The 57,671-nt window shown below is 33.8% G+C and carries 60 protein-coding genes, 6 tRNA genes and 1 riboswitch (1 of these 67 running past the window's edge); of the genes, 8 read left to right on the top strand and 58 right to left on the bottom strand.

The features are described from left to right. From tenA to JVV30_RS09555, 3 genes are all read right to left on the bottom strand, one after another. Positions 1 to 212, bottom strand: partial view of a thiaminase II gene (tenA, locus tag JVV30_RS09565; protein WP_070854359.1) — the start only. It extends 478 nt beyond the left edge of the window; only the first 212 of its 690 coding nucleotides appear in the window; it begins with the start codon at positions 210 to 212; its stop codon lies off the left edge, out of view. Positions 213 to 289: 77 nt separating this feature from the next. Next, positions 290 to 393: riboswitch (TPP riboswitch) on the bottom strand. A gap of 344 nt (positions 394 to 737) precedes the next feature. Next, positions 738 to 1,445: a transglycosylase family protein gene (locus JVV30_RS09560; protein ID WP_070854361.1), complete on the bottom strand. Its 708-nt coding sequence runs from the start codon at positions 1,443 to 1,445 to the stop codon at positions 738 to 740. A 344-nt stretch (positions 1,446 to 1,789) separates the two neighbouring features. Next, positions 1,790 to 2,188: a single-stranded DNA-binding protein gene (locus JVV30_RS09555; protein WP_204194055.1), complete on the bottom strand. Its 399-nt coding sequence runs from the start codon at positions 2,186 to 2,188 to the stop codon at positions 1,790 to 1,792. A 187-nt stretch (positions 2,189 to 2,375) separates the two neighbouring features. Here JVV30_RS09555 and JVV30_RS09550 point away from each other — a divergent pair, with 187 nt between their 5' ends. Next, positions 2,376 to 2,819: a YwpF-like family protein gene (locus JVV30_RS09550; RefSeq protein ID WP_053031178.1), complete on the top strand. Its 444-nt coding sequence runs from the start codon at positions 2,376 to 2,378 to the stop codon at positions 2,817 to 2,819. Between the two features lie 66 nt (positions 2,820 to 2,885). Here the strand turns inward: JVV30_RS09550 and fabZ are convergent, their stop codons facing one another. From fabZ to fdaB, 27 genes are all read right to left on the bottom strand, one after another. Further along, entirely contained in the window at positions 2,886 to 3,323 is a 438-nt protein-coding gene (gene fabZ / locus JVV30_RS09545) for a 3-hydroxyacyl-ACP dehydratase FabZ (RefSeq protein WP_016931213.1), read from the bottom strand. A 40-nt stretch (positions 3,324 to 3,363) separates the two neighbouring features. Further along, entirely contained in the window at positions 3,364 to 4,629 is a 1,266-nt protein-coding gene (murA, locus tag JVV30_RS09540) for a UDP-N-acetylglucosamine 1-carboxyvinyltransferase (RefSeq protein ID WP_070854362.1), read from the bottom strand. Between the two features lie 104 nt (positions 4,630 to 4,733). Continuing rightward, positions 4,734 to 4,967: a DUF1146 family protein gene (locus JVV30_RS09535; protein WP_070854364.1), complete on the bottom strand. Its 234-nt coding sequence runs from the start codon at positions 4,965 to 4,967 to the stop codon at positions 4,734 to 4,736. Between the two features lie 128 nt (positions 4,968 to 5,095). Continuing rightward, a complete protein-coding gene (locus JVV30_RS09530) occupies positions 5,096 to 5,497 on the bottom strand; it encodes a F0F1 ATP synthase subunit epsilon (protein WP_053031172.1) in 402 nt (133 codons plus the stop codon). Between the two features lie 20 nt (positions 5,498 to 5,517). Then, positions 5,518 to 6,930, bottom strand: a complete 1,413-nt coding sequence (atpD, locus tag JVV30_RS09525; protein ID WP_053031170.1) for a F0F1 ATP synthase subunit beta — start codon at positions 6,928 to 6,930, stop codon at positions 5,518 to 5,520. A 21-nt stretch (positions 6,931 to 6,951) separates the two neighbouring features. Beyond that, positions 6,952 to 7,818 carry an ATP synthase F1 subunit gamma gene (gene atpG / locus JVV30_RS09520; RefSeq protein ID WP_070855627.1) on the bottom strand — a complete coding sequence of 289 codons (867 nt, stop codon included), beginning with the start codon at positions 7,816 to 7,818 and terminating at the stop codon, positions 6,952 to 6,954. A 31-nt stretch (positions 7,819 to 7,849) separates the two neighbouring features. Next, positions 7,850 to 9,358, bottom strand: coding sequence for a F0F1 ATP synthase subunit alpha (gene atpA, locus JVV30_RS09515; protein WP_053031165.1), 1,509 nt, complete (start codon positions 9,356 to 9,358; stop codon positions 7,850 to 7,852). Between the two features lie 20 nt (positions 9,359 to 9,378). Then, positions 9,379 to 9,918 carry a F0F1 ATP synthase subunit delta gene (locus JVV30_RS09510; RefSeq protein ID WP_204194052.1) on the bottom strand — a complete coding sequence of 180 codons (540 nt, stop codon included), beginning with the start codon at positions 9,916 to 9,918 and terminating at the stop codon, positions 9,379 to 9,381. Continuing rightward, positions 9,918 to 10,448: a F0F1 ATP synthase subunit B gene (locus JVV30_RS09505; RefSeq protein ID WP_016931216.1), complete on the bottom strand. Its 531-nt coding sequence runs from the start codon at positions 10,446 to 10,448 to the stop codon at positions 9,918 to 9,920. The genes JVV30_RS09510 and JVV30_RS09505 overlap by 1 nt, the downstream gene beginning before the upstream one ends. Before the next feature lie 85 nt (positions 10,449 to 10,533). Further along, positions 10,534 to 10,746, bottom strand: coding sequence for a F0F1 ATP synthase subunit C (gene atpE, locus JVV30_RS09500; RefSeq protein WP_011275238.1), 213 nt, complete (start codon positions 10,744 to 10,746; stop codon positions 10,534 to 10,536). A 32-nt stretch (positions 10,747 to 10,778) separates the two neighbouring features. Then, a complete protein-coding gene (gene atpB, locus JVV30_RS09495) occupies positions 10,779 to 11,504 on the bottom strand; it encodes a F0F1 ATP synthase subunit A (protein ID WP_011275237.1) in 726 nt (241 codons plus the stop codon). Positions 11,505 to 11,531: 27 nt separating this feature from the next. Then, entirely contained in the window at positions 11,532 to 11,882 is a 351-nt protein-coding gene (locus JVV30_RS09490) for an ATP synthase subunit I (protein ID WP_053031161.1), read from the bottom strand. Between the two features lie 155 nt (positions 11,883 to 12,037). After that, positions 12,038 to 13,171: a non-hydrolyzing UDP-N-acetylglucosamine 2-epimerase gene (gene wecB, locus JVV30_RS09485; RefSeq protein WP_070855629.1), complete on the bottom strand. Its 1,134-nt coding sequence runs from the start codon at positions 13,169 to 13,171 to the stop codon at positions 12,038 to 12,040. Between the two features lie 16 nt (positions 13,172 to 13,187). Then, entirely contained in the window at positions 13,188 to 13,817 is a 630-nt protein-coding gene (gene upp / locus JVV30_RS09480; protein ID WP_053031159.1) for a uracil phosphoribosyltransferase, read from the bottom strand. Positions 13,818 to 13,843: 26 nt separating this feature from the next. Then, entirely contained in the window at positions 13,844 to 15,082 is a 1,239-nt protein-coding gene (gene glyA / locus JVV30_RS09475) for a serine hydroxymethyltransferase (protein WP_070855630.1), read from the bottom strand. Between the two features lie 27 nt (positions 15,083 to 15,109). Further along, positions 15,110 to 15,634, bottom strand: a complete 525-nt coding sequence (locus JVV30_RS09470) for a TIGR01440 family protein (protein ID WP_070855631.1) — start codon at positions 15,632 to 15,634, stop codon at positions 15,110 to 15,112. A gap of 111 nt (positions 15,635 to 15,745) precedes the next feature. Next, complete coding sequence (locus tag JVV30_RS09465) at positions 15,746 to 16,162, bottom strand: low molecular weight protein arginine phosphatase (protein WP_070855632.1); 417 nt, start codon at positions 16,160 to 16,162, stop codon at positions 15,746 to 15,748. Beyond that, the gene (locus JVV30_RS09460; RefSeq protein WP_204194050.1) at positions 16,159 to 17,202 is read right to left on the bottom strand and encodes an L-threonylcarbamoyladenylate synthase; all 1,044 of its coding nucleotides are present in this window, start codon (positions 17,200 to 17,202) and stop codon (positions 16,159 to 16,161) included. The genes JVV30_RS09465 and JVV30_RS09460 overlap by 4 nt, the downstream gene beginning before the upstream one ends. 263 nt (positions 17,203 to 17,465) lie before the next feature. After that, the gene (gene prmC, locus JVV30_RS09455; RefSeq protein WP_204194048.1) at positions 17,466 to 18,302 is read right to left on the bottom strand and encodes a peptide chain release factor N(5)-glutamine methyltransferase; all 837 of its coding nucleotides are present in this window, start codon (positions 18,300 to 18,302) and stop codon (positions 17,466 to 17,468) included. After that, positions 18,289 to 19,365: a peptide chain release factor 1 gene (gene prfA, locus JVV30_RS09450; RefSeq protein ID WP_053031148.1), complete on the bottom strand. Its 1,077-nt coding sequence runs from the start codon at positions 19,363 to 19,365 to the stop codon at positions 18,289 to 18,291. The genes prmC and prfA overlap by 14 nt, the downstream gene beginning before the upstream one ends. Beyond that, positions 19,365 to 19,964: a thymidine kinase gene (locus JVV30_RS09445; RefSeq protein WP_053031146.1), complete on the bottom strand. Its 600-nt coding sequence runs from the start codon at positions 19,962 to 19,964 to the stop codon at positions 19,365 to 19,367. Before JVV30_RS09445 ends, prfA begins: the two co-directional genes overlap by 1 nt. A 150-nt stretch (positions 19,965 to 20,114) precedes the next feature. Then, a complete protein-coding gene (locus JVV30_RS09440; protein ID WP_011275226.1) occupies positions 20,115 to 20,372 on the bottom strand; it encodes a type B 50S ribosomal protein L31 in 258 nt (85 codons plus the stop codon). Positions 20,373 to 20,490: 118 nt separating this feature from the next. Further along, positions 20,491 to 21,807 carry a transcription termination factor Rho gene (gene rho, locus JVV30_RS09435; RefSeq protein ID WP_053031144.1) on the bottom strand — a complete coding sequence of 439 codons (1,317 nt, stop codon included), beginning with the start codon at positions 21,805 to 21,807 and terminating at the stop codon, positions 20,491 to 20,493. A gap of 267 nt (positions 21,808 to 22,074) precedes the next feature. Continuing rightward, complete coding sequence (locus JVV30_RS09430) at positions 22,075 to 23,502, bottom strand: aldehyde dehydrogenase family protein (RefSeq protein WP_070855636.1); 1,428 nt, start codon at positions 23,500 to 23,502, stop codon at positions 22,075 to 22,077. 169 nt (positions 23,503 to 23,671) lie between these two features. Continuing rightward, positions 23,672 to 24,007 (bottom strand): winged helix-turn-helix transcriptional regulator, encoded by a 336-nt coding sequence (locus tag JVV30_RS09425; RefSeq protein WP_053031140.1) that lies wholly within the window; start codon positions 24,005 to 24,007, stop codon positions 23,672 to 23,674. Positions 24,008 to 24,287: 280 nt separating this feature from the next. Next, positions 24,288 to 25,559, bottom strand: coding sequence for a UDP-N-acetylglucosamine 1-carboxyvinyltransferase (locus JVV30_RS09420; RefSeq protein ID WP_053031138.1), 1,272 nt, complete (start codon positions 25,557 to 25,559; stop codon positions 24,288 to 24,290). A 285-nt stretch (positions 25,560 to 25,844) separates the two neighbouring features. Beyond that, positions 25,845 to 26,702, bottom strand: a complete 858-nt coding sequence (gene fdaB / locus JVV30_RS09415) for a class IIb fructose-bisphosphate aldolase FdaB (protein WP_011275221.1) — start codon at positions 26,700 to 26,702, stop codon at positions 25,845 to 25,847. Positions 26,703 to 26,902: 200 nt separating this feature from the next. On the opposite strand from fdaB, the gene JVV30_RS09410 reads away from it, so the two are divergent. Further along, a complete protein-coding gene (locus tag JVV30_RS09410; protein WP_053031136.1) occupies positions 26,903 to 27,424 on the top strand; it encodes a DUF2529 family protein in 522 nt (173 codons plus the stop codon). Positions 27,425 to 27,498: 74 nt separating this feature from the next. Here the strand turns inward: JVV30_RS09410 and JVV30_RS09405 are convergent, their stop codons facing one another. The 3 genes from JVV30_RS09405 to JVV30_RS09395 all read right to left on the bottom strand — a co-directional run bounded on the left by JVV30_RS09405 (position 27,499) and on the right by JVV30_RS09395 (position 30,815). Further along, complete coding sequence (locus JVV30_RS09405) at positions 27,499 to 29,106, bottom strand: CTP synthase (RefSeq protein ID WP_053031134.1); 1,608 nt, start codon at positions 29,104 to 29,106, stop codon at positions 27,499 to 27,501. A gap of 216 nt (positions 29,107 to 29,322) precedes the next feature. Then, the gene (rpoE, locus tag JVV30_RS09400) at positions 29,323 to 29,841 is read right to left on the bottom strand and encodes a DNA-directed RNA polymerase subunit delta (RefSeq protein WP_204194045.1); all 519 of its coding nucleotides are present in this window, start codon (positions 29,839 to 29,841) and stop codon (positions 29,323 to 29,325) included. Between the two features lie 113 nt (positions 29,842 to 29,954). Continuing rightward, positions 29,955 to 30,815, bottom strand: a complete 861-nt coding sequence (locus JVV30_RS09395; RefSeq protein WP_053031130.1) for a GNAT family N-acetyltransferase — start codon at positions 30,813 to 30,815, stop codon at positions 29,955 to 29,957. Between the two features lie 192 nt (positions 30,816 to 31,007). Between JVV30_RS09395 and coaW the strand changes: the two genes are divergently transcribed. Continuing rightward, a complete protein-coding gene (gene coaW / locus JVV30_RS09390) occupies positions 31,008 to 31,808 on the top strand; it encodes a type II pantothenate kinase (RefSeq protein ID WP_053031128.1) in 801 nt (266 codons plus the stop codon). Between the two features lie 143 nt (positions 31,809 to 31,951). Here coaW and JVV30_RS09385 read toward each other — a convergent pair whose 3' ends face one another. From JVV30_RS09385 to JVV30_RS09375, 3 genes are all read right to left on the bottom strand, one after another. After that, complete coding sequence (locus tag JVV30_RS09385) at positions 31,952 to 32,617, bottom strand: DUF2750 domain-containing protein (RefSeq protein ID WP_053031126.1); 666 nt, start codon at positions 32,615 to 32,617, stop codon at positions 31,952 to 31,954. A gap of 248 nt (positions 32,618 to 32,865) precedes the next feature. Next, positions 32,866 to 34,056, bottom strand: coding sequence for an L-aspartate--L-methionine ligase LdmS (gene ldmS, locus JVV30_RS09380; protein WP_070855638.1), 1,191 nt, complete (start codon positions 34,054 to 34,056; stop codon positions 32,866 to 32,868). After that, a complete protein-coding gene (locus JVV30_RS09375; protein ID WP_053031122.1) occupies positions 34,053 to 35,237 on the bottom strand; it encodes a M20 family metallopeptidase in 1,185 nt (394 codons plus the stop codon). The genes ldmS and JVV30_RS09375 overlap by 4 nt, the downstream gene beginning before the upstream one ends. A 272-nt stretch (positions 35,238 to 35,509) precedes the next feature. On the opposite strand from JVV30_RS09375, the gene JVV30_RS09370 reads away from it, so the two are divergent. Next, a complete protein-coding gene (locus tag JVV30_RS09370) occupies positions 35,510 to 35,980 on the top strand; it encodes an S-ribosylhomocysteine lyase (protein WP_053031120.1) in 471 nt (156 codons plus the stop codon). 251 nt (positions 35,981 to 36,231) lie between these two features. Here JVV30_RS09370 and JVV30_RS09365 read toward each other — a convergent pair whose 3' ends face one another. The 4 genes from JVV30_RS09365 to deoC form a co-directional block, all read right to left on the bottom strand. Then, complete coding sequence (locus tag JVV30_RS09365) at positions 36,232 to 36,582, bottom strand: DoxX family protein (RefSeq protein ID WP_107630311.1); 351 nt, start codon at positions 36,580 to 36,582, stop codon at positions 36,232 to 36,234. Next, the gene (gene deoB, locus JVV30_RS09360; protein ID WP_053031116.1) at positions 36,582 to 37,769 is read right to left on the bottom strand and encodes a phosphopentomutase; all 1,188 of its coding nucleotides are present in this window, start codon (positions 37,767 to 37,769) and stop codon (positions 36,582 to 36,584) included. Before deoB ends, JVV30_RS09365 begins: the two co-directional genes overlap by 1 nt. 11 nt (positions 37,770 to 37,780) lie before the next feature. Continuing rightward, on the bottom strand, positions 37,781 to 39,082 hold the full coding sequence (locus JVV30_RS09355) for a pyrimidine-nucleoside phosphorylase (protein WP_204194043.1): 1,302 nt from the start codon (positions 39,080 to 39,082) through the stop codon (positions 37,781 to 37,783). Between the two features lie 61 nt (positions 39,083 to 39,143). Next, positions 39,144 to 39,806 (bottom strand): deoxyribose-phosphate aldolase, encoded by a 663-nt coding sequence (gene deoC / locus JVV30_RS09350; protein WP_070855642.1) that lies wholly within the window; start codon positions 39,804 to 39,806, stop codon positions 39,144 to 39,146. Positions 39,807 to 39,972: 166 nt separating this feature from the next. Between deoC and deoD the strand changes: the two genes are divergently transcribed. Then, entirely contained in the window at positions 39,973 to 40,683 is a 711-nt protein-coding gene (gene deoD / locus JVV30_RS09345) for a purine-nucleoside phosphorylase (RefSeq protein ID WP_070855643.1), read from the top strand. Between the two features lie 734 nt (positions 40,684 to 41,417). On the opposite strand, the gene JVV30_RS09340 is transcribed toward deoD, so the two are convergent. The 6 genes from JVV30_RS09340 to JVV30_RS09315 all read right to left on the bottom strand — a co-directional run bounded on the left by JVV30_RS09340 (position 41,418) and on the right by JVV30_RS09315 (position 46,671). Next, positions 41,418 to 41,861 carry a Dps family protein gene (locus JVV30_RS09340; protein ID WP_141763610.1) on the bottom strand — a complete coding sequence of 148 codons (444 nt, stop codon included), beginning with the start codon at positions 41,859 to 41,861 and terminating at the stop codon, positions 41,418 to 41,420. Between the two features lie 243 nt (positions 41,862 to 42,104). Beyond that, entirely contained in the window at positions 42,105 to 42,500 is a 396-nt protein-coding gene (locus tag JVV30_RS09335) for a thiol-disulfide oxidoreductase DCC family protein (RefSeq protein WP_070855645.1), read from the bottom strand. Positions 42,501 to 42,798: 298 nt separating this feature from the next. Continuing rightward, the gene (locus JVV30_RS09330; RefSeq protein WP_053031506.1) at positions 42,799 to 44,172 is read right to left on the bottom strand and encodes an EVE domain-containing protein; all 1,374 of its coding nucleotides are present in this window, start codon (positions 44,170 to 44,172) and stop codon (positions 42,799 to 42,801) included. Between the two features lie 225 nt (positions 44,173 to 44,397). Beyond that, positions 44,398 to 44,628: a hypothetical protein gene (locus tag JVV30_RS09325; protein ID WP_053031508.1), complete on the bottom strand. Its 231-nt coding sequence runs from the start codon at positions 44,626 to 44,628 to the stop codon at positions 44,398 to 44,400. A gap of 48 nt (positions 44,629 to 44,676) precedes the next feature. Then, entirely contained in the window at positions 44,677 to 45,609 is a 933-nt protein-coding gene (locus tag JVV30_RS09320; RefSeq protein ID WP_053031510.1) for a type I phosphomannose isomerase catalytic subunit, read from the bottom strand. 405 nt (positions 45,610 to 46,014) lie between these two features. Beyond that, positions 46,015 to 46,671, bottom strand: a complete 657-nt coding sequence (locus JVV30_RS09315; RefSeq protein ID WP_070855646.1) for an SDR family oxidoreductase — start codon at positions 46,669 to 46,671, stop codon at positions 46,015 to 46,017. Between the two features lie 147 nt (positions 46,672 to 46,818). Between JVV30_RS09315 and JVV30_RS09310 the strand changes: the two genes are divergently transcribed. Both JVV30_RS09310 and czrB read left to right on the top strand, forming a co-directional pair. Beyond that, on the top strand, positions 46,819 to 47,148 hold the full coding sequence (locus JVV30_RS09310; RefSeq protein WP_070855647.1) for an ArsR/SmtB family transcription factor: 330 nt from the start codon (positions 46,819 to 46,821) through the stop codon (positions 47,146 to 47,148). Next, positions 47,141 to 48,079 carry a CDF family zinc efflux transporter CzrB gene (gene czrB / locus JVV30_RS09305; protein ID WP_204194040.1) on the top strand — a complete coding sequence of 313 codons (939 nt, stop codon included), beginning with the start codon at positions 47,141 to 47,143 and terminating at the stop codon, positions 48,077 to 48,079. Before JVV30_RS09310 ends, czrB begins: the two co-directional genes overlap by 8 nt. A 76-nt stretch (positions 48,080 to 48,155) precedes the next feature. Here czrB and JVV30_RS09300 read toward each other — a convergent pair whose 3' ends face one another. Continuing rightward, positions 48,156 to 48,887, bottom strand: coding sequence for a metallophosphoesterase family protein (locus tag JVV30_RS09300; RefSeq protein ID WP_070855649.1), 732 nt, complete (start codon positions 48,885 to 48,887; stop codon positions 48,156 to 48,158). Between the two features lie 131 nt (positions 48,888 to 49,018). Here JVV30_RS09300 and JVV30_RS09295 point away from each other — a divergent pair, with 131 nt between their 5' ends. Further along, the gene (locus JVV30_RS09295) at positions 49,019 to 50,125 is read left to right on the top strand and encodes a lytic transglycosylase (protein WP_070855650.1); all 1,107 of its coding nucleotides are present in this window, start codon (positions 49,019 to 49,021) and stop codon (positions 50,123 to 50,125) included. 56 nt (positions 50,126 to 50,181) lie between these two features. Here JVV30_RS09295 and JVV30_RS09290 read toward each other — a convergent pair whose 3' ends face one another. From JVV30_RS09290 to JVV30_RS09240, 11 genes are all read right to left on the bottom strand, one after another. Then, complete coding sequence (locus JVV30_RS09290) at positions 50,182 to 51,036, bottom strand: HAD family hydrolase (RefSeq protein WP_239469356.1); 855 nt, start codon at positions 51,034 to 51,036, stop codon at positions 50,182 to 50,184. A 331-nt stretch (positions 51,037 to 51,367) separates the two neighbouring features. Then, positions 51,368 to 53,173, bottom strand: coding sequence for a glutamine--fructose-6-phosphate transaminase (isomerizing) (gene glmS / locus JVV30_RS09285; RefSeq protein ID WP_053031525.1), 1,806 nt, complete (start codon positions 53,171 to 53,173; stop codon positions 51,368 to 51,370). A gap of 659 nt (positions 53,174 to 53,832) precedes the next feature. After that, complete coding sequence (gene glmM / locus JVV30_RS09280) at positions 53,833 to 55,185, bottom strand: phosphoglucosamine mutase (protein ID WP_070855652.1); 1,353 nt, start codon at positions 55,183 to 55,185, stop codon at positions 53,833 to 53,835. Positions 55,186 to 55,210: 25 nt separating this feature from the next. Further along, entirely contained in the window at positions 55,211 to 56,143 is a 933-nt protein-coding gene (locus JVV30_RS09275) for a CdaR family protein (protein WP_053031529.1), read from the bottom strand. Between the two features lies 1 nt (position 56,144). Continuing rightward, a complete protein-coding gene (gene cdaA, locus JVV30_RS09270) occupies positions 56,145 to 56,951 on the bottom strand; it encodes a diadenylate cyclase CdaA (RefSeq protein WP_053031531.1) in 807 nt (268 codons plus the stop codon). A gap of 233 nt (positions 56,952 to 57,184) precedes the next feature. Beyond that, positions 57,185 to 57,257: transfer RNA gene (locus JVV30_RS09265), tRNA-Lys, on the bottom strand. A 3-nt stretch (positions 57,258 to 57,260) separates the two neighbouring features. Further along, positions 57,261 to 57,335 (bottom strand) — tRNA-Gln (locus JVV30_RS09260). Between the two features lie 6 nt (positions 57,336 to 57,341). Beyond that, positions 57,342 to 57,425 (bottom strand) — tRNA-Tyr (locus JVV30_RS09255). 10 nt (positions 57,426 to 57,435) lie between these two features. Further along, positions 57,436 to 57,511 (bottom strand) — tRNA-Val (locus JVV30_RS09250). A 4-nt stretch (positions 57,512 to 57,515) separates the two neighbouring features. Further along, a tRNA-Glu gene (locus JVV30_RS09245) sits at positions 57,516 to 57,590 on the bottom strand. A 1-nt stretch (position 57,591) separates the two neighbouring features. Next, positions 57,592 to 57,666, bottom strand: a tRNA-Asn gene (locus JVV30_RS09240). Positions 57,667 to 57,671 lie beyond the last annotated feature (5 nt).

Genomic DNA, 57,671 nt, shown 5'->3' with positions numbered 1-57,671 from the left:
AAAAATTTAACATCTTTCATTGTTGGTGCTTTTGGGATAAGAAGTGCATACAAATTTGTAAATTCTTTTAAATATGATGCATCCGCTCTTAAATATTGACGTACTGCTTGAGCGTCTAACTTCCCTTTTAAAAGGTCTTGAATAAACCCATCATTATAGATATCTTCAATAATAGGTTGTGAAGCCTCTTTAATCTCAGTTGAAAATGTCATATTATTATCCTCCTTAAAATTAAAAAATGCTACATTTCAACGTAGAAATGTAGCTATCATTCAATAAAGAGAACATAACATATACATTACTACTTTCCTACGTTGGCATTAACCAAATCAGGTTATAAGGGTCTGAATTTATTCATCTCAGCCATTAGCAATGGCTCCCCTAGTAGCATTATCTTATTAATTCAACGATATCAAATTGATTAGGATTTATCAAATAAAACAGATAGGGAGAGGACAGAAATAATATAAACTCATTTTTCTCCCTAGCTTACTTTGCTTGTAGCAATTAATAGTGAAAGTCTCTTTGCTGGGGTCCCGACTCCCAACTTACTTTGCTTGTAGAATTTCTTAGTGAAATTCTCTTTGTTGGGGCCCCGCCCGCAAGGATGACTAGAACTGAAAAAAGCTTGATTTAAGCGCATTTTCAAATCGGTCATCTACTATCAAAACAATAAAATAGGCTGAGACACTTTATTATGTCTCAGCCTACTCATTTAATATTATTATATTGCTAACTTAAGCAGTTACCCATTGTGATGGACCTGCAGTGTTATATAATTTAACAGCAGCTGCATCTTGAACATGTTCTGGTGCTTGTGCTGGTGATACACCTTTATATTGAGCAGGTGCTACTGAATCCCAAGTTGATTGTAAGAATTGATATTTACCTGCTGCACCTGAACTTGGATTAATAGCAGTAATGTCGCCACCTGATTCACGTTGTGCAATTTGTTGTAAATGACTGTTTACATTTACAGAAGAACCACTTGAAGCAGTGTTACTTGAAGCACTTGAGTTAGAAGTTGTAGCTTCAGTTTGTGGTTGTTGTGTTTGTTCAGTTTGTGGTGCTTGTTGTACTTGTGTTGGTTGAGCTTGACTAGATTGTTGTGAAGAAGCTACTTGTTCAGCTGAAGTTTGGTTAGTAGCAGCTGATGCTTGTTCACTAACATCTTGTTGTGGTGAAACTAAGCCTGTTTGTGCATAGTTCCAACTCCAGTTAGTGCCATCTGATTCGAAATGATAAGTGAAACCTTCATAATCAAATGTTACGTTATATGCACCTTCTTGGATAGGGCTATTATTTAATGATTGATCATTTGATTGTGCTAATTGTGCTAATTCAGCTTTATTTACTTGAGCTTCGCTAGCATCTGCGTGTCCAGCGTTGCCAGCAACTACTCCTAAACCTACTGCTAATGATGAAGCAATAATTGTCTTTTTCATAATTATATATATCCTCCTAGATTTGTTTGTGTCTTAATAATAAATTTTACAAGTAACACTTTAACATCCATAAAACCATAGTAGGTTACAGTGAAATAAAAAAAGCCAGTACTTTTTTACATCCAAATTACAAACGTACTGTAACTCTATTTTTTAGTTATGGACTTTCATGACGGTTTTGAGTAGCGATATGTATACGTATCTCTTGTAATACTAATGAAATCTTTCAGATAATTACACTAAAAAATTTAAGAACCTCTCTTATAAAATTGATAATATAAGAGAGGCCATGAGTATAATTAAAGAAGTTATTTATAGTAAATAGGGATGGAGTTAATAGAACATTAGTTTATATCAATCACTTCTAGGTGATCGTATGAATAAGTGTCTTCATTGAATGAGGTGTCAGGGAGAATATCATTATTTTTGGATTTGGGGGACATAAATTTAATTGTTTCAACATATAATTCAGTCACAAAGTGCGTTTGGCCCTCTTTATCGTATTTACGTGATCTCATTTGACCAGTAATACCTACTAAAGCGCCTTGATCAGTATACAATTCAATATTGGTAGCTGTTTTACCAAAAGCTTTACAAAATATATAATCACAAGCTATTTCATTGTTGTCATCTTTATAATTACGTTCTGTTGCAACACAGAACGTGGCTATCTTCACCTTCTCTTTCTCAAATATTTGTGCCTTTTTGGTCAACCGACCTACTATCACAATCTTGTTTAGCATGTGTCACCTCCTTCTACAACTATAGTATTCATTTATAACTATGGCGTCAAAATTCTATTTTTAAGATTTTTATTCCTATTAATACTCAAAGTTTGATATATTTAAAGAAAATAATTGTAAAACTCATATTAGATTATTGATAATTTCATTTTTTGCATAATTTTAATTTTTTTGGGGATGTGATGAAGTGAAGACATTTAAAGCTGTACGTTTTCAAATTGTTAATGAAAATGGAGGTATAACTGAGTTTGAGCTAGAAGATGGTGTAATCATCAATAAAGAAAATAGTGGTACTGGTTGGCTTCTAGAAGTTGTCATTTCAAATGCACACTATGAAACGATGAAAAAATATTATGATGATCAAACACTACTAGATATTAGAGTCGTGATAACACGCCCTTCGAATGATCCTGCACTTTTTGATGCTACAATCAGAAGTATTTCTGAATTTGAAACAACAATGTCAATTGTATTAGATTGTCATATTTACACCTTACGACAAGTTTATGCAGAGAGTTTATTAGAACAATTAGTTGATGAAGGACTGTCAGGTGAAGAATTAAAAGTAACATTTAATCGTATGATGCAATCTAAACCTAAACTAAAAGAAGAAAAATTTGAAAGAGAATAAAACAGGAGTGGAACACATTTCAATGTTCCACTCCTATTTATATTGATTATAAAAGGATGTTTTGGTTTAAGCATCTTGGATAGCGAAAGTTAATTCACAACTACAAGCGAGTTGGCCATCTACCGTAGCCTTTGCTGTACCTTTTCCGATTGGACCTTTGATTTTAGTAATTTCTACCTCTAACATTAGCGTATCACCAGGCGTTACTTGTTTTTTAAATCTACATTTATCAATTCCAGCGAACAATGCAATTTTTCCTTTATTCTCTTCGCTGTTAAGCATAGCAACAGCACCTGTTTGTGCTAATGCTTCAGTAATTAATACACCAGGCATAACAGCATAATCTGGGAAGTGCCCTTGGAAAAATGGTTCATTACCAGATACTTGTTTTAGTCCAACACATCTCTTACCCTCTTCATATTCAACTACACGATCAATAAGTAAAAATGGTTGTCTATGTGGGATAATTTGCTTAATTTGATTATAATCGAAAATTGTTTCCATAATGTATGTCCTCCAGAAGTATTATAAAGTGAGTATACGATTAATCATTTACTCGTTCAATATTAGCACCTAATGACTTTAATTTCTCATGGAAATTAACATAACCGCGGTCTAAATGTTTTAATTCTGTAACCTGAGTTGTACCATCAGCTACTAAGCCAGCTAAAATTAATGCTGCCGCTGCTCTTAAATCTGTTGCTTTAACTTGAGCACCTTGCAATTGACTCTTACCTTGAATTTTAGCACTTCTACCTTCTACAGTAATATTTGCATTCATACGCTTAAATTCTGCAACATGCATGAATCTATTTTCAAAGACAGTTTCCGTAATGACTTTATGTCCTTCAGCAGTTAATAATAACGCCATCATTTGTGATTGCATATCTGTTGGGAACCCAGGGTGTGGAAGTGTTTTGACATCAACTGGTTTAAGATCACCCTCTGCCGTAACACGAACGCCATCTTCTTGGAAATCTAAATTAACGCCCATTTCTTCAAGTTTATAAATTAGACTCGACATATGTTCTTTTACTGCGTCTCTAACAAATACATCACCACGCGTAATAGCAGCTGCTATGATTAAAGTACCAGCTTCAATTCTGTCAGGAATGATTGAATGTTCTACACCTTTCAACTTATCAACACCATGAATCGTAATGGTATCAGTACCTGCTCCGGTTACTTTACCACCCATTTCATTAATATAATTTGCTAAATCAACAATTTCAGGCTCTTTGGCAACATTTTCAATCACTGTTTTACCTTTAGCAAGTGACGCTGCCATAATGATGTTTTGTGTTGCACCGACACTTGGGAAATCTAAATGAATGTCTGTACCTTTCAAGCCGTCTTTTGTGCTAGCGTAAATATTCCCATTCTCTAGATGTATTTCTGCACCTAATGCCTCAAACCCTTTAATATGTTGCTCTATTGGACGAGCACCGATTGCACAGCCACCTGGTAATGCAACGATAGCATGACCTAAACGTGCTAACAAAGGACCCATAACTAAGATGCTTGCTCGCATTTTACTAACATACTCATAAGGGGCTTCTTCTTTTAAAGTTGTTGATGCATCTACTGTAACTGCACCTTCTTCTTTATTATATTCAACTTTCGCATTTAAAGTTGATAATACATTGTTTATCGTTACTACATCGCTTAAATCTGGTACATTAACAAGTTTACTTTTTCCTTCTGAAGCTAATAGTGACGCAGTTAATACTGGTAATACTGCATTCTTAGCTCCTTCAACTTTAACTTCTCCAGTTAGGCGATTGCCACCTTCAATTACTATTTTATCCATATTAATCCTCCACTTTAAACTCCTATTACTATCTTCATTTCCCGATTTTCAATCAATTATTTATTTATTATATCTATTTTTAAAAAGAATTTACAATAATCTCATTATTGAAATAAAAATTTCACTTGAGTTGAAAATTGTAATAAATCAATTAAAAAATTGCTTACGGCTGTACCCAATAAGATGGCTAAAAACATTAGACATACTTGTACTTGAGTAGCGTAACCTTTTTTAAAAATTTGATCTAATTTGAGAGAGTTTAAGGCCCAATAAGCTATACATATACACAAAACATGTAAAACCAAGTGTATGATCGCAAACTGTCCAATATAATCCATGACTTTCTCTCCTTTTAGATTTCTGTACTATATTGTACATTAAAAATGCACAGAATGATACTAAACTTGACTATCATAGAACACAAAAAAAGGTTTGAAAACTAAATTTAGTTTTCAAACCTTTTTAATTATTTTAATTCTGCTACGCGTAAGCGGTTTTCAGCTCTAGCCAACGCTCGTTTAGCTCTGTTTATATCACTGTTATCCTGATCGTCCAAATGAGATTGTGCTCTTTGACGTGCTAATTTAGCTCGTTCAACATCTATCTCACTGGCAGTTTCAGCTGTTTGAACAATGACAGATACTTTATGTTGTCTAATTTCAACAAAGCCACCACTAACAGCTATATATTCAGTACCATTTCTAAAGTTCACTTTAACATGGCCTGTTTTTAATGCGGCAACTGTCGGAATATGCCCACTCATGACACCCATTTCACCAGCTGTTGTTTGAAAAACAACTAGTTCAACGTCATCTTTTTCGTAGACTGAACCATTAGGAGTGACAATATCAAGATTAACTGTACTCATTATCTATACCTCCTAATTGTTTAGACTTCAACACCCATATCTTTTGCTTTGGCAATTACATCTTCCATACTACCAACTAAACGGAAAGCATCTTCAGGAATATGGTCGTATTTACCATCTAAAATCGCTTTGAAATCAGCTACTGTCGTTTTAACAGGTACATATGAACCTTTTTGACCAGTAAATTGTTCTGCAACGTGGAAGTTTTGTGATAAGAAGAATTGAATTCTACGTGCACGTTCTACTGTAAGTTTATCTTCTTCTGATAACTCATCCATACCTAAAATTGCGATAATATCTTGCAATTCTCTATATTTTTGAAGTGTTGATTGAACATCACGTGCCACTTCATAATGCTCTTGACCAACAATTGCTGGTTCTAACGCTCTTGATGTAGACGCTAATGGATCCACGGCTGGATAGATACCCATTTCTGTTAATTTACGTTCAAGGTTAGTTGTCGCATCTAAGTGAGCGAATGCAGTTGCTGGCGCTGGGTCAGTATAGTCATCGGCTGGTACGAATACGGCTTGGATTGATGTTACAGAACCTTTATTCGTTGATGTAATACGTTCTTGTAATTGACCCATTTCTGTAGCTAATGTAGGTTGATAACCTACGGCAGAAGGCATGCGTCCTAATAAAGCTGATACTTCAGAACCTGCTTGAGTAAATCTGAAAATGTTATCGATGAATAAAAGTACGTCTTGTCCTTGTTCATCACGGAAATACTCAGCCATTGTTAATGCAGATAAAGCTACACGCATACGCGCACCGGGTGGCTCGTTCATTTGACCAAATACCATCGCTGTTTTCTTGATAACACCACTATCTCTCATTTCATAGTAAAGGTCATTACCTTCACGTGTACGTTCACCTACACCAGCGAATACAGAGATACCACCGTGTTCTTGTGCGATGTTATTAATTAATTCTTGAATTAATACGGTTTTACCAACTCCGGCACCACCGAATAGTCCGATTTTACCACCTTTAATATAAGGTGCTAGTAAGTCTACAACTTTAATTCCAGTTTCAAGAATTTCCACTTCAGTAGATAATTCATCAAAATTAGGTGATTGTCTATGAATTGGATCACGTCTCACTGAACTATCTAATTTATCTTCTAAATCAATTGTATCACCTAAGACGTTAAATACACGACCTAGCGTTACTTCACCAACTGGCACTGAAATATCTTGTCCAGTGTTTTGAACTTCCATGCCTCGTTGAACACCATCTGTTGAATCCATAGCGATTGTACGAACAACGTCATCACCTAGTTGTAATGCAACTTCAAGTGTTAATTCAAAAGTACCATCTTCTTTAGGAACTTCAATGATTAAGGCGTTATTAATTTCAGGTACTTCATTATGTTCAAAACGAACGTCAATAACAGGACCCATAACCTGAGTTACACGGCCATTACCCATGTTGTTTCCTCCTTTAAAATATTATTCAAGTGCTGCGGAACCACCAACAATTTCAGTAATTTGTTGTGTGATTTCAGCTTGTCTCGCTCTATTATATTGTAATGATAAGTCATCAATAAGTTCAGTCGCATTATCAGAAGCATTTTTCATTGCAGTCATTCTCGCTGCATGTTCACTAGCCTTAGCATCTAAAATCGTTCCATAAATTAAACTTTCAACATATTGAGGAAGAATAACACTTAGGATAGATTCTTTATCCGGTTCAAATTCATAAGAAGACATTTGACCTTGACCTTGGCTAGAATCTTCTCGAGATAATGGTAAAACTTGTTTAGTCGTTGGTTTATTTTCAAGAACACTAACATAATGACTATAATAAATTTTTAATTCATCAATATGTTCTTCACTAAATAAGTCAATCGCATGTTTCGCAATTGCTTGTATTGATTTGAATGAAGGTTGATCGGGAACATCAACAAGTGAATTCTCAATTTCATAACCTCTATTTTTAAGGAAATCAACACCAGATTGACCTAATACAATAATGCTATATTCATCACTATTAGAATGTTTTTCACTAATATCATTAATCAGTCGTTTTAAGACATTTGAACTGTATGCACCTGCTAAGCCTTTGTCACTAGTAATTACTAAGTAACCACTACGTTGAACTTGTCTAGGTCTTAACATAGGATGACTAGAGTGTTTACTCGCTCCTGCAATTGCAGTAATCGCATCCTGCATTTTTTCCATATAGGGTTCAAATTGCTTTGTGTTTTTTTCAGCTCGACGTAATTTTGAACTTGATACCATGTTCATTGCTTTGGTAATTTGTTTCATTTTTTTCGTCGATTTGATACGACCATCTATCTCTTTTAATGAAGCCATTATCTCACCACCCTTTCAATTTAAAGTTTAATTATTCAGATTTGCTAAAGCTTTTCTTGAATTCATTAATTGTAGCTTCAAATTTATCGTCAGATGGTAAGGCACCAGTTTCTCTAATTTCATTTAATAAGTCAGAACCATTTGATTTCGCCCAACTATTTAATTCGTCTTCGAAACGTGTAATATCCTCAACAGGAATATCATCTAAATAACCTTTTGTTAAGGCATATATAATTAAAACTTGGTTTTCAACAGGTAATGGTTTGTTTTGGTCTTGTTTCAACACTTCAACCGTACGTTTACCTCTTTCAAGTTTTCTGGCTGTGAATTCATCTAAATCAGAACCGAATTGCGCAAATGATTCTAACTCTCTATAAGAAGCTAAGTCTAAACGTAGCGTTCCTGCTACCTTCTTCATTGCTTTGATTTGAGCAGATCCACCTACACGTGAAACTGATTGTCCCGCATTAATCGCAGGTCTTACACCTGAGAAGAATAAGTCAGATTGTAAGAAGATTTGTCCATCTGTAATTGAAATTACGTTAGTTGGTACATATGCAGAAATATCCCCTGCTTGTGTTTCGATAATTGGTAACGCCGTAATTGAGCCGCCACCTAAATCATCATTTAATTTGGCTGCTCTTTCTAATAATCTACTATGTAGATAGAAAACATCACCAGGGTAAGCTTCACGACCTGGAGGTCTACGTAAAAGTAATGATAACTCACGGTATGCTGCCGCTTGTTTTGTAAGATCATCATAAACGATTAATACATGCTTACCATTAAACATGAATTCCTCACCCATAGTTACACCAGAATAAGGTGCAATATAAAGTAATGGTGAAGGTTCAGATGCTGAAGCTGAAACAACAATAGTGTAATCTAATGCGCCAGCTTGACGTAATTTTTCTACATTTGCACGTACAGTTGAATCTTTTTGACCAATTGCTACGTAAATACAAATTGTATCTAAACCTTTTTGGTTTAAGATTGTATCAATACCGATTGTTGTTTTACCTGTTTGTCTATCTCCGATAATTAACTCACGTTGACCACGTCCGATTGGAACTAATGCGTCAATCGCTTTAATACCAGTTTGAAGTGGTTCGTCAACAGATTTACGAGCCATTACACCTGTTGCTTTTTGTTCAACAGGGCGTGTTTTTGTTGTATTGATAGGACCTTGTCCATCAATAGGTTGACCTAATGGGTTAACAACGCGACCAATAAGTTCTTCCCCTACTGGAACTTCCATAATACGTCCAGTACGTCTAACTTCGTCGCCTTCAGTAATTTCAGTATATGGTCCTAAAATAACTACACCCACATTTGATTCTTCAAGGTTTTGAGCTAAACCAAGAACACCATTTGAGAACTCTACTAGCTCACCAGCCATACAGTCATTTAATCCGTGAATTAATGCGATACCGTCACCAATTTGGAGTACCGTACCTACATCAGTTACAGACATTTCAGACTCATAATTTTCAATTTGTGAGCGAAGTAATGCACTGATTTCTTCAGCTTTTATGGCCATCTATGTCACTCCTCTTTATTTTAGTTTACTCTTCTAAATTTGCGTTCGATTTGTTCTAAATCTTTTTTAACACTGCCATCTAGCACAGTAGTACCAACTTTAACTCTAAATCCTCCAATTAATTCAGGATTTATTTTCGTAGTAATATGTACTTGTGATAAATTCGTTTGTTTTAAAATTAAGTCTTTAATGCGACTAAGTTCATCGTCACTTAATTGATAAACTGATTCAACAATGGCTGAATCTTCATTATGATACTCATTGTATAAACTTTTAAATTCTTTAAAAATTGAATTAATCAGTACTAAATGACGATTATTAGCTAATATCATTAGCATATTTTTTAAGTAATAGTTAGCATCTCCAAAAACGATACCAACAAATTTGCGTCTTTCAGAAGCCGGTTGGTTAGGATTTGAGTCAATTGCTCTTAAATCTTCATCATAGTTTTTTGTGGCTTCACTAACTATACTAAGTTCTTCGTACATTAAGTCTAATCTTTCTTTATCGATAGCGACGTCAAATAATGCTTTAGCGTATTTACTTGCTACATTTGCCATTATTTATCGCCTGCCTCTTTTAAATACTTATCAACAAGTTCTTTTTGATCTTGTTCTGAAATTTCTTTTTGAAGTACTTTAGATGCAATCAATACTGATAACTCAGACACTTGATTGTTAATATCTGCTAATGCACGTTCTTTCTCGCTATTGATTTCACTTTGAGCAGTTTCAATCATACCGTTTGCACGAATATTTGCTTCATGAATGATTTCTTCATGTTGTTTACGTGCTTGAACTCTAGCATCTTCTAAAATACGTTGAACTTCATCTTGAGTTTGTTTTAGTGTCTTTTTATTTTCTTCTTCAAGTTTTTGTGCATTTAATTTTGCTTCTTCAGCTTCATCAATGTCTCTATTGATGTCACGTTCACGTTTGTCCATTACTTCTTTTAATGGACCCCAAGCAAATTTCTTAAGTAGTGCTAATAAAATAGCAAATGTGATTACTGTAACAATGACAGTACCCCATTCAACACCACCACCTGCTGCACCTAAAACGAATGAATTAGTTAATGCATTCACTGGCATTTGACACTCCTTTCATAATTAATCACCACTTGCCATTAAATAAAACGAACGGCGAAGATCCAAGTGACTTCGCCATGAAATTTTCTTATTGGAAAAGAGTCATGAATGCGATTACAACACCGATGATAGGTAATGCCTCAACTAAACCAATACCGATGAACATGATACTCATTAATTGTCCACGTGCTTCTGGTTGACGAGCTACACCTTCTACTGTTCTTGAAACGATAAGACCGTTACCGATACCTGCGCCTAGTGCTGATAAACCAATTGCAATTGCTGCTGCGATTAAACCCATATTAATAATTCCTCCTAAAATGTTTGTTTAAGTTAATGTGTGTCCGCTACTTTGTGGGACATGTAAACCATTGAAAGCATGATAAATATATATGCTTGGATTGAGCCGACAAAGATAGAGAATCCTTGCCATACGATTAAACCTGGAATACCTATAATCCAACCCCAAGCACTGCTTACAACTAAGCCGGCTAATAAAGAAAGTAATAATTCACCGGCAAATATATTACCGTATAAACGTAGACCAAGTGTTAATGTTGAAGAGAATTCTTCAAAAACATTGATAATTGCTAATGGCCAGAATGGTTTAAAGTAATTACCTATGTAAGCTTTAGTTCCACGCATTTTCACACCATAATAGTGTGTAAGTAATATCATCATAGTTGATAATGTCAATGTGACAGTTGCGTCAGCTGTTGGAGATTTCCACCATAGATAATGATCTTTAGTCACTATAGCAAATGGTAGTCCTAACATGTTTGCAACAAAGATAAATAAAATCAATGTTACTGCTAAGAAGTGAAACTGACCACCTTTTTTCCAAGCCATATTACTCTCTATGATGCTTCTTACAAAGTCAAAGATCCATTCGATAAAATTCTGTTTACCTGATGGTCTTTTCTTTAGATTACGCGTACAAATAATAGCTATTAGAAAAACAATGATTGCTGTAATAACTAACATCATGATGCTTGCTAAATTGAAAACGAGATCAAAACCAAATACATTCCAACTTACGAGCGGGTTTTTGTGATCCATGTACTCACCTCTTTCTTTATTAAAATTTTAATTCTTAAGCAGTAGAGGGCGTAAAATGATTAAAACATAAGAAAACATAAGACCAATCATTACCCCAATAATATTGACATTATCTTTAAATAAAAACCATATTACGCACGCAATGATAGCGACTAAGTACCTCCAAGTATTGCCCGTAGAAATATGTATGTTATCTGGTTGCTTTGCCCGAGATAAATATAATTCGAAAATATAGGTATTTATTAAAGATCCAAATGTTCCTATTATTAATCCTAGAATAAAAGGATTTGGAATAACGATATACAACACAGCCAATATAATTAAAAAATAAATATAATATTGAATGAATTGTTTAAATATGATGCTGAAACGCCTCATTTTTCTCCTCCAAATTAACTTATGACAACCATGTAAACCGTTCCACTCATACAAATTTAATAATAATATAGGGTAAATAGTGTGTCAATTCTATTCAAATTGTTGTAAAAATTAACTCTTTTATCGTCACAAAATGTTCACAATTTAAAATTTTTTTATGATTTGAAAGGCTCTGGTGAATTTGATGTCAAACCAAAATAATATTTTATACTCTCACAAATTCTTATAGATGCTTTACCATCACCATAAGGATTTTGAGTTTGTGACATTTGATTATAAATTATTTCGTTATCCAATAATTCTGCCGTTGTATTATGCACATTTTCAAAATCCGTTCCAATTATTTTCAAAGTGCCCGCTGCTACACCTTCTGGTCTCTCGGTTACATCTCTAAGCACCAAGACAGGTTTATTCAATGAAGGTGCCTCTTCTTGAATACCACCTGAATCCGTCAAGATTAAATAGGCGTTACTTACGAAGTTGTGGAAGTCTACAACGTCTAATGGTTCAATTAATTCAATACGCTCATGATCACCTAAATACTTATAAGCTAGTGACCTTACTTTAGGATTCAGATGTAGTGGTGATACAATGACCACATCTTCATATTCATCAACAATAGTGCGCATTGCTTTATAAATCTCAATCATTGGCTGTCCAATATTTTCTCTTCGGTGAACAGTTAATAGGATAATACGTTTATTTTGATGTTTTGTGATTATATCTGATGTATATTCCTTTTGGACCGTTAATTTAAGTGTATCAATAGCAGTATTTCCAGTAATAATTACTGTGTCTGGATTTTTCTGTTCTTGAAGCAAATTATTCGCTGCACCTTTAGTAGGCGCAAAATGCAGGTCGGCTAGATTACTTACCATTTGCCTATTCATCTCTTCTGGGAAAGGTGCATATTTACGTCGTGTTCTTAAACCAGCTTCTACGTGACCAACAGGTACCTGATTATAAAAAGCAGCTAGTGCACCTGAAAATGTAGTAGTGGTATCACCATGGACGAGCACCATATCCGGTTTTTCTTTTTTAATAATTTCTTCAAGTTGCGTCATTGCTCTTGATGTAATGTCTGATAGCGTTTGACCTTCCTTCATGATATTCAAATCATAATGTGGCTCGATGTTGAAAGTTTGTAAGACCGAATCTAACATTTCGCGATGCTGAGCAGTTACAACAATCATTGGTTCTAACTCAGCATCACACTCGAGTGCCTTCACTAAAGGTGCCATCTTAATTGCTTCTGGTCTAGTACCAAAGACTGTCATAATCTTTCTCATACATAAACTCCTATACCTATTTTGTACCGAACAATCTGTCCCCAGCATCACCTAAACCTGGTGTAATATATGCTTTATCATTTAATTTTTCGTCTAATGCTGCAATATAGATATCGACATCATCGTGCGCTTCTTGCATTTTTTCAACACCCTCTGGTGCAGCAATAAGGCACATGAATCTAATATTTTTAGCACCGCGTTTCTTCAACGAATTAATTGCTTCGATTGCTGATGCTCCAGTAGCTAACATTGGGTCTACCACAATGATTTGTCTCTCATCAATATCTTGTGGAAGTTTAGCAAAGTATTCTACTGCTTCCAATGTTTTAGGATCACGGTATAAACCAATGTGACCAACACGTGCCGCTGGGACTAAGCTTAATACACCATCTGTCATCCCTAAACCGGCTCTAAGAATTGGAACGATTGCTAATTTTTTACCAGCTAATCTTTTTGCAGTCATAGTTGTTACTGGCGTTTTAATTTCAACATCTTGAAGTTCTAAGTCTCTAGTAACCTCATACGCCATTAACATGCCGACTTCATCAACAAGTTCTCTAAATTCTTTAGTTCCCGTATTCATATCACGGATATAACTTAATTTGTGTTGAATTAGTGGGTGATCAAATACATGTACTTTACTCATTTATATTGCCTCCAAAATTTTATAAATTATTCATATAGCGGATATTTAGCTGTTAAACGACTTACCCTTTCTCTTGCTTCTTTCAATTTTGTATCATCATTAGGGTGTTTAAGTGCTAAGCTAATAATACGACCAACTTCTTTGAATGCTTCTTCATCAAAGCCTCTTGTTGTAGCAGCTGGTGTGCCTAAACGTATACCACTTGTTACAAAAGCTTTTTCTTGGTCAAATGGAATTGTATTTTTATTACATGTTATTCCAATTGAATCTAATGTCGCTTCCGCTTCTTTACCTGTAACATTAACTGAGTTTTTAACATCTACAGATACTAAATGGTTATCAGTGCCACCTGACACAATTCTAAAGCCCTCTTCTTTCAACGTTTCAGAAAGCACTTTAGCATTTTTGACGACTTGCTCTTGATACGTTTTAAAGTCTTGTTCAAGTGCTTCACCGAATGCGACTGCTTTAGCAGCAATGACATGTTCTAAAGGTCCACCTTGTATTCCAGGGAATATTGTTTTATCTATATCCTTCTTATACGCTTCTTTACAAAGAATTAATCCACCACGTGGGCCACGTAAAGTTTTATGCGTTGTTGTTGTTACAAAATCAGCATATTCTACAGGATTTGGATGTAAACCTGCTGCAACTAAACCAGCGATATGAGCCATATCAACCATTAATTTAGCGCCAACTTCATCAGCGATTTCTTTGAACTTTTTAAAATCAAGTTGTCTTGAATACGCTGAAGTTCCTGCAACGATTAATTTAGGCTTGTGTTCATGTGCTAATTGACGCACAACGTCATAGTCAATTTTTTCAGTTTCTTTATCTACACCATAATCTACAAAGTTGTAGAATTTACCACTGAAATTAACTGGTGAACCATGCGTTAAATGACCACCATGACTCAAATTCATACCTAAAACAGTATCACCCATCTCTAAAGCGACAAGATATACTGCCATATTGGCTTGAGACCCTGAGTGGGGTTGCACATTTACATGCTCCGCACCAAATAATGCTTTCGCTCTTTCAATTGCAATCGTTTCAGTTACGTCAACATAATCACAACCACCATAGTAACGACGACCTGGATAGCCTTCAGCATATTTGTTAGTCATCACAGAACCCTGGGCTTCCATCACCGCTTCAGATACAAAGTTTTCAGATGCGATTAATTCAATGTTGTTATTTTGCCTATTATATTCATTTTGAATTGCTTCATAGACAGCTTTATCTTGATTTTGGATATATGACATATAAAATCCCCCTTTACACTTTCTAGCTTATTCGTATTTAGCTCGTTCACCACCGATTTTCTTAGGTCTTGATGTAGCTATCGTAACAATAGCTTCACCAACTTGTTTGACACTTGTTCTAACCGGTACACAAACGTGTTTAATATGCATTCCAATTAATGTTTGACCAATATCAATACCCTTAGGGACTGAAATATGTTCAACTACGATTGGATCATTCATTTGCTTATAAGCATAAGTTGCAAGACTTCCACCTGCGTGAACATCAGGAACAACTGATACTTCTTCCATCGTTAGCGGATTGAAATCTTCACGTTCAATTGTAACTGCTCTGTTAATATGCTCACAGCCTTGAAATGCAAAAGAAACACCAGTCTCTTGTTTTACTTGTGCTAATGCACTAAAGATTTCCTCTGCAACTTCCATCGATCCTACAGAACCTATCTTTTGTCCTATAACTTCAGAAGTCGAACATCCTATCACGCAAAGTTCATCTTTCTTGAAAAAAGATTGCGCCTTAAGTTCATCAAGCAACGTTTTAAGTTCTTGCATTGAAATCTCCACCTCAATTACATAATTAAAAAGAAGCATAGCAAACTAGCTATACTTCTTTATTATAACTTATTTAACGCTTAACATATACTAATTGTATAATATTTCGCTTTATGAATCTGACTGTAATTTACTTATTAAGTGTTGAAGCTCTTTAAATGTTTGTCGGTATGTTTCAATACTACCGCCAAACGGATCGCCAATATCGCCTGATTCCCCAACATATTCACCAAGTTGATAAATGCGACCATTATCATCATAACTATAAATAAGTTGTTGTTTATGCATTTCAGTCATTGTTAATATTAAATCGCTTTCTAAATCCGCCTTACTAAATTGCTTGGCCCGCGTAGGTTCTGGCAATTCATGCTCAGCGATGACTTTAAGTGATTCAGGTGAAATAGATTGTCCATCTACTGCAAATAACCCTCTTGAATTAATAACGTCTTTTTCGAGTATTTTCTTTGCAATACTTTCTGCCATCGGACTACGACACGTATTTCCTGTACACACAAATGTTATTCTCATAATGTTTCACCTCTAACTAAGTGATTTCCTGTAGCTTTACGCATTCTGTTCATAATTGCCTCTGTTGCATCTGTTTTATCAAATGCATAAATATATGCCTCATGTATTTCTGAATTTTCATCGATATCATGGAGTATTTTAAACAAATTATGATTGGCTTGTTTCGTATCATGCTGATCTTTACAGAGCGAAATAAATATGGCATCACTAGGGACAAAGTGTTTTAAATTATCCGGTAAAATAAAAGCGGTATGCGTCCAATCTTTAACAGTTGTAATAGGTTTACTTAGATTTGTCAACATTGTTACAGGTGTTTCAGGAGCATAGTGCTTATATTTCATACCAGGTGCTATCGGTTTGCTTGTCGTATCATATTGATAATGTTCAACACTTCCAGGCAAGACTTCATTAATCATTGATTGTGTAATTGCTCCTGGTCTGGCTATTCTAAATGGGAACTGTGTGCAATCGAGTACAGTACTTTCTAGGCCTTCTTCACTTTGATCTCCATTAACGATTCCATCTATCTTCCCATTTAAATCGGTATAAACATGTTGAAACGTCGTAGGTGAAGGTCTACCACTGACATTAGCACTTGGCGCAGCAATTGGCATATCCGTATATTGGAGTATTGCACGGCCAATGGGATGACTTGGCATACGTACAGCGATGGATTGCAAACCACCTGTCACTTTGTTACAGAGATACCCAGGCTTTAAAGGTAAAATAAATGAAATCGGGCCTGGCCAAAATTCATCCATCAAGCATTTTGCCTCACTTGGTAAATGAGACACAAAATCATCAATTTGAGAGATGTCATGAATATGTACAATTAATGGATTGTCGGAAGGTCGACCCTTGGCTTGATATATATTTGAAACGGCTTGTTGGTTTCGGGCATCAGCACCCAACCCATATACTGTTTCTGTCGGAATTGCAATTAAACCACCATCTTGATATATCTGCTTTATTTTGTCTAATTCCGGATAATCTAATGGCGCATTTTGATATTGACGCATATCCCATAAATTCGTTTTCATCAAGGTCACTCCTCCATCATTTTTATTCATATATAGGAAAAGAAGAGTCGGGGACATAAATAATATAATAATGCTATTTAGCAAATTCGCAGTAGTTGACTGAACTGAGAAGGCCCTTAAATCAAGCTTTCCTCAGTTCTAGTCACCTTTGCAGGGGTGGGCGGGGCCCAGCAAAAAGAATTTCATCAAGAAATTCCATAATCAAACCAAGCTGGGGCGGGACTACGAAATCATTTTAATATCTATTCCGTTTCCTTTGAGTTTCACCATTTAAATGATACGATTCTATCATTTCCATTTATATCTTTGATAACTTTAACATCCAATTTAGGATATTTTTCTAAAATGATACTTCTTAATTTCTCACCTTGATTATAGCCAATTTCAAAGGTCACATAAGCATCATCATTGAGCACTTGAGGTAAGTCGTTAAGGATTGATTCATAAATAGCATAGCCCTTATTTTCTGCGAATAATGCTTTATGGGGCTCGTATTTTACAACTGTAGGTGCCATTGTATCCATCTCATCAACATCAATATATGGTGGATTGGAAATAATACCATCCAATTTAATATTATGTTGGATAAACGGTTTCAAGGCATTGCCTTTCAAGAAATGGATATCCACCTCATGATTGTGCGCATTATCAGTAGCGATATCTATGGTTTCTTGAACGATATCTGTTGCATAAACAGTAAAGTCATTATTTAGCTTTTTTAATGTAACAGCCAATACACCACTACCCGTTCCAACATCAGCAATTGTTGTGCTTGAGTTACAATGCTCAAGAAAATGCAACATTACTTCCTCGGTTTCAGGTCGTGGAATTAAACAATGTTCATTGACTTGAAATTGGTAGCCATAAAAAGATTGAAATCCAACAATATATTGGATTGGTTCTCCTAAAAGCATTCGTTCAGTCGCCAGCGAAAACTTAATTTCTTCTGCTTTTGACATATCATCATACATATGAATTAAATAATCCGTTCTTGACCACCCAAATAAATCAAGCATTAACCATTCCGCTCTTGATTGTTCGTACCCTTTTTCTACAGCTTGTTTGATAGCACTATCTAATTTTTCTTTAAAGTTCACCATTGTTAAGTTCTTTCAATTTCTCAGTTTGTTCAGATAAAGTTAAAGCATCAATAATTTCATCTAACTTACCTTCCATAATTTGGTCTAACTTTTGTAATGTTAAACCTATTCTATGGTCTGTCACACGACTTTGTGGATAGTTATATGTTCTAACACGTTCAGATCTATCACCAGTTCCTACTGCTGATTTACGTTGTGCCGCATATTTTTGTTGTTCTTCTTGTAATTTCATATCATATAGACGTGCTTTTAATACTTTCAGAGCTTTTTCACGGTTTTGAATTTGTGATTTTTCAGAAGATGTCGCAATCACACCCGTTGGTAAGTGTGTAATACGTACAGCTGAGTCAGTAGTATTGACGTGCTGACCACCTGCACCACTTGAACGATATGTGTCTATTTTCAAATCTTCATTGCGAATTTCAATTTCAACATCTTCTACTTCAGGCAGTACAGCAACTGTTGCTGTTGACGTATGAATTCGGCCACCTGATTCTGTTTCTGGTACACGTTGAACACGATGTGCACCATTTTCAAATTTTAATTTACTGTATGCACCGTTCCCAGAAACTGAGAAACTAATTTCTTTGTAACCACCATGGTCACTTTCAGCTGCTTCAACTATTTCCGTTTTAAAGTTTTGAGATTCTGCATATTTACTATACATTCTTAGTAAATCTCCCGCAAAGATGGCTGCTTCATCTCCACCTGCAGCTGCTCTAATTTCAACGATAACGTCTTTTTCATCGTTAGGGTCTTTTGGTATTAGTAAGAATTTAAGCTGTTCTTCTAATTCAGGAATCACACTTTTCAAGCTAGCGCTTTCCTCTTTTAACATTTCGATTTCTTCTTTATCATCTGTTTCGTTTAACATGTCATCAATTTCAGCTATTTCTTCTTTTTTACTTTTATAGTCTCTATATACATCAACTGTTTTTTGTAAATCAGCTTGTTCTTTTGAATATTTGCGTAACTTGTCTGGATCATTTACGATTTCAGGGTCACTTAACATCTCATTGAGTTGTTCATATCTTTCTTCAACGATATCTAATTGATCAAACACTACATTTCCTCCTCGTCACTTGTACTTGGTGCTACTATATGATGTGCTCGACATCTCGGTTCATAACTTTCATTTGCGCCTACTAAAATGATAGGATCATCAACTTTAGCTGGTTGTCCATTGATTAAGCGTTGTGTTCTACTCGATGATGAGCCGCATACTGCGCAAACAGCTTGCAGTTTAGTAACCTGTTCACTTACCGCCATAATTTGAGGCATTGGTTCAAATGGTTCTCCTCTAAAATCCATATCTAAGCCTGCTACCACAACTCGATGACCATTTTCTGCAAGCTTCTCAACTATATTTACAATTTCTTTATCAAAAAATTGAATTTCATCAATGCCAATGACATCAACTTGAGATAAATCATGCAACAATATATCTCTAGATGTCGAAATATTAATTGCTTCTAATTCATTTCCGTCATGAGAAACAACTTTTTCTTTGTGATAACGATCATCAATCGCTGGTTTAAACACTACTACTTTTTGTTTAGCGTATATGCCTCTTCTTAATCTACGAATAAGTTCTTCTGACTTACCGCTAAACATACTTCCAGTAATGCATTCAATCCAACCGGAATGGTAAGTTTCATACATTATAAGTTCCACCTTTTACAAAAACATAATCGCTTAATTATATCATATTTCTATGTATTATAACTATCTCTTTAAAGACTACTTAAATTTAAAAAAACTGCCTACGCGATTCTATATAAAATAGACTAGGCAGACAGTTTAAACTTATAATTAGTTGTTGTTTGATTTGAGACCAAACTTTTTGTTGAAACGTTCCACACGACCATCCGCAGCAGCGAATTTTTGACGTCCTGTGTAGAATGGATGTGAATCTGAAGATACATCTAAACGAATAACTGGGTATTCATTGCCATCTTCCCATTCCATTGTTTCTGAAGATGTTTTAGTTGAACCACTTAAAAATTTAAAGTTTGTTGTTGTATCTAAAAAGATAACTTTGTGATAATCAGGATGGATTCCTTGTCTCATTATTTTCAGCTCCTTTGCCCTGAACCATCTGGAACAGAGTTATTTGTGAGTTTTTTACCCAATACTTGGTAATTATAATAGTTATTAGATTAAAACGCAACCCTCAAACAGATATTCATTAAATAATTGGTTTACCTGTTTTTGTACTTTCTTCTGCAGCCTTTTGTAATTGCTCGAAAAATTCTTTATTACTTTTAGAGCGTTTAAGTTTTCTAATGAACCTTTCAGTGAAATCTGTAGAATCCGTAAACATGTTTCTTAATTGCCATAATGAATCTAGTTCAGATTTACTAATTAATAATTCTTCTTTACGTGTAGAACTTCTTCCAATATCAATTGCTGGGAAAATTCGACGTTCAGACAATTTACGATCAAGATGGAGTTCCATATTTCCTGTTCCTTTGAACTCTTCATAAATCATATCATCCATACGTGAACCCGTTTCTACTAATGCAGTAGCTAATATTGTTAAGCTCCCACCTGCTTCAATATTACGTGCAGCACCAAAAAATGCTTTAGGCTTGTGTAATGAAGCGGGATCAAGTCCACCTGATAGTGTTCGTCCACTTGGTGGTATAACAAGGTTATATGCTCTTGCCAATCGAGTTATTGAGTCCATTAGAATAATCACATCTTGACCAATCTCAACTAAACGTTTAGCACGTTCTAATAATAATTCAGCTACTTTTACATGGTGTTGAGGTGGCTCATCAAAAGTTGAATGTACTACTTCAGCAGATTCAACAGAGCGTTCAATATCAGTGACTTCTTCTGGTCGTTCCCCTACTAATAAAACAAACAATTTCGCATCAGGTTTATTTTTGCAAATCGCATTAGCAATCTCTTTTAATAATGATGTTTTACCAGCTTTTGGTGGCGCAACGATAAGTCCACGTTGACCTAAACCAATTGGTGTAACTAAATCCATAATACGTGTTGAATAATTTTGGGGTTCTGTTTCTAAAACGATTCTTTCCTCAGGATAAAGAGGTGTTAAAGCTTGAAAGTGAGGGCGTTTTTTTACAACTTCAGCATTTTCGTCATTAACAAAGTCTACTTGTAATAAACCATAATATTTTTCATTATCTTTGGGTTTACGCACTTTACCAGTTACTTTGTCACCACGTTTGATTTCAAAACGGCGAATTTGACTTGCAGATATATAAATGTCCTTTTCACCTTTTGAATAATTAACTGTTCTTAAAAATCCATAGCCATCAGGTTGGATATCATCCAAGACACCCTCCATGTAGTAGTTCCCATCTTTTTCCATTTGGGCTTCCATAATAGCTAATACTAATTCACTCTTATTTAACTTACTATAATTTGTAAGTTTTAACGATTTGGCTTTCTGTGTTAATTCTTTCGTTGTGTAGTTTTTATACAATTCATGAAACGACTCATATTGCGGAGATGTACGTACTTTTTCAGGCATAAATTGCACCCATTTCTTATATATTTATAAAGACTTAAATTTGACTTGAAAAGAAATATTTCCATATAGATTCACTTCGATAAATCACAAAATCTATTGTGGATATTTCATATATTACTTTTTAAAGTCTTGAATACTAGAATTAATATAGCAAATTTTCAATTTAAATACAAAACGATTTTATTAAATTTCCAAAAATAAAACAGCTCATGGAACTAAAAATATCCCATGAACTGTTATAAATGACAAATTAATTAATTTTTAAAATTAACTGAAATAGCCGGCAATTGATTTCACTTCTAAGAATTCTTCAATTCCGTAATCGCCCCACTCACGGCCGATACCAGATTGTTTGTAACCGCCAAACGGTAAATCAGGTTGATTGCCAGCCTCATTGATTTCAATTCGTCCAGCTTCAATTGAGCGTGCTACTTTTTGAAGTGTTTCTTTATCTTTACCAATTACGTAACCTGCTAATCCATATTTTGTATCATTCGCAATTTTAATTGCTTCATCTAAGTCATTATAAGTGATAACAGAGGCAACTGGACCAAAGATTTCTTCTTGCGCAATGGTCATATCGTTATCAACATTAATGAAAATAGTTGGTCTTGCAAAGTAACCTTTATTTAATCCTTCTGGTTTACCAGGACCACCATAGAATAATTCGGCGCCTTCTTCAATCCCTTTATCAATATAAGATTGAACTGTATCAAATTGTTTTTTACTAATAATTGGACCGACTTGAGTGCCTTCTTCACGTGGATCGCCAACTTTAACTTTACTAAATTCTTCTTTTAGTGCGGTTAAGAAATCTTCTTTTTTACTTTCTGGTATCAAAATACGTGTACCAGCAGTACAAACTTGACCTGTATTATTAACTACTTTGCCTGTAGTCGCTTTTGCAGCTTCCTTAACATCAACATCATCTAAAACGATATATGGTGATTTACCACCTAATTCAAGTGATACTTTCTTGAAATCTTTAGAAGCCTTTTCCATAATTTTAGAGCCTGTACGACCTGAACCAGTAAATGACATCATTCTGACTTTAGGATGTTCACTTAGAGGATTACCGACACCTTCACCGTCACCGTTTACTAGATTGAATACACCTTTAGGCACGCCTACTTTATCAAAAATTTCAGCTAAAATAACGGCTGCAAATGGTGTTTCTTCAGAAGGTTTTAGAACTACAGGACTTCCTGCTGCAAATGCAGCGGCTAATTTCAATGACGTTTGATTAGTTGGGAAGTTCCATGGTGTCACTAATCCTGAAACACCTATCGCTTCTTTAGTTACTAATGCATCGCCACGTCTTTCATCAAATTCAAATGAATCTAACGCTCTGCTAGCTTCTTGGAAATGATCTAATCCCATTTGATAATGCACATTTTCAGATAATGTGAGTGGTGCACCAAGTTCATCTGTAATGGCTTCTATAATGTCTTGTTTTCTATTTTTATATTCTTCTACAATTTTATCTAATAGTTCTTTTCTTTCTTTTACTGAGCTATGACGAAATTCTAAATATACGTTATTTGCAGCTTCTACTGCTTTGTCTACGTCGTTAGCATTACCTTTAGCTACCTTACCAATGACTTCTTCTGTTGCTGGATTAATTACTTCAATTGTTTCATTACTATCGCTATCAACCCATTCGCCATTGATATATTGTTGCGTATAATTTCTCATCAATGCTTCACTCCTTAAGAATCGTTATATCATGTGTGTACCTTTTTTTAACGAGAATTAAACATACCATGTCAGTACAGCATAATAAAAGCGTTTTGCACCTATATATAAAATGACTAACCTCAACTGTTAGATTCATTCCTTGTATAGTACAAAACGCTTAACTCTATTATTTAGATTTAACTTCTTCTTCAAGTGTAACGTGTTCACGAGCCCACGCTTCAATTGGTTTCAAAGCTTCGGCTAAAGCTTTACCTTTATCAGTCAATTCATAAATGATTGAAACTGGACTAGTTGAAACTACTTTCTTTTCTACTAATCCCCATTCACCTAAGTCAGTTAATTTAATACTTAATGCACGTGGTGTAATGGTCTTCAAATCCCTTTTCATATCGGAAAAGTGCGCAGTATAATCAGTGCATCGTGATAGATAATTAATGATTAAACCGTTCCAACTTCTACCAACAATTTTAAAGGTTTCTTCAAGATATGGACAGATTTCCAATGTCTTCACCTCTATTCAAAACATCTTTAGATTGTAGGTACTAAAAATCACTTATAAATACATTACATTAGTTCCAGTAATGGTTATAAGTCTACAACATATTAGTATCTAATATAATTATTATACCAGAAAAACAAGCCCTAATACAACGTCTAAAACTATCAATCATAGATCAATTGAAATCATCAAACAAATGCATCTGAATCATTCAAAGCTAAATATCAAATCAAAAAGACATTATATTAAGACTTTGACTTGTTTCTTAAATTTATCGTAGTGATTAAACTTCTTCCGTCCAAATATCTGCGCCCAGCGTTTTCAAATGTGTAACGATATCAGTATAACCTCTATAAATATGTCTAACATTATAAATTGTAGTTATACCTTCAGCTAATAGACCCGCAATAATTAGGCATGCACCAGCACGTAAATCACTCGCATATACGTCAGCACCATTTAATGTTGAAGGCTTAATTGTCGCTGTTCCTGTTTGCATGTCTGCATCGATATTGGCACCCATATGCTTTAACTCATCGACATGTCTAAAACGCGCAGGATATATCGTTTCTGTAACAAACGAAGGACCATCTGCCATAAATAATAATGGCGTTATTGGCTGCTGTAAATCTGTTGCAAAACCAGGATATACTAAAGTTTTAATGTCTACATTTTTGTACATAGGTTTGCGTTTAATGATAGCTTTTTCAGCATCTCCATCGATTTCAATATCTACGCCTAGTTCTTTTAACTTAACCGTTAAAGCTTCAACGTGTTTAGGAACGATATTATTAATCGTTATTTCTTCTCCAACTGCAGCTGCGATACACATATATGTACCCGCTTCAATACGGTCAGGAATAATTTGATATTCAGAACCATGCAAGTCTTTAACACCATTAATTTTTAGCGTACTTGTACCTGCACCTTTAATATTTGCACCAAGACTATTTAAGAAATTAGCTACATCTACAACTTCAGGTTCTTTGGCAGCATTCTCAATAACTGTCTGACCTTTCGCATGTACAGCAGCTAACATAATATTAATCGTTGCACCTACACTGACCATATCTAAGAAGATGTTAGCACCATGTAATTCTTTAGCTTCAATCTTCATTGACGTGTCATTGGATTCATCGATTTCTGCTCCTAATGCTTTGAACCCTTTAATATGTTGATCAATCGGACGTGGTCCTAATGGACAACCACCAGGTAAGCCGATAACGCATTTTTTAAAGCGACCCAACATCGCTCCCATCATATAGTAAGATGCTCGAAGAGATTCAACCTTATTGTTAGGCAGTGGTGCATTTTGAATTTCAGAAGTATCAACTTCTAGCGTTTTACCATTTAATTGAGCCTTAATGTTTAAATCTTCCAATAAACTAACTAGTGTTTCTACATCGGAAATTTGTGGTAAGCCATCTAATTTCACTTGGCCTTGAGCTAATAATGTTGCTGGGATGATAGCTACTGCGCTATTTTTGGCACCGCTTATCGTAACTTCTCCCTTTAGTGTTTGACCACCGCGAATTTTTATTACCTCTTGAGTCATAAGTTTATCTCCTTTGTTTCTCATTTATTTAAAATAATACATTAGTAGCATTATAAAATATACATTCTTTATTTGTAAAACATAAATTATTATGAATTAAAGATAATTGCAATAGTAAAAATTATTGATTCAAACTTTATAAAACCATCTCAAGTATTATATATACAAATATTATAAATCATTTTTGAAAAATAATTAAATGTGATTACTTATATTATAAAAGAAAAAGAGTGAAACGATGAAACGTTTCACTCTTTTAAATAACATCTTCAATTATTTTAAAACTTATTTAGCGCGGTTAGATGTACCAAATTCTCTAATTTTACCTTTAACCGTTTCTTTAATTGCTTCACGAGCTGGTCCTAAGTATTTACGTGGATCATATACGTCTTGATCATTATTTAATACTTCTCTTACTGCTTTAGCTGAAGCAATTTGGTTTTCAGTGTTTACATTAATTTTAGCAGTACCGTAAGGAATTGCTTTTTGAATGTCTTTCGTTGGGATACCAGTACCACCATGTAGTACTAATGGTAAACCAGTTGATGCACCGATTTCTTCCATTTCTTTAAATCCTAATTTAGGTTCACCTTTGTAAGGTCCGTGAACTGAACCTAATGCTGGTGCTAACGTATCAATACCTGTTCTTTCAACTAATTCTTGACATTCTTTAGGGTCAGCATAGATGATGCCACCAACAACGTCATCTTCTTGTCCACCAACAGTTCCTAATTCAGCTTCAACTGATACACCATGTTGATGTGCATATTCTACTACTTTAGATGTGATTTCAATATTTTCTTCAAATGGGCTATGAGAAGCATCGATCATTACTGAAGTGAATCCAGCATCAATTGCTTCTTTACATTTTTCAAAACTTGAACCATGGTCTAAGTGGATAGCTACTGGTACAGTAATGTTTAAGTCATGAATTAAACCTTCAACCATTTTAACTACTGTATAGAAACCGCTCATGTAACGTGCAGCACCTTCTGAAACACCTAAGATAACTGGTGCATTCTCTTCTTGAGAAGCTTCTAAAATTGCTTGTGTAAATTCAAGGTTATTTAAGTTGTATTGACCAACTGCATAACCATTTTCTTTCGCGTCGATTAACATTTCTTTCATTGAAACTAATGGCATGAAAGTTCCTCCTTGTGTGCAACTGCACAATTTTTAAAATCATTATATCAGATATTATTTTGAATTGCATGTGAATGTATGCTCATTTTAAAATAATCTTATCTGACACGCATTACGTCATTCAGATTAGCTATCATAACTAGTTTTATTGCACTTACGTTTGCGTTTATTTACAATACAAAATGAAATGGAGGATTTACATGTCTAAAATATTACATACACAATTAACAGGTATATTCAATCGTTTAGAAGATCAAGCATTAGACATTCAAATGGCCGCTCAATGTCTAATACAAGCAATCGGTGGTGAGGGGTATGTATATATACGCGGTTATGGTGATTTAAAATTTTTCGAACCCTTTATTCTTGAAAGTGAAGAACATCTTCAATCTAGTAAACCATTATCAACATTAACAACGGTTGACGATATTGATTCTACAGATCGTGTGTTACTCTTTTCACCATTTTATACTGAAGAAGTCGCTCAGGATGTACAAACATTCGTCGATAAAGATATTGATGTTGTCTTAATTTGTAACCGTCCTAAAGATGTTGAAATACCAGAACAGTTTATTCATTTTATTAACCTCGCTACACCACGACCTATCGTCTACACAGAAGATTATGATAAAGTGGTTCAACCACATACAATGGCATTTAATTATATTTACTATGAAATTTACACTCAAATGGTTGAAATGACACGAGATTTAGAATTGTAATAGTAATAACTAAACATTAAATAAAAAACAACCCTTATATGCTAATAAAGCAATGTAAGGGTTGTCTTAATATATTATTTATTTTGATAGTTGTTTGCTGCTTCAACAAACGCTTTAAATATTGGTTGAGGTCTATTAGGTCTTGATAAGAATTCAGGATGGAATTGACAAGCAATGTAGAAATCATTCTCAGGAATTTCAACCATTTCAACTAGACGTCCATCCGGACTAGTTCCAGAGAATACCATACCATTCGCTTCTAATTGTTCTCTGAATTCGTTATTAAATTCATATCGATGACGGTGTCTCTCTTCAATGTTGATTGCATCATAAATTTGATGCGCTAATGTACCTTCTTTAATTTTACATGGGTATAATCCTAAGCGTAACGTACCACCTAAATCTTCAATATCTTTCTGTTCAGGTAGTAAATCAATGATTGGATAAGGTGTGCTTGGATCAAGTTCAGCTGAATGTGCACCATCTAACCCAAGTACATTACGTGCAAATTCAACAGTTGCCAATTGCATACCCAAACAAATACCAAAGTATGGCACATTGTTTTCACGCGCATATTTAATGGCTGCAATTTTACCTTCACTTGCTCTAAATCCAAAACCACCTGGCACTAGAATACCATCTACATCTTTTAAGTAGTCTTCAACATTATCGTCATTAACTTCTCCTGAATCGATCCATTTAACAACGACATCTTTTTTCAATGGATAGCCAGCATGCTTCAATGATTCCACTACTGATAAGTACGCATCTTGTAAGCTTACGTATTTACCAACTAAACCAATCGTAATTGTACCGTCTAGCGAATTTACAGTATCTAATAAATATTGCCATTCGTCTAACTGAGTATCGTATTTAGCATCTAAATCTAATCGCTTAATAACGATATCGTCCATATCTTGTGCACTTAATTGTAATGGAATTTCATATAGTGATGATGCATCTCTACATTCGATAACACTTTCTTTATTAATGTCACAGAATAACGCAATTTTATCTTTTAAATCTTGAGTCATTTCATATTCAGTACGTACTACAATTAAATCCGGTTGAATACCTAAACCACGTAATTCTTTAACACTGTGTTGCGTTGGTTTCGTCTTCATTTCACCGGCAGCTTTGATGTATGGAAGTAACGTACAATGTACATACATCACATTTTCACGACCTAAATCGCTTCTAATTTGTCTAATCGCTTCGATAAATGGTAGCGATTCAATGTCACCAGTTGTACCACCAATTTCAGTGATAACTACATCAGCATTGGTACTTTCCCCTGCAAGTAATAAACGTTCTTTAATTTCATTAGTAATGTGTGGAATAACTTGTACAGTTCCACCTAAATAATCTCCACGACGTTCTTTTTTAAGTACATGAGAATAAACTTTCCCAGCAGTAACGTTTGAATATTTATTTAAATTAATATCGATAAAACGCTCATAATGTCCTAAATCTAAGTCAGTTTCAGCACCATCATCTGTAACAAATACTTCTCCATGTTGATATGGACTCATCGTTCCTGGATCAACGTTTAAATATGGATCGAATTTTTGAATTGTGACTTTTAAGCCTCTATCTTTTAATAATCTTCCTAGAGAAGCGGCTGTGATACCTTTTCCTAATGATGATACTACTCCGCCCGTTACAAAAATAAATTTTGTCATTTCCTGACCTCCTAATTTATAAAGGGATGCTTCCTTACCTATTTGTTCATTTTAAATAATCACTTTTGAAAAAATAAAAAAATCGCTCCCTCTCACATATCTGTAAGGGGAGCGTATATCATTTATACACGTGTCCTAATTAAAGGAGCCCGAATAAAATTCTATCATCTTTTAAGTAAAAGTCAATCAAAACTAGCATTTAGTTTTAAAATCTTCTTAGTCTTCGAATTCTTCCTCGTCTTCTTCGTCGAGTTCATCCTCTTCGTCATCTTCAATTACTAAATCTGATTCACTAATTTCATCTTCAACTTGTTCATCTTCAGGATCATCTAATGTTTCTTGATCATCTGTTTGGGCTGGAATATCATCATCGTCATCCATTTCATCGTCACCCAATAACTTAAGATTCTTATCTTCTTCATCTTCGTCATCAAGAATATCGAATTTTTGAATTGTTGGAGCAATTTTTTCTTCGATATCATCTACAGAATACCAATCACGTAATCCCCATTGATTTTCGCCAACGTTTAAGAAACGTCCGTCAGTATTTAAATCGGTATAGAATTGAACTACACGATTTTCAATTTCATCAAATTCATAGTCACCTAATTTTTTGAATTCATCAATGATATCGTACAAATTCATTGTAGTACCTTTATCATTTAATAACGTATAAGCCATATCAATAAATGACTTTTCATCAACCATTTCTTTAGTATAATCTTGGATTTTCATTATAGCTAATCTTCCTTTCGAAGAATTTTTAATTATATCGTTGGATTTCATTAATTAATAGTAACAAAAATAAATTATAAATGACAATACACGATTTCGCAATTACGATTCACTTAGTAATTGATATATTTCTCGAAAATAACTAAATCATCTGATTGATCAATCTCGACAAAACCACTATTCATACACAATGGTTTTAATTCATTATTTTCACCAAACAATGTAATAACAATCGTTTTAGCTTGTTTAAAATGCTTACGTACATATGTTGGTATTTGTCTTAATGCACTTTCTGCAATGCCTTCTTTACGTTGATCTTTATAAACTTCAATGGCAACAATATTAATTCGATTATTCATTTGTTCAAGTGCAATAAAGCCAACTTTTTGGTTATCTTTAAGTAAATCAACGATATTATATGTCGCTATACTTGACGTTTCGTTTTCAGTTAATCGTAATGAAGAAACGTGTTTAGAATCTAAATCTAAGTAGTATAAACGTTCTTTACCAATTGGCCCCTCTTCTTTCGTAGCCGTATGCATGAAACCAGCACGTTCATATACATTCCACGCCCCTTTGTTCTCTGCATCAACAACTAGATACAAATGATTAAAATCAGGAAACAACATCTGTACATATTGAGGTAAGTACATCATCATTGTCGTTCCATAACCATTCCCTTGAAATTGCTCATTGATTGATAATGATCTTACATAAACGACGTTCTCTGGCGTATCGTATCCTTCATGTTGATAATATTGATGTAATACAAAGAAACCAACAACATCTCCATCTTCATTAATAGCAATGTTAGCCACTCTATTCTCATCTGTAAGTGCATCGTCTAATACTGTTTTCGGTAAAGAAGAGTATATTTGTTGTCGCTCGCTTAATTCAAAGTTAACTACATCTTGTCTATATTTTTCTTCAAACTCTTGAATTGTTATATTTTCAAATTGTTTCTTTATAGTCATAACCACTAACCCCTATGCCTCTAATAATTTATCAACTTATATTATAATTGTTTTTTTACACTTATCAAAATAAAATCCACTTAAGTTAGATACAATTATTTTAAATTTTTACCTTTTTAAAATTAATCTATTGAAATTCAGCAAATTTGCTTTACTATAAATATGACATATAAAATCACGAGGTGAACTAGAATGAAAGTCGGTATCGATGCCGGTGGTACGTTAATTAAAATCGTCCAAGAATCACAACAAGGACGTTCATATGAAACCGAACTTACTACAAATATATCTGAAGTCATTGCATGGTTGAATGCAAATACGTTCGAATCCATCAGTCTTACGGGTGGTAATGCAGGTGTAATCGCTGAAAATTTAAATACAGAAGCTAAAATATTTGTTGAATTTGATGCATCATCTAAAGGTTTAGGTATGCTTCTAAAAGAACAAGGTCACCATATTAACGAATATATTTTCGCTAATGTCGGTACAGGCACGTCATTACACTTTTTTGATGGTCAACAACAGCACCGAGTTGGCGGTGTAGGTACTGGTGGTGGCATGATTCAAGGACTGGGTTATTTATTGTCTCAAATTACAGATTACGAAGCACTAACTAATTTAGCACAATCTGGTGATAGAGATACGATAGACCTTAAGGTTAAACATATTTATAAAGATACTGAGCCTCCTATTCCTGGTGAATTAACAGCAGCTAATTTCGGAAATGTCTTACATAATTTAGACGTAGAATTTTCACCAGCCAACAAATTAGCATCAGTCGTTGGTATTGTTGGAGAAGTTATAACGACTATGGCAATCACTGTTGCTCGTGAAAATAAAACTGAAAATGTTGTATATATCGGGTCTTCTTTTAACAACAATCCTCTTTTGCGCGAGGTTATTGAAGATTATACGGTACTACGTGGGTTCAAACCATTTTATATTGAAAACGGTGCCTTTTCAGGTGCGCTTGGCGCTATCTATTTAAGTTAATAGTTTTGTAATTATTTTCTAAAAAAGCCCTTAATCACCTCATTCAAATGTGATTAAGGGCTTCCTTTTTATTTAATTAATCAATTATGTAATACCTAAATATATATAAAGACTAAAAGTAACGAATGACTACATAATTCAAATTAAAACGTTAATTCGTTTGATAATTTTTGAGCTGAAACAACAGTTCCAACTACACCAGGTTTTAAATCGATGGCAACAGCTTGATTATTATCACGTAATTTATCTAACCAATCACTAAATACGCTGCCTTCAATTTCGATTAACTCACACTCTTCAAAGTCTTCATCTCGAACTTTAAGCGCTCTATTTTTTAAACTCCAAACAGGCATAATTTGAGGTTTTTCTTCTTTATCATCACTAATTAATATGAAGTGACTTTCACCTTGTTTCGTTAAGCCGAATACTTGATCTTCTTTGGCTACATCTCTCACAAATTCTTTAATGCGAATTTTATCCAATTCCGACATTAATTCGTCAGTCATTTGTACAACGTTAACAATCTGTCCTTCTGTTTCAGCTGTTTGATTAATAACAACTTGATCATTTTCATCAAATAAGTCATCCAATTCATAGGTAACGAATGTATCCACATCAATTGTTAATACGCGATCGTAGTCTATTGCTGAATGCTTTAAATACGCTTCTGCTTGTCCTTCTTGAGTCCAAACACCGACATGATTTTGATCATTACTATTTATTCTGATTAATTTTTTATTTTGGCTAGCAACATAAAACGTTTCATTAATCAGCACATCTTTAAAATAAGTCTCATTCTTGTAAGACAATGCGTAACCCTCCATTTCTATTTTGGTAACAATTAAAATAGTAAATGACAATACTTAAGCCGTCAAATATCTGTATCGAAAATGATGATATTAAGATAGCACTTTTAAAACATACTTGTTTTGAATCTAAAATAAAACTAGAGTTGAGAAAAGGCTAATATGCTTGCCTACTCAACTCTAGTTCATAACTCATATTCATTTAAATAATACACTTCTTGTCGACTTACGATTGCATATTTAATAAATGATTACTTTTCTAGATCAGCTAAAAAAGATTGTTCAATCTTCTCAATAGATTCCTTTGATTCGCCTCTCCAAATACAACCAAAGCGAGAATTAACTTTGTTTTTTCCAAACCAATCTCCATCGTAATAAGACAATGGGTACAACACGCCTTGTTTAACATATTTTAAAATAGTATTAAAGAAATGCTCATTATCACCATTAGAGAAGTAGCTATAAAATTTTTGATATGTCGAATTCAGTTCCTCTTGTAATAATAGCATGCTTGTAGAGCCATTTTGTCTAAAGTTTAAATCGATTGCAAAAACGTCGTCATTCTTATCTAGGAGTAAATCGAAACCAGCTACACCAAAGAAACCGAGTTTCACACCATTTTCCATTATTTCTCGACCGGCATCAATTATTTGTTGTGGAACATTATGAACATTTTCATTACCTGCATAAAATCCATATTTATCTGTAATTTGATGTGCTGTACCTAAATAGGTCACACCAATATCTTCAGAATAAGCGAATTGCACACAATAGTTCTTAACCGCTTCAATTTTCTGTTCAATAATTAGGTTATCTGTCGCATCACTAGCTTCTAGGATACGTTGTGTGGCTTTAGCCAAATCCGCTTCATCATAGCAAATCATAACACCATATCCACCTGCTGTTGGCAAATCATCTCCAGGTTTAATAACAAATGGAAACGCCCATTCTTTAATACGCGCTTTGAAATCATTAATAGATACAATTTCACGCTCTGGCAAAAATTTATGATTCGTCCACTCTGGTATACGTGCTTTATTGTTTAATGCTACAAATGTTTCTTTATGAACAGCGTAGCAATCATCTGGTACAACGTCATCACTATGAATATATTGAAAATAAATTGTTTTACCTTCTTCGTGAACAATTCGATTTAACAATGCTTCATATGTTTCACGATTTTTAAATTGATACGTATGTGTTGGAACTTTTTTTCCGACTAGTGCAAATAATTGAACTAATTTATCAGTAATGCTTGCTTCATGTACAATCATCGGCATAGAATCTGCAATAAGCATTTCTCGACCCGTTAAGAAATTCGATTGATGTTCCTCAGGTTTTAGCCAAGGGTTTGAAACATATGATGGTCTTGAGTTATACACAACATTGTCATTATATAAATCACTTAAAGTTAATTTTAGTTCATTTTCGTTCTTTGTCATCTAGACTGCCCCTTTATTTGAGAGTGCTGTTGAACTACGTCATCAAACATTCTCTTATTTTCAATTAATTCTAATCCCATTAATGCTATGATTTTAGCACCATGAATTAACGCTTGATCACCGTGCACACTCGCTGCAGCCTCTCTAAATCTATGTGTATGACCAACTAAATTTCTAGAGCCTATTTTCACATGAGGGTGAATCGTAGGTACTATATGACTGACATTACCCGTATCTGTCGATCCAAAACCAAAATCGTCATGACTGACATCTTCACCTACTTCATTTGCATATTTCTCAAATAACGCGTCTAATTTAGGCGTCTTTATAAATTCATTTACACCATTCTGTATCGGTCCAAATTCATAATCACAACCTGTTTGAATCGCTGCGCCTCTCGCAATTTGATTGACCTTTTCAGTTAAAACATCTAATTCTTTACGTGTTGTTGCACGTGTATAGAATCGGGCATGTGTATAGTCCGGAATAATATTAGCTGCTTTGCCACCATCTAAAATAACGCCATGTACGCGTTGACTTTTTTTAATGTGTTGTCTTAATTGTGCTACACCATTAAAATATGAAATCATCGCATCAAGTGCATTTAAAGCTTCATCAGCATTTTCTGAAGCATGTGCACTCTTGCCATAGAATTTTATATCTAAGACATCTACAGCGAGCGTATCAATAGTTGGATAGGTTTCATTCCCAGGGTGAATCATTAAAGCGATGTCGATATCATCAATAATGCCAGCTTTAACATATGACGCTTTGGCACTTCCATTCTCGCCACCTTCTTCAGCTGGACAACCAAGCACAACAACCTTTCCCCCAATGCGGTTTATCACTTGTTTTAATGCTGAACCTGCAAGTACGCTAGCAGTCCCAATAATGTTATGGCCACAGGCGTGACCTAATCCCGGCAGTGCATCATATTCTGCTAAATAGCCAATCGTAGGACCTTCTTGCCCAGAATCATAAGTGGCTATAAAACCTGTAGCATGACCAGCAATATCCGTTTCTATTTCAAAGTCATTATCTTTCAATTTATCAATGAGTGTTCTAGAGGCAAAAATCTCCTCATTACCTAATTCAGGGCGTTCATGTATTCGATGACTAATTTCAACATAATCATATTTATTATTCTCTATATAATCTAAAATTTCTTGTTTATTACTCATAAATCATAACTCCCTTATTTTTACGACAATCGTTTTTGCTACTATCTTCAATCGTTTATATTTCTTATCATCAGTTAATTATTACCTATTTTATCGGATTTAAAGATGGTTGTCATTAAATTTCCATGTATTTACAAAATTTTCTCACAATTCATTCAATCTCATGTCCCCTATCAGGACTATAATTTTGAAAATTGTAAATAGCTTTAACTATTGATACAATCAAATCGTTAACTTAATAATTAAATTTATTGCTTATAGGAGGATTTATGATGACTAAAATGAACGTTGAAAGTTTTAATTTAGATCATACTAAGGTTGTAGCACCTTTCGTGCGTTTAGCTGGTACAATGGAAGGTTTGAATGGTGATGTGATTAAAAAATACGATATTCGTTTCAAACAACCTAATAAAGAACATATGGAAATGCCAGGGTTACACTCACTCGAACATTTAATGGCTGAAAACATTAGAAATCATACTGATAAAGTTGTAGATTTAAGTCCAATGGGTTGTCAAACTGGTTTTTATGTGTCATTTATTAATCATGATGATTATGAAGATGTATTAAATATCATTGAAAAAACATTAAATGATGTGTTAAATGCTACTGAAGTTCCTGCTTGTAACGAAGTTCAATGCGGCTGGGCTGCAAGCCATTCACTTGAAGGTGCAAAAGAAATCGCGCAAGCATTTCTTGATAAACGTAATGAATGGTCTGATATATATGGTGAAGGTAAATAACATTACCCGTTCATAAAGTGAATATTTAAAAAGAGGCTGAGACATTTTATTTTGTCTCAGCCTCTTTATCTTTTAGCTGTAGTTGACTGATTTGAAAATGCGTTTCAATCAAGCATTTTTTCAAACCTCGTCATCTTTGCTGTCAGAGCCCTAACTAAGAGATTTTCATCAAGAAAAACTCTGAACTAAGCTAGCTAGGGTGGAACAACAAATTTATTTTAATTTTTGTCCCGCTCTCTGATCTGATTATTTTATAATTTTTTTACTAATCCAATTAATACAAACTGTAATGGTAATCTTAAATATAGCGCCCATTTTGGCACTTGTTTATCACCTAAAGGTAATTCTTTACGTGCCATGTAAACATTTGCAGGCAAAACAGCTAATAGGAATAGGTTAATACCTTTTTTTAACCAATTAGCAGGACGTTTTAATAACAACATAATACCGAAGAAAATCTCAAATACACCTGTTACTAAAACAGCCGTTTTTTGTAATGGTAAATAATCTGGAACGATATTTCTAAATGAACGTTCACGTGTAAAATGAAGTACACCTGCTGTTCCAAAAGCTAAACCTAATAAATAACGGAATACTTTCATTAATGTTCCACTCCCATTTCTTTTAAATAGCTCTTACCAAATTCAGGTAATTCAACATTGAAATTATCTGCTATTGTTGCACCAATTGAACTAAATGTAGTATCTCCTGATAATTCATGGTATGCATCTATTTTAGGGCTAAACATTAGCACTGGAATATATTCTCGAGTATGGTCAGTACCCTCTGCAATTGGATCATTACCATGATCTGCCGTAATAATAACTAAATCATCTTCTTGTAAATTATCAATTAATTCTGGTAAGCGTTCGTCGAAATCTTTAATTGCTTGTGCATAACCGTCTTTGTCTCTGCGGTGACCATATAATGCATCAAAATCCACTAAATTCAAGAAGCTGATACCATTAAAGTCCTTTTTAACGACATTAATCAGTTGATCCATGCCATCCATATTATTTTTAGTTCTTATTGCTTCTGTTACACCTTCACCGTCATAAATGTCATTAATTTTACCAATTGCAATAACATCATAGTCATGATCTTTTAATGTGTTCATGACTGTTTTACCAAATGGTTTAAGCGCATAATCATGACGATTAGACGTACGTGTAAAGTTTCCTGGTTCACCTACATATGGGCGTGCAATAACACGGCCAATTAAGTACTTAGGATCTTTAGTTAATTCACGCACCTTTTCGCAAATATCATACAATTCTTCAAGTGGGATAATATCTTCATGTGCAGCAATTTGAAGTACTGGGTCTGCACTAGTATAAACAATTAAATCCCCTGTCTTCATTTGATGTTCGCCTAATTCATCAATAATTGCAGTACCTGAAGCAGGTTTATTTGCTACAACTTTTCGACCTGTCATTTCTTCAATCTCTTGAATTAATTCATCAGGAAATCCATTTGGATAAACTTTAAATGGTTGCATGATATTTAGTCCCATAATTTCCCAATGTCCTGTCATCGTATCTTTTCCGACAGAAGCTTCACTTAATTTAGTATAAAACGCACCTGGTTGTTCAACTTTATTGACCACTGGTAAATCCTCAATATTACCTAGTCCTAATTTTTCTAAATTAGGTAATGATTGGTTAAACCCTTCTAACGTGTGTTTTAATGTGTGTGACCCTTCATCATTAAAAGCAGCAGCATCAGGTGCTTCACCAATACCTACTGAATCCATGACAATTAAATGCACTCTTTTAAATGGTGTCGTCATATTTAACACTCCTACTCTGTAATTATTTTATGAATTAATGTTGGTGTTTTTGCTTGTGCTTTAATTTCGATACTTTCGTCAAGTTTCTTAATGACATCATCAACATTTTCACGATTACTGTGAATCGTTAATAAAGACTCACCTTCATTGACTTTGTCTCCTACTTTCTTATTCAACACAATGCCAACACTTAAATCTATGTCATCTTCTTTCGTTTGTCTTCCCGCACCTAACATCATTGAAGCAACTCCAATTTCATTTGCAATAAGCTCTGAAACTACACCACTTGATTTTGCTTTATAATCAATTTGATATTGGGCAGTCGGTAATAACTCCGGTGAATCGACAACTGAAGCATCGCCACCTTGATTTTCTAAAAATGTTTTGAATTTATCTAATGCTGAACCATTTTCAATGGCTTCATTGAGCAATTGACGCGCCTCTTCAAGTGTACTTGCTCTTTCAGCAAGTACGACCATTTGTGAACCTAGTGTTAATACTAGTTCAGTTAAATCTTCAGGTCCTTGACCATTTAATGTATCAATCGCTTCTCTTAATTCTAAAGCATTCCCAATCGCACGACCAAGTGGTTGGCTCATATCTGAAATAATAGCCATTGTATTTCTACCAACATTATTTCCTATGCTAACCATAGCATGTGCTAATGCCTCAGCGTCTTCTAATGTTTTCATGAATGCACCATTTCCAGTTTTAACATCTAGGACGATTGCATCAGCACCCGCGGCAATTTTCTTACTCATGATTGATGATGCGATTAGAGGAATAGAGTTAACTGTTCCTGTAACATCTCTTAATGCGTATAGTTTCTTGTCTGCAGGTGTTAAATTGCCTGTTTGTCCAATCACTGCAACTTGGTCTTCATTAACAAGTTTAATGAACTCCGCTTCAGAGATTTCAACATGGAATCCATTAATAGATTCTAATTTATCAATCGTACCGCCCGTATGTCCTAAACCACGGCCACTCATTTTAGCAACTGGCACTCCCACTGCAGCTACTAATGGTGCCAACACTAGCGTCGTCGTATCTCCAACACCACCAGTTGAGTGTTTATCTACTTTAATACCATTAATTTTTGATAAATCAATAACATCACCTGAATTAACCATTGCCATAGTTAAAGCTGCACGTTCTTCTTCATTCATATCTTGGAAAAAGATTGCCATCGCTAAACTAGAAGCTTGATAATCAGGAATGTCCCCTTCCGTGTAACCTTTGATAAAGAATTCAATTTCCTCTTTAGATAATGATTTGCCATCGCGTTTCTTTTCAATAATATCTACCATTCTCATAATTCTGAACCCCTCTCAAAATAAGCTGTTATATCTGTGTGCTGTTACATCAATTGCATGATTAATAATCAGAATCTGACTCTAAGCCTTGAATAATTTGAACACCAGCACTCGCACCTATACGAGTAGCGCCTGCGTCAATCATTTTGTTGAAATCTTCTAAATTACGCACGCCACCTGAAGCTTTAACCTCTAATGCGTCTCCCACAGTGTCTTTCATCAATTTCACATCTTCTGGTGTAGCGCCTCCCCCAGCAAAGCCAGTTGATGTTTTAACGAAATCTGCTCCAGCAGCTTTTGCTAATTCACTTGCTTTCACTTTTTCATCATCTGTTAAAAGAATAGTTTCAATAATAACTTTCACTGTTTTTCCGTTAGCTGCGCCAACTACGCCTTCAATATCTTTTTGAACGTCTTCATATCTTCCATCTTTAAGTGCGCCTATATTGATAACCATATCAATTTCAGATGCGCCATTTTTAATTGCATCTTCTGTTTCAAAAATTTTAGTAGCAGTTGTATTTGCTCCTAATGGAAAACCAATCACAGTACAAACTAATACATCTGAGCCATTTAACTTTTCTGATGCATATTTAACGTGTGTAGGATTTACACAAATTGATTTGAAATCATACGCTTTAGCTTCGTCAATAATTTTATCAATTTGTTGACGTGTAGATTCCGGCTTCAATAAAGTGTGATCAATAAATTTTGCATAATTCATAGTAGTTTCCTCCAATATGTTGTTAAATTTAATCAATATTCCTTAAAATTAGAATATTAACTTTTCATATTAATATAGCCCTCTCATGTATATAGTACAAAAATTCGCAAAAAAGTTAAACAAATGTTATCTTAATCTTAACAATCATGATAAGGAGAAGATATTAATGACAAATGGCACACCTCACATTCAACCAAATGGAGCGAAAATCGCTAAAACGGTTTTAATGCCTGGCGATCCATTACGCGCAAAATATATTGCAGATAACTTTTTAGAAAATGTAGAACAATTTAACGAAGTTAGAAATATGTTCGGTTATACAGGTACTTACAAAGGTAAAGAAGTTTCAGTTATGGGCTCTGGAATGGGCATACCAAGTATTGGTATTTATTCATATGAATTATATAATTTCTTTGATGTTGACACTATTATTCGTGTTGGTTCATGTGGTGCTTTACAAGAAGATGTTAATTTATATGATGTGATTATTGCTCAAGCAGCATCTACTAACTCTAATTATGTAGACCAATTTAATATTCCTGGCCACTTTGCCCCAATCGCTGATTTCGAACTTATTACTAAAGCTAAAAATATTGCTGATAAAATTGGCGCAGTAAGTCATGTAGGAAATGTGTTATCTTCAGATACATTCTATAATGCTGATGCAACGTTCAATGACAATTGGAAAAAAATGGGAATTTTAGGTATTGAAATGGAATCAGCAGGGTTATACTTAAATGCAATTAATGCTGGTAAGAAAGCATTAGGTATTTTTACAGTTAGTGACCATATTCTTAGAGATGAAGCAACTACAGCTGAAGAAAGACAAAACTCATTTACGCAAATGATGGAAATTGCATTAGAAGTTGCTGAATAACAATAATTAATAAACAATAAACGAGGTTAGGAAATAATCCCTAACAAAATGAGGCTGGGACATAATTCCTAGCAAAAATGCCAGTAAATGAGTTTTTTATAAATTCATTTACTGGCTTCTTTATATACAATACTTCGTATTGTTGGCTCGCTTGCCCAACGTGCTTTGCTTGTAGAAACTGATTAACTCAGTTTCTCTGTGTTGGGGCCCTTATTATGGGACAGCTTCAGCCTGTAGTCCTCTAAAGAAATTCTTAGATGAATATTCACTCATTATAGTTGCGACGCTTTCCTGTGGGAAAGGCTCTAAAGTAGTTCTTTGATTTTAATCATTAGAACTACTTACTTAAGTGTGTAAACACTTAAGTTCCTCAACCCCAGCTTGCTTTGTTTGTAAATTTTCATATTGAAAATCTCTTTGCTGGGGCCCCGCGCGCAACAACATTCGTCATTCATCTCTAGAATTTCTTACATAAGTGCGCTAGCACTTATGTTCATTAATAATCAACGTAAGAGTCTCGCCAAAACACTTTGTATTTATATATAATTTTACATTGAAATACTTTAAAAAAATAAGGCACTTTCGTATCATTTAGTAAGTACTAGCAAACTAAATTAACGAAGTGCCTTAAATTTAATGATTAGAACATGACTCAACTCACTCTACTAAGATCATTGTAAGTCTTATCTCAATGAACGATATTGAGAGTCATGTGCTTAATAACACCCTTATGATTAAACTAAATATGATTTGAACATCCAATTGTGTTTATCAACAGAATTTTTCATTCCGATGAACATATCTTCTGATACATCATCGCCAGCTTCTCCTGCTACTTCAATAGATTTAACTAATTGCTCTGAGATATTTGTTAAATCTATTGAGAATGCTTCTACCATTTGTTCTGCTGAGTAGTTTTTACCCGCTTCATCAACGATTGAAATGTCTAAGCTTTCTTTTAATGTTCCAACTGGATTACCGCCAATTGCTAAAATACGTTCAGCTAAGTCATCTACATATTGACTTGCTTCGTTATATAACTCTTCAAATTTCTCATGTAATGAGAAGAAATTAGGACCTTTAACGTACCAATGGAAATTGTGTAATTTTGTATAAGCTACTGTCCAGTTCGCAACTTGTTGGTTTAATTCTTTTACTACATCTTGTTGACTCATTATATTCTCTCCTTGTTTATCACTATTTTTTCTCTTTATTACAATTATTATTATATTATAATTATTATAATCTGTAAATAGATATGTTCATCTTTTTTATGATGATTTTATGCGTAAGTCAAAAACCTTTATATAGTATATTAAAAGCCATTTATCTGCATTTGAAAAGTAATTTGCACTATCATTCAAATCATTTTATTATCATTAGTGTATATGAAATTATCAATTAAAATTAAAAATTATCAATTAATCTCGATTATCGTCAATAAAGAAAGTTTTTTCATATTCATTAGGTTGGTGCCAATGTGTCTTCCACATTCTATTGCGATTATTAGCAAATAAATTATAAGCCCAATCTCTAATAGGACGTGGCGTAACTTTGAGCAACCATCCTAACCACTTATAATCAGTAGTTGCAAGTATAAGACTCGCTATAGCATTAGATTTGAATTCTAAATGTTGACCACGTTGTAATATAACGCTGTTTTTATTTAATGCTTCTGGATGCTGTTCAAATAAATGATGCGCTGATTCACTCTTTAAGGTTGCAAATTCATAGCTTTTAGGAAGTCCGTGTTGTATTAACCAAATACAATAGTTATAGCAATACACACAATTACCGTCATAATAAATAATTGGCATCTTCTATCACCTTCCATTACTTCTTAGTATTCATATTCCATGATTTGACTTATGTTAAACACTAAAAGTGATACAGATAAGGTTTAACTTTATTGTGACGCCGTTGTAAATCAGTCAATCGACTACATCTATATTATTTCTAATAAATAAAAAAGAGTGGACTAGAATTCCTTTCGAATTCATTGTCCACTCACTAGAACTAAAATAACCATACTATGATAACTGTTTCAGATTAGCCAACTTCTATTAACATAGAAAATAGTTAATCTTGGCGTTCTCTGAATTCCAGCCATTTTATTTATTCATGATTTACTTTAACAATTCTTGTATATTTAAGAAATTGTTTTGAGTATTTACGTTTAATATCCTCTAATCGATCATATGTTACGCCAATAATATGCCAGTTTGGATTGAAATGGTAGAATGAATCTTTTTCTCTTGACCACTTAACCATTTGTCCTTCTTTATTATACCTAGGTAATGTCACTTCATACCCTTCAAGTACATTAATATATGTTTGAAATATATCAGGGTCAATTCTATTAAAGTTATCAATGACTAAGTAACTTTTATCATTTTTAGGCATCAATTGTGTAATAAACCCTTCACGATAATATAATGCACCAGCTTCATTTGGTAAATACTTACCATACAACATATCTTCCGTAAAATCTGGATGCCCACTCGTAATCACAGGGTTAGCATTTGTCTTTTGTAGTAAATTATTCGCTGCTTTCAATCCTTCTTCACGTTGTTCTACTACTAATAATATGAAAGGTTTAATACCTTCTTCATGATGGTCTGTATCAATTTCTGTTTTCTTAATCGTTTCAAAAGGCGTTTTGATGCCATCATTGTTGCTCATTTCAATAATTGCATCATACTGTGTTTGGCTCATGCTTGCGATAGCTTGCTTCGCATTTTCTTGTAAGAAATACAGATTTTTTAACTTAGGATGTTTGTTCAATGCACCTAAAGTTACAGGCGTAATATGTTTATCATAGTATATTTCAATGGCTGTACTGTTGGTTCTACCTGGAATCGGTGGTTTCTCATGAATATGTCGAGATACCTCTCCAATGCCTACCACTGACTGATTCTCGTATTTATTATAGAATACAAGGTTATCTCCCACTTCTAATTGATTATAAAAATGATAGCCATTGCGTTTGATGCCATTATAAGTGTGTGTATAAATCGTATAATATTCACCTGGCTCAAATGACTCAGTTTCAGATAGGAAGAAATAACGTGGAAGTTTTTCTTCGCCTTTGCCTAATGAAACAATTAAATCATATTCTTCTTTAGTTAATTGATTAATTAATGTTTCACGCATGTTGTTCATGCGAAAATCGAGTGTCTCACTACGCTTTAAATAATCTGTTGTTAAAGGCTTTAATAATTCGTTAAATTTAAATTCAACTCTTATTTTATTTTGAGCGCCTGTTTGTACGCTAATGATCTCACCAATACCAAGTAATCCAGTATCTGTTTGGACTTGATAAAATATAACTTGATCACCTGTTTTGGCTTTTTTAAAAGCTCTAAAACCTTGGGTAGGATTAAACTGGGCGCCAGATTCAAATAAAGTTGTTTGACCTACTAAAGGCTCGTTATGATTCCATCTCGTATAGCCACAATTAAGCCAAAAGTAATTTATTTCTTCTTCCATAGTGGATCTCCTTTAAATGTATTCTTATAAATCAATATGTATCCCTATTTATTGTAATATTTAAATTTTTAAAGTTACTTAAGTTATGCTTTAAATCTTAACATATCGACGTAATTTTATGTTTAATTTTTTTTATATTCTATCACATTTTAATAAGTTGCAAAAAAATAGAGCAAACATTCAGAATCAATGACCAATTAATTCTAAATATTTCCCCTATACAAGTTATTGCTGTGCAAGTAAGCTACCTAACAATGGCATTAAATTAATCATAATGCCTCCAAGTTTCAATAATCCACTGATTTCTTTATCTTTAAATGTAATGATTGCACTTATAATACCTAAAATTGCAACAACTCTAGGAATCGTAAGCGAAGGATATTGTGGCATATTGAAGAAAACACCTGCTCCTGCAATCACACCACATACTAAGGAAATATATAAAAACTGTTTCAACACTCACACTCCTTTAGTAAATAAATGACATAAATATAAAATGAAATATTAGATATAACTAATAATTAATGTAAAGTCTCCTTCAAAAACGCTATCTAAATCTTCTGAAGTTAACACGAAGTTAGAACCTTTTTGAATTTTAAAGATTTCGCCATCAACAATCATTTGTCCATCACCATTAAGGACAGAAACAAGACAAAATTCTCTTGGTTTCATATAATTTAGCGTTCCACTGACTTCCCATTTCACCATTGTAAAGAAATCATTAGACACAATGTGACTACACTTATGATTTTCAATAATTTCATTTTCCGGAACAATACTTGATAATTCTTGAGAATATTGAATGACATCTAATGCTTTATCGATATTCAGAGAAGAAGGTTGATCACGTTCTCTATCATAATCATATAGTCTATATGTAATATCTGAAGACTGCATTGTTTCATATACTGTAATTCCTGCACCAATTGAATGTACCGTGCCAGCAGGAATAAAGTAAAATTCTCCAGGTTGTACGTTTACCTTTTTGAGTGTTTCCATGAATTTATCTTGTTCGATTTGCTCTTCTAATTCTTCTTTTGAGTTAACTGATGTACCAATGATCACTTCAGCATCTTCTTCAGCATCGATAATGTACCAACATTCTGATTTGCCATATTGCCCATTTTCATATTCATAAGCATAAGAATCATCTGGGTGAACATGAATCGATAATGGTTCCTTAGCATCAACGATTTTACATAGTAAAGGAAAATCCTTACTTGGAAAGTCTCCAAATAGCTCTCTATGTTGCGTCCATACTTGATCTAAAGTTTGTCCTGCATAAGGACCATTAAGAATCATACTTTTACCATTTGGGTGTGCTGAAATTCCCCAGCATTCTCCAACTGATTCGCTTGGAATGTCGTAATTAAATTGTTTTAGTTTATTACCGCCCCAAATTTTGTCGTGAAAAACAGGCTTTAAAAACAATGGCATAATTGCACCCCCTAAAACCGTTAAAGGCCGTATTCTCTATTTCTAAAGTAAATAATAATTTGCTGTTTAATATGTATTAAAACCTAAAAGTCAATTATGTAAGCGTTGAATTATAGTCATGCTAAAGGATGAGCACGACCAATATAATCACTCGTATCTTTATTATATCAACTTTAGTCCTATTTTAATAGAAATTATTAAAAGGATAAAAGAAGTGATCGTGGGATTGACGTTCAATTTGCTAGGCCCACGACCACTAATACAAGGATGACTAGCGCTAAAAAGAATTAGTTTAATTATTACTCAATACTGTTAACTACTGCGATTAAGCAATACAACTTCTTATTTTCACCTTTTAACATAGTCACATAATGTGTATACAAAATAGTCATCTTTAAACTTTACTTATTCATATGAAGATAATGCTTCGCGAATTGATTGATTACCGGAAACAACTTGAAATTCTTTATTCACAAATTTGTTATCTGATGTTGCAACTTCTTTTAACACGCTTGCTACATCTTCTCTAGGTATAGCACCTCTACCATCAAAATATAATGCAGTTTCAATTTTAGAAGTGCCTTCTTTATCTTCTAAAGCACCTGGGTGAACAATCGTATAATTTAATCCAGAATTAATTAAATGCTCATCAGCGTAATGTTTTGCAATCGTGTAGGGTTTTAAATCACCACTTGCATCAAATGCTTCTCGACGGGCATCATACGTTGATACCATAATGTAGTGCTTGATATTAGCTTGTTTACTTGCTTCAATAGTTTTAATTGCACCATCTAAATCTACAATAATTGTTTTATCTGCACCTGTACTACCACCAGAACCTACTGAGAATATCACTTTATCAAAGCCTTTAAATGTTTGAGTTAAGTCTTCAATACTATCTTTTTCAACATCGACCAATGTTGCTTTACTTCCCTCTTGTTTTAATGATTCTACTTGCTCATTTTTTCTAACACCAGCTGTGAAGTCAACATTATCTTCTTTTAATTGTCTAACTAATTTTGAACCTACGCCACCATTAGCACCTATAACTAATAAACTCATATAAATCGGCCTCCTTATTAAATCTATATCCTTGCTTTAACCACTTTCAGGAAAATTAAAACGTCAGTCATTTTTTTGACATAGATATCATAATGTATTAAATTAATATATGAACATATTTTTATATATTAATAAGAGGTGTTTCACATGACGGTTCATGTTAACGATTCAAATGAAGAAGCTATTTTGAAACAAACAACAGAAATTTTCAAAGCTTTAAGTGATTACAATAGGCTAAGAATTCTTCGCTTGCTAGATCAATCAGAGGCAAGTGTTGGGCATATTACACACACACTAAATTTAAGTCAATCTAACGTGTCTCATCAGCTTAAAATCCTCAAACAAGCAGGACTTGTTAAATCTTTAAGGCAAGGCCAGTCAAAAATTTATTCGCTTGATGATCAACATGTTTCTACGTTATTGAAACAAGCCATTCATCATACAATACATCTAAGAGGTGACTATTCATATGACTAATCATTCGCACTCACATTCACATGTTCATACGAATAATAAAAAGATACTAAGCATTTCATTTATAATCATTGGGCTTTTCATGGTAATAGAAATTGTAGGTGGCTTTATTGCCAATAGTTTAGCATTATTATCTGATGGGTTACATATGTTTAGTGACACGGTTTCACTAGGTGTCGCACTGATTGCCTTTATTTACGCTGAAAAGAATGCTACATCTACTAAAACATTTGGTTATAAACGCTTCGAAGTATTAGCTGCATTATTTAACGGCGTAACTTTATTTGTCATCAGTATAATTATCATTGTCGAGGCAATTAAAAGATTTTTTGTACCACCTGAAGTTCAATCAACAGAAATGTTTATCATTAGTTTAATTGGTTTAATCGTTAACATTGTTGTAGCTATTATTATGTTTAGAGGTGGCGATACATCACATAATTTAAATATGCGTGGTGCATTTGTCCATGTTCTTGGAGATCTATTAGGTTCTATAGGGGCTATTATCGCTTCAATTCTAATTTGGACATTTAACTTTACCATTGCAGATCCAATTGCAAGTATATTAGTCTCACTATTAATTTTGAAAAGTGCTTTTGGTATTACACAATCATCGATTAACATTTTAATGGAAGGGACACCTTCCGACATTGATTTAGAACAAGTCATTTTCACCATTATGCATCATGAGGAAATACAGAATGTTCATGACTATCATGTATGGACCATTTCCAATGATATGAATGCATTAAGTTGCCATGCAGTCGTAGATAAATCACTTACGATGGATGCGTGTGAACAATTACTTAAACGAATAGAACATGACTTAGCACATCTCAATATTCAACATATGACGATACAATTAGAAACACCAAAACATCAACATGATGACACTATATTATGCTCTGGTGCCATGCATCATCATACACATTAAAATAATTTTATTAGATATTAATCAAGGGTTGGACTATAAATTCAATTAGAATTCTGTCCAACCCCTATTTCATTGCTTATAGAAAATGGTCAAATATAAGTTGCTTTGCTGGTACTTGTTTTTCGTCAAAACCTTGTAAATATTCTTCATTATCATAAGGAAGTTTTATTCTTTCAATTGAGAACTCATTATCATTAATCGTTACGATACCGTAAACTGCATTAGCCCCATTATTTAGACCTACAGCACCAGGATTAAAGTAAATCGTTTCATTATCATCATATAAATGCATCTGATGATTGTGACCAAATGCAATTAAATCAGCATCTTTATCTTTGAACAGCTCAATAATATTGTCTTTACTATTCTCAGTGATTGGACTAAATGGTTGTCCTTCAATGCCAGTTTCTAATTTTTGATTTTCAATTTCATAATGAATGAATAGTAATTTTTTCCCACAAATTGTTTTTTCAATGTATCTTGGCAATAAGTTGATTTGGTCGTAATAATCCTCATCCATATGACTCTCTATCCATTGATGATGTTCATAAAATTTATCCTTTAAGTCTTCTGGATAAGGCGTGCCATTTACTAATGACATAACCGCTTCATCATGATTACCAGCAATAATTTCCATATCATCACGATCAAATATGATATCTAATACTTTATTTGTTTCATGACCAATTCCGATATTGTCCCCAAGATTATAAATTTTATCAATATCTTCTCTATTATCAATATCATCTAAGACAGTTTGTAATGCATCGAAATTACCATGCACATCTGTAATAATCGCGAATTTCATGATGATATCTCCTTTCAAAATTTAATCATTAGCATATTTTAACACTTAATCTTGAAATATGTTAGATATTATTTTAAAAAAAGTATAAATTTTGATATTGTATTTATATTAAAGTAAAGGAGTGCTTATATTTGTTCAAATATCATAGTTTGGCATTAAAAAATGCTAAGCCGCAAATTCTTAAGACGATTCTATTTAGTATCGTAAGTTTTATTGTAGTATTTGCGGTTTTTACTGTTGCTAGAACTTTCTTTATGCAGTATTTCATGCAAATGCAACTAGCAGCACAATTTCAACAATCATCGGGTCCATATTTAATAATTATGATCCTAGCTTTATTACTGGGATTACTATTCTTTGTATTTGCTGGTTATCAATTACTAGCAGGTGCAATTAACGTTATCGCTAAAGCAATTTCAAGAGAAGATGTTCATTTTAGTGATTTAGTCGTAGCTTTTAAAAAAGGTAAATATGGTAAGAGTTTACTTCTATCATTAATTACCATTGGTTTATTTATCGTGATGTACTTAATTATAGTAGCATTAAATTATTTATTTAATTTAGCTTTAACGCCTTTATTTACGTCATTACAGTCAGCAGTCAGTGCATCTGACAATGCTATTGCTATTTTACTAACGATTCAAATTATAATTTTAATTATCATTGGTTTAATAACATCAATCGTATCTTGGTTCTTTTTCATATTAATGATTAATTATACTGTGTCATTAGTGCGTGAATCTAATCATAGCGCTATTTCTCACTTTAAAAATGGCTTTAAAGGAATTAAAAATGGTCATAAAACATGGTTAAAATTCTTTATTGCTGTGCTTTTAATCAATTTAATTATTATTATCATTACACAACCGCTTGGGACAATTCTTTCTGTAGCAACAGGTAATATGTCTCAAAAAGTTGCTACAGTTATTTTATATGTAGCACAAATCATCATTATTGTATTACGTTTAATCCTTTATTATATTCTTATCATGGGTGTAGTACAGTACTTCTTAAAACGTGGTGAAACATTAAGTACGACACCAAAAGAGAAGAAAACTAAACGTAACAAAGCAACGCGTAAAAATGATACGTTAAGTAAACAAATTAATGATGATAAAGCGCATCAATCCACTAAAGACGTTGCAAATGATCATTCAAATAAAATGAAGCGCAATGTTGAACAAAAATCTGAAAATATTAAAGATGAAGCTAGTAAAAATCTAAATAAAGATAAATAATATAAATAAGGTGGAACCTATGCCAGTGAGGGGTTCCACCTTATTTTTTATCGATATTATTTTAAAAATTTACTTTCTAAGAATAATGCAGCCCCATCTTCTTCATTCGTAAATTCCGTTACCTCATCAGTAATTTCTTGTATTTCTGATCGTGCATTTTTCATGGCAACACTATACCCTCCAAATGCAAACATAGCTCTATCATTATCACTATCTCCTATAACTAGTGTATCCTCTTGTTTAATGTTGAAATGGTCGATCATTTCTTTAATACCTGTTCCTTTATCTGTATGCTGCGCCATTGTTTCAGCGTTAAATCTTGATGAATTAGAAACACTAATATTTAAAAGAACTTGGTTCTGAATAAGTTCATCTCTGAAAGTAGTTATTTTCTCTAAGTTTGTTGTAAATAAATAAATTTTAGCATAGTTATCGTCAGGTATATGATCTTTCCAATCAATCTTACCAGCCATTGCATCTCGTCTAGATTTCCATTCACTTTCACTTACATGATTCGGCGGTGTATCACCTTTAATCATTTCTTGCATCCAAACTTTATCTTCCTTTAGTGCTATTCTTGAGTCATTAAACGGGAATACTTCATAATATATTTCCTGTTGTTGTGCTAATGATACGATTCGTTTAACACTTTCAGTTGATAAACAATGCATAAATAGATTATCACCATTGATTTCCCCACTTGTACCATTTGAACTAATGATGCCATCGACTTCAAATTGAGGTGGCACAAGTTGATTAATTTCAGAATAAGAGCGTCCTGTTGCTAGGAATACTTTATATCCTTTTGCTCTTAAATCATCAATAACTGTTTTTGTTTTAATTGAAGCTTGATTATCTTCATGTAAAATTGTTCCATCCATATCTAGAAAAATCGCTTTGATATTATTCAATGTCATATCGCTTTCTCCTTTAAGTATCTTTTATAAAATTGTGGCATTATTTGATGAAATGTGCAATGACCTTACTTTTTTTAATATAAAGAATATCGTTGTTTATCATTTACGCCGAGGTACGTTTTTCCATCGAAATCAACATGATACCACCTCATAACATTACAATTGTAAGATAATTCCGATATTTTATCAAAGTATCACTTGCATACATTATTGTGTGGTTAGATGTATAAAAAAAGAGCAAGCCCAAATCCAAATGAATTTGTGATCTTGCTCCATTGAATGTATTTTAAACGAATGTAGTCCTATTTCCTAAAACTCAAATGAACTATTCAACTGTAACTGATTTAGCTAGGTTACGAGGTTTATCTACATCTAAGCCTCTGTGTAACGCTGCATAGTATGCAATTAATTGTAACGTAACAACAGATACAAGTGGTGTTAATAATTCGTGTACATGAGGGATGACATACGTATCTCCATCTTTTTCTAAACCTTCCATTGAGATAATACAAGGCTTAGCACCACGTGCAACAACCTCTTTAACATTACCACGAATAGATAAGTTAACCTTTTCTTGTGTAGAAAGTGCGATAACTGGTGTACCATCTTCAATTAAGGCTATTGTACCGTGTTTAAGTTCTCCACCAGCAAATCCTTCAGCTTGAATGTAAGAAATTTCTTTTAACTTTAATGAACCCTCAAGGCTGACATTATAATCCATTGTACGACCAATAAAGAACGCATTACGTGTTGTTTCTAAGAAATCTTTAGCAATTTGTTCCATTTTAGGTGTATCATCAACGATTGTCTCAATAGCAGTTGTTACTTTAGCTAATTCTCTTAATAAATCAATATCATTATCTCGACCATGTGCTTTGGCTACAACTTGAGATAAAATTGATAAAACTGCGATTTGAGCTGTATATGCTTTCGTAGATGCAACTGCAATTTCAGGACCAGCATGTAATAATAATGTATGATCTGCTTCACGTGATAATGTTGAACCAGCTACATTTGTAACCGTTAGTGATTTATAACCTAATTTGTTAGTTTCAACTAATACCGCACGACTGTCTGCAGTTTCCCCTGATTGAGAAATATAGATGAATAAAGGTTTTTCAGACAATAATGGCATATTATAAACAAACTCAGAAGCTACATGAACTTCAGTTGGTACGCCAGCCCATTTTTCTAAGTATTCTTTACCTACTAATCCAGCGTGATAGCTTGTTCCTGCAGCAATAATATAAATACGATCTGCAGCGGCAACATCTTTAATAATTTCTGGATCAATTTTCAAGTCGCCATTTTCATCTTCGTATTCTTGAATAATACGACGCATAACTGCTGGTTGTTCATTAATTTCTTTAAGCATATAGTGGTCATAGATACCTTTTTCAGCGTCTGAGGCATCAATTTGAGCCGTATACGTATCACGATCTTGAACATTACCATCTTGATCTTTAATGATTACACTATCTTTCTTAACGATAACGATTTCATGGTCATGAATTTCTTTATATTCATTCGTAACTTTAATCATAGCTAATGCGTCTGAGGCAATAACATTGAAACCTTCGCCAACACCAACTAATAAAGGTGATTTATTTTTAGCTACATAAATCGTGTCTCTATCTTGGTTATCAAGTAAACCTAATGCATATGAACCATGTAATAAAGATACAACTTTAGAGAAAGCTTCTTCAGTTTCTAAACCTTTATTTGAAAAGTATTCAACTAACTGTACAATGACTTCTGTATCCGTCTCAGATTGGAATGTTACATCTGCTAAGTACTCACTTTTTAATTCTTCGTAGTTTTCAATGACACCATTATGAACTAATGTGAAACGTTCACTATTAGATTGATGTGGATGTGAGTTAACAGTACTTGGTACACCGTGAGTAGCCCAACGTGTGTGACCGATACCAACATGCCCATCCGTATCATTATTGTCAGCAACTTTTCTTAATTCTGCAATACGACCTTTTTCTTTAAATACAGTTGTACCATTATCATTTGCAACTGCAATACCAGCTGAATCATATCCTCTGTATTCTAATTTTTCTAATCCTGATAATAGCAATTCTTTTGCATTATCATATCCGATATATCCTACAATTCCGCACATAAATTTTTCCTCCGTTAAATATAGCTTGAAAATTTTATCTGTTATATAAAATTTAAATAGGTTAAGAGATTTTACAACTTTGTAATTATCTTTTAGATAATATCTTTTAATATTGATATTTTATCTTTATCTTATTTACCCTATTAAGCCATATTATATTTCTAAGATTTTTTTAAATTTAGGCATTCTTATTATTTTTGTGCATTTAGTTACCTAAATGTTTTAAATAATAAGCTAACGAATGAGCCACATCCGGAATAGCATCCGCCGATAAGTTCGATGACTATTCTCCTCGTCTGCAATAATATAAAATGTTCTACAATAGTTCTCATATTTAACTTTTGATCATTGAAACACTTATATATTGCCCTGGCGCTTTGTAATTATTTTTATACTATCCTCCTTCCAATATTATTTATTTTACACTTTTCAGATAAATGAATGCAAACAATTTCCAACCTTTTTAGCGAAAAGTAAAAATAAATATATTTTATAATTTTCAAAAATAGGTAAAAATTAATCTTAATTATTAAATTAATGCTAAACAATATAGCAATCAACAGAATGTAAGCACTTTCAATGCAATATATCTATTAAAAAACCTCCAAAGTTACAATTTAATGTATACTTTGAAGGTTTATAATGTACGAGATAAATTATTATTCTAAGCCCATTTTTGCTTGTACTTCGTCAGCAATACGTTGAGCAAAACGTTGCGCGTCTTCATCAGTTGAAGCTTCAACCATAACACGAACTAATGGTTCAGTACCTGAAGGTCTAACTAAAATTCTACCTTCACCGTTCATTTCAGTTTCAACTTCATTCATTACATTTTTAACATCTTCATTATCTTCAACATGGTGTTTATCTGTAACTTTAACATTAATTAAAGACTGAGGATACTTTTTCATTTGCGCAGCTAACTCACTTAGTGGTTTGCCACTCATTTTAATTACGGCAGCTAATTGAACACCTGTTAGTAAACCATCACCTGTCGTATTGTAATCCATCATAACAATGTGACCTGATTGTTCACCACCTAAGTTGTAATTTCCTTTTCTCATTTCTTCTACTACGTATCGATCTCCAACTTTTGTTTTATTAGATTTGATACCTTCATTTTCAAGTGCTTTATAGAAGCCTAAGTTACTCATTACAGTAGAAACAATCATGTCATTGTTTAATTCTTGATTTTTATGCATTTCTTGACCAATTACAAACATAATTTGGTCCCCGTCAATGATATTACCTTTTTCATCAACGGCAATTAAACGATCTCCATCTCCATCAAATGCTAAACCAAAGTCGCTTTCAGTTTCTAGAACCTTTTCAGCTAACAATTCAGGATGTGTTGATCCACAATTGTCATTAATATTATAACCATCAGGACTACAACCAATAGTTTCAGTATCTGCTTCTAAATCTCCAAATAAGAAAGGCGCTAGTGCTGATGTAGAACCATTTGCACCATCTAATGTTATTTTTAATCCTTCTAAATTAACATCAATTGTTGATTTTAAGTAACTTAAATATTTTTGAGCACCTTCAAAGTAATCTGAAAAATGAACAATATCTGTACCAACTGGTCGTGGTAAATCCGGATTTTCTTGATCTAATAATGCCTCTATTTCTTCTTCTTGAGCATCTGATAATTTGAAGCCATCTGCTCCGAAAAACTTAATGCCGTTATCAGCAACAGGGTTATGTGAAGCCGAAATCATAACACCTAATTCAGCACCCATTTCTCTAGTAAGATAAGCTACGCCGGGTGTAGATATTACACCCAATCTCATAACTTCTGCACCAATTGAAGCTAAACCTGCAATTAAAGCAGATTCTAGCATTTCGCCTGATACACGTGTATCTCTACCTACTAAAACTTTAGGTCTATCAGCATCCTCGTTATGTGCTAATACATAGCCACCATAACGGCCTAACTTAAATGCTAATTCAGGTGTTAACTCTTTATTAGCTATACCTCTTACTCCATCCGTACCAAAATATTTTCCCATTATAAATACTCCTTTATAAAATGTTTTAGTTTAAACTTATATGTGCTGTTATGTCATCTGGATCAGCTTTTTTCACTTTATCTGGTAATTGCAATTGAACGTTCTGATCTGTCGATTCTGTAATATTATCAAGATCAACTGTCGCTTCTATCTCATTAATATCTTGCAAATCATCTCTGTTACCATAAATTTCAATTTCTTCTTCATCAAGCGTTATATTATCTAAACTAGCACCATTAGGTAAACTACCTTTTTGCTTGATTTTAACTTTAACCTTTTTACTATACTCTTGAAGTTTAACATTGAGTTTTACTTCATTTGGTTGAATATTAACATCCAATTTATTTAATGATTTATCAAATGCAGTTACATCTGCAACATCCGATGTGTCTTGACTTAATTTATTTGCATCCTTAAAAGTCGCTTTTAAGTATGCGATTTTCTTAAGTTGTTCTCTACCACCTGTTACTTTAACTGAATTAGGCTCTACAGAACTATCTCTAACTTTATAATTTGGGTCAATATCATCTTTACCTATATCTGCCTGAACATGCATCGTTTTCGTTTCTTTATCTTCTAAAGTGACATAAGCTTGTTTCGGTTTAACATTATAATTGATATCATTACTCAAGCCTTTAACAATGTAATCCTCTTTATACTTTCCTGCTTTAGCGTTCGATAAATCTACTGCAACTTTAATATCGTCCGTATTTTCAATTTTAATTAACTTAGACTGTGGACCTGAAACAGTAACATTAACCGTCTCAGGAGCTTTAGTTACATGTAAATCCTTAGAATTATAAATTATCTCTACTGGTACATCTTCAATTGTTTTAGATGAATTTTGTGATAAATTATCATTATTGAAAATGTTACCAAACACATTATTAACTGATAAATAGAAAAAGATTGCTAATAAAAGTGCAATAAATCTAAGACCCCATTTGCTCTCTAGCATCTTATTTCACACCTTTCTTTTGAAAGCGTGTTCCAAACCAATGTTCGGCTAATAATTCTTCAAATACCTCACTCGAGATATCTCTACGTAATTTGCCATCAAATGTTACTGATATCGATCCCGTTTCCTCTGAAACAACGATTGTAAATGCATCTGAGACTTCAGAAATACCTACTGCTGCTCTATGTCTAGTACCTAGGCTTTTAGAAATTTTAGCACTATCTGATAACGGTAAGTAACTCGCTGCACTCGCAATCTTAGAATTTTGAATTATCATTGCACCATCGTGTAACGGTGTATTCGGTATAAAGACATTAATTAATAATTCTTGTGATATTTCAGAATTCATCGCTATACCCGTTTCAATATAATCCTGCAATCCCGTTTCCTTTTCAAATACGATTAAAGCACCTATACGTCTTTTAGCCATATACTGAACAGCCTTTGAAACTGCTTGAATTAACTTTTCTTCATCATGACTGTATGTATTAGTATAACGTTTAAATAAGCTTCCACGACCCAACTGCTCTAATGCTCTTCTAATTTCTGGTTGGAAAATGACAATAAGTGCAAGTACCCCCCATTGAATTACGATATCAAAAAGCTTAGATGTGGCAGTTAAATTTAGAATTTTACTCACTTGTTGCCCAATAACAATAAAAAGTATACCTTTGAGTAATTGAATCGCCTTGGTTCCTTTAAATACAGTAATGAGAAGATAAAGGACATACCATACTATAAGTAAATCCAGCACACTCGTTACAATTTTTAATGTACTAAGATTATCAAAAAAGTTGGAAAAATCCATAGCATCTCCTCCGAATATTTTTTCCATAGTCATAATTATACCAATGATAGTGACAACTGTCATATGTGCAAACACATTGTATTAAAAAAAATAATAAGTATATAACATCATTCTTTTCAAACTCATTCTATCCCTTTTCATAAATATTATGAATACAATATGTTAAAAACTTTTATATTATAGTATTGTTCAAAAACACAAAAAAAGCACTCCTATTTAGGAGTGCTAGTGAGTGAGCCATAGAGGATTCGAACCTCTGACCCTCTGATTAAAAGTCAGATGCTCTACCAACTGAGCTAATGGCTCTAATGGCTGGGCTAGCTGGATTCGAACCAGCGCGTGACGGAGTCAAAGTCCGTTGCCTTACCGCTTGGCTATAGCCCATTAGAATGGTGGAGGGGGGCAGATTCGAACTGCCGAACCCGAAGGAGCGGATTTACAGTCCGCCGCGTTTAGCCACTTCGCTACCCCTCCGAAATATAAATGGTGGAGAATGACGGGTTCGAACCGCCGACCCTCTGCTTGTAAGGCAGATGCTCTCCCAGCTGAGCTAATTCTCCAACATGGTGACTCCTACGGGACTCGAACCCGTGTTACCGCCGTGAAAGGGCGGTGTCTTAACCGCTTGACCAAGGAGCCATGGCTCCGCAGGTAGGATTCGAACCTACGACCGATCGGTTAACAGCCGATAGCTCTACCACTGAGCTACTGCGGAATAAT

It is taken from the genome of Staphylococcus sp. GDY8P47P (assembly GCF_016892225.1).
Taxonomy (GTDB): domain Bacteria; phylum Bacillota; class Bacilli; order Staphylococcales; family Staphylococcaceae; genus Staphylococcus; species Staphylococcus borealis.
This window is presented reverse-complemented; position numbering and strand designations above follow the sequence as displayed.

What these genes read in the sequence shown, in the direction of transcription:
- JVV30_RS09560 (WP_070854361.1), bottom strand. Translation starts at nt 1,445, where the DNA reads ATGAAAAAGACAATTATTGCTTCATCATTAGCAGTAGGTTTAGGAGTA.
- JVV30_RS09370 (WP_053031120.1), top strand. Translation starts at nt 35,510, where the DNA reads ATGACTAAAATGAACGTTGAAAGTTTTAATTTAGATCATACTAAGGTT.
- JVV30_RS09375 (WP_053031122.1), bottom strand. Translation starts at nt 35,237, where the DNA reads ATGAGTAATAAACAAGAAATTTTAGATTATATAGAGAATAATAAATAT.
- glmS (WP_053031525.1), bottom strand. Translation starts at nt 53,173, where the DNA reads ATGTGCGGAATTGTAGGATATATCGGATATGATAATGCAAAAGAATTG.
- cdaA (WP_053031531.1), bottom strand. Translation starts at nt 56,951, where the DNA reads ATGGATTTTTCCAACTTTTTTGATAATCTTAGTACATTAAAAATTGTA.
- JVV30_RS09555 (WP_204194055.1), bottom strand. Translation starts at nt 2,188, where the DNA reads ATGCTAAACAAGATTGTGATAGTAGGTCGGTTGACCAAAAAGGCACAA.
- JVV30_RS09440 (WP_011275226.1), bottom strand. Translation starts at nt 20,372, where the DNA reads ATGAGACAAGGAATCCATCCTGATTATCACAAAGTTATCTTTTTAGAT.
- fabZ (WP_016931213.1), bottom strand. Translation starts at nt 3,323, where the DNA reads ATGGAAACAATTTTCGATTATAATCAAATTAAGCAAATTATCCCACAT.
- atpA (WP_053031165.1), bottom strand. Translation starts at nt 9,358, where the DNA reads ATGGCCATAAAAGCTGAAGAAATCAGTGCATTACTTCGCTCACAAATT.
- JVV30_RS09310 (WP_070855647.1), top strand. Translation starts at nt 46,819, where the DNA reads ATGACGGTTCATGTTAACGATTCAAATGAAGAAGCTATTTTGAAACAA.
- atpG (WP_070855627.1), bottom strand. Translation starts at nt 7,818, where the DNA reads ATGGCTTCATTAAAAGAGATAGATGGTCGTATCAAATCGACGAAAAAA.
- JVV30_RS09405 (WP_053031134.1), bottom strand. Translation starts at nt 29,106, where the DNA reads ATGACAAAATTTATTTTTGTAACGGGCGGAGTAGTATCATCATTAGGA.
- JVV30_RS09505 (WP_016931216.1), bottom strand. Translation starts at nt 10,448, where the DNA reads ATGCCAGTGAATGCATTAACTAATTCATTCGTTTTAGGTGCAGCAGGT.
- JVV30_RS09410 (WP_053031136.1), top strand. Translation starts at nt 26,903, where the DNA reads ATGTCTAAAATATTACATACACAATTAACAGGTATATTCAATCGTTTA.
- deoD (WP_070855643.1), top strand. Translation starts at nt 39,973, where the DNA reads ATGACAAATGGCACACCTCACATTCAACCAAATGGAGCGAAAATCGCT.
- glmM (WP_070855652.1), bottom strand. Translation starts at nt 55,185, where the DNA reads ATGGGAAAATATTTTGGTACGGATGGAGTAAGAGGTATAGCTAATAAA.
- ldmS (WP_070855638.1), bottom strand. Translation starts at nt 34,056, where the DNA reads ATGACAAAGAACGAAAATGAACTAAAATTAACTTTAAGTGATTTATAT.
- JVV30_RS09300 (WP_070855649.1), bottom strand. Translation starts at nt 48,887, where the DNA reads ATGAAATTCGCGATTATTACAGATGTGCATGGTAATTTCGATGCATTA.
- fdaB (WP_011275221.1), bottom strand. Translation starts at nt 26,702, where the DNA reads ATGCCATTAGTTTCAATGAAAGAAATGTTAATCGACGCGAAAGAAAAT.
- atpD (WP_053031170.1), bottom strand. Translation starts at nt 6,930, where the DNA reads ATGGGTAATGGCCGTGTAACTCAGGTTATGGGTCCTGTTATTGACGTT.
- JVV30_RS09460 (WP_204194050.1), bottom strand. Translation starts at nt 17,202, where the DNA reads ATGAAAACGAATTTATGGGATATGCGTCAATATCAAAATGCGCCATTA.
- rho (WP_053031144.1), bottom strand. Translation starts at nt 21,807, where the DNA reads ATGCCTGAAAAAGTACGTACATCTCCGCAATATGAGTCGTTTCATGAA.
- murA (WP_070854362.1), bottom strand. Translation starts at nt 4,629, where the DNA reads ATGGATAAAATAGTAATTGAAGGTGGCAATCGCCTAACTGGAGAAGTT.
- JVV30_RS09365 (WP_107630311.1), bottom strand. Translation starts at nt 36,582, where the DNA reads ATGAAAGTATTCCGTTATTTATTAGGTTTAGCTTTTGGAACAGCAGGT.
- JVV30_RS09445 (WP_053031146.1), bottom strand. Translation starts at nt 19,964, where the DNA reads ATGTATGAAACTTACCATTCCGGTTGGATTGAATGCATTACTGGAAGT.
- JVV30_RS09465 (WP_070855632.1), bottom strand. Translation starts at nt 16,162, where the DNA reads ATGAGAATAACATTTGTGTGTACAGGAAATACGTGTCGTAGTCCGATG.
- JVV30_RS09275 (WP_053031529.1), bottom strand. Translation starts at nt 56,143, where the DNA reads ATGCTAGAGAGCAAATGGGGTCTTAGATTTATTGCACTTTTATTAGCA.
- glyA (WP_070855630.1), bottom strand. Translation starts at nt 15,082, where the DNA reads ATGTCATATATCCAAAATCAAGATAAAGCTGTCTATGAAGCAATTCAA.
- JVV30_RS09320 (WP_053031510.1), bottom strand. Translation starts at nt 45,609, where the DNA reads ATGCCATTGTTTTTAAAGCCTGTTTTTCACGACAAAATTTGGGGCGGT.
- deoC (WP_070855642.1), bottom strand. Translation starts at nt 39,806, where the DNA reads ATGAATTATGCAAAATTTATTGATCACACTTTATTGAAGCCGGAATCT.
- JVV30_RS09330 (WP_053031506.1), bottom strand. Translation starts at nt 44,172, where the DNA reads ATGGAAGAAGAAATAAATTACTTTTGGCTTAATTGTGGCTATACGAGA.
- wecB (WP_070855629.1), bottom strand. Translation starts at nt 13,171, where the DNA reads ATGAGAAAGATTATGACAGTCTTTGGTACTAGACCAGAAGCAATTAAG.
- JVV30_RS09335 (WP_070855645.1), bottom strand. Translation starts at nt 42,500, where the DNA reads ATGCCAATTATTTATTATGACGGTAATTGTGTGTATTGCTATAACTAT.
- JVV30_RS09420 (WP_053031138.1), bottom strand. Translation starts at nt 25,559, where the DNA reads ATGACTCAAGAGGTAATAAAAATTCGCGGTGGTCAAACACTAAAGGGA.
- JVV30_RS09430 (WP_070855636.1), bottom strand. Translation starts at nt 23,502, where the DNA reads ATGAGAAATTATACGCAACAATATATCAATGGCGAATGGGTTGATAGC.
- rpoE (WP_204194045.1), bottom strand. Translation starts at nt 29,841, where the DNA reads ATGAAAATCCAAGATTATACTAAAGAAATGGTTGATGAAAAGTCATTT.
- czrB (WP_204194040.1), top strand. Translation starts at nt 47,141, where the DNA reads ATGACTAATCATTCGCACTCACATTCACATGTTCATACGAATAATAAA.
- atpB (WP_011275237.1), bottom strand. Translation starts at nt 11,504, where the DNA reads ATGGATCACAAAAACCCGCTCGTAAGTTGGAATGTATTTGGTTTTGAT.
- upp (WP_053031159.1), bottom strand. Translation starts at nt 13,817, where the DNA reads ATGAGTAAAGTACATGTATTTGATCACCCACTAATTCAACACAAATTA.
- JVV30_RS09395 (WP_053031130.1), bottom strand. Translation starts at nt 30,815, where the DNA reads ATGACTATAAAGAAACAATTTGAAAATATAACAATTCAAGAGTTTGAA.
- JVV30_RS09315 (WP_070855646.1), bottom strand. Translation starts at nt 46,671, where the DNA reads ATGAGTTTATTAGTTATAGGTGCTAATGGTGGCGTAGGTTCAAAATTA.
- JVV30_RS09490 (WP_053031161.1), bottom strand. Translation starts at nt 11,882, where the DNA reads ATGAGGCGTTTCAGCATCATATTTAAACAATTCATTCAATATTATATT.
- JVV30_RS09470 (WP_070855631.1), bottom strand. Translation starts at nt 15,634, where the DNA reads ATGCAAGAACTTAAAACGTTGCTTGATGAACTTAAGGCGCAATCTTTT.
- JVV30_RS09510 (WP_204194052.1), bottom strand. Translation starts at nt 9,918, where the DNA reads ATGGCAAATGTAGCAAGTAAATACGCTAAAGCATTATTTGACGTCGCT.
- prmC (WP_204194048.1), bottom strand. Translation starts at nt 18,302, where the DNA reads ATGGTGAACTTTAAAGAAAAATTAGATAGTGCTATCAAACAAGCTGTA.
- coaW (WP_053031128.1), top strand. Translation starts at nt 31,008, where the DNA reads ATGAAAGTCGGTATCGATGCCGGTGGTACGTTAATTAAAATCGTCCAA.
- JVV30_RS09535 (WP_070854364.1), bottom strand. Translation starts at nt 4,967, where the DNA reads ATGGATTATATTGGACAGTTTGCGATCATACACTTGGTTTTACATGTT.
- atpE (WP_011275238.1), bottom strand. Translation starts at nt 10,746, where the DNA reads ATGGGTTTAATCGCAGCAGCAATTGCAATTGGTTTATCAGCACTAGGC.
- JVV30_RS09530 (WP_053031172.1), bottom strand. Translation starts at nt 5,497, where the DNA reads ATGAGTACAGTTAATCTTGATATTGTCACTCCTAATGGTTCAGTCTAC.
- deoB (WP_053031116.1), bottom strand. Translation starts at nt 37,769, where the DNA reads ATGACGACACCATTTAAAAGAGTGCATTTAATTGTCATGGATTCAGTA.
- JVV30_RS09355 (WP_204194043.1), bottom strand. Translation starts at nt 39,082, where the DNA reads ATGAGAATGGTAGATATTATTGAAAAGAAACGCGATGGCAAATCATTA.